Genomic DNA, 57,671 nt, shown 5'->3' on the forward strand with positions numbered 1-57,671 from the left:
CATCGTAATCAAGCACTCAAAAAGATTGAAATCGAAATACCTCAGCATTGTACGCAGGATCGGAAAGAAGAGGGCGATAGTTGCAATAGCCAGAATACTTCTTGAAATGATATACACAATGCTGAAGAAGGGTGAGGATTTCGTTGACGAGATCGATGCCTTGACAGAGAGAAAGATGAATTCCATGCGGTTAAGGACACAGAACCCCTCTCTGATAAAGAAACTCGATGAGGTGATGAACTTTATAAATGAGAAAAGGATGAAAGATTCGCCTAACGAACTTTTTTCATAGAAGAGGCATCCTCTAATAACCTTTTAGTCATTAAATTTAGTGTTTCATCAAATAAGGGACAATAACTTTTTGATTAGTGCTTTCCCTTCCTTATGGGAGATACGGTCAAAGGTGGAGTTGTCCGCTATAATTCCCCGCTCCAGGAAGTCTCGCAAAAACTCAAATCCGGATATGATCGAAGACAACCAATCAAATCTGGCAAACTGAAATGCATCACTCTGAAGTAACGCAATGATATCCCCACAATCCTTGGTGAATTTGTCACTTAAGTGGTCCTTGTCCGGAGTGGTTTCATGCGATAGGTCATAGTGTCTGTCCCATGCCGCTTTTAACTTTAGCAGGAGAAGCATTGAGATCTCTGGGACTAAGACTTGGAACTCATGCTCAAAGGAATATGAAATATTCTTGAGAACCGTCTCGTATTCTATTTCCATCAAATTGAGCAATTTTCCCGTTCCGTGGAATTGATCCTTTTTTGGTAGAAAGTCAAGATAGATATTTCCGGAATCCAAACGCTTTAAGTATAGCGTGTTTCCTGTAGAATCCCTTTCTCTACTGTAATCCCGGGTCGAGTACAGGTGTCTTTTTAATGTGTCCTTGAAACGACCGGTCGCAATCAAATCGATATCGAGGGAATATTTCCAAGGATTATATGAGTGAACTGCCCATCCGCCTATGAGGATGATATCGCCTGGCCTATAATTTTTGTTAGCGATGCTCCAGTTAAAAATGTACATGAGCTCGTTGAATGAATTCCTGGCCAGAGTGGTCTCTCCTCCTCCTTCATTTACCACTCTTATTCACCAGATCCTTCGCGGCAATCCGTCCCTCCACACCTAATCCTGCTAGGTCCAGAATGTTCTGGCACAGGTCAACAATCCGAATGCCATTAAACATGGTGGAAGATTTCATGATATCTCTTTCGGGCACATACACCTTCAAGTGGCATCTGCCCGCTCCTCTCTCAGAAAAGGACCTGAGAGCTACCATGTCGGATGGGTTTGGGAGGTAGAGATATGCAGTATCTTCCCTCATTATGGATGAACCATATGAAACGGCAGATGAATGGGCAGTGAAAGCATAATCAATTCCAAGTCTGTTGAGATTGAGCGCAACTTCATCTATACACTGGGTTGCAGTAATGAAATTAGTGTTTATTGTCTCCAGGAGCAGACCCTCAAGGGCTCTTTCCCAGGAGACCACATTGAAAAGCTTGTCCATATCTTTGATTCTTAAACCGTAATCCACAGTTATTATTCCGGAGTCTTCAAGTTTATGAATTATGTTGTTTGTCCATCCATAGGAAACACCGGTTTTCTTAGAAACAGCAAGGATGTTTGATGGTTCATCAGTCAGTAAAAAACAGACAATTTTCCAAGCCTTTTCGGAAGTGAGTCTTGACGGGCTTGCTTTTAAGCGTTCGAAAGGGGCAGTCGCATCAGATGTAGCTGCCCTCGGTGACAAGTATTGATACAATTTTGGAGGAATAAGCAAGGTCTCTACACCCAGCCTTGTGGCAAGCTCTTGAGTGCTGTACTTCAGTGATTTTCCAGCACAGACCAATCTAATCTCCTTCTTGCCCAATAATTGTTTATTTATTAAGTGCGAAATGGCATATATTCTGTATATTACGTCTTCATTTATTCTAGACTTGATTTCAACAAGCGTCATGGTGTCTCTGGACTCAATTGCTAAATCTATCAGTAATTCCCTTTCCCCAACAGATATTGGATACGACCATTCTATTCTTGCATCTGGTGAAATCCGGAGTTTCTCAAGTATAAACTGATAAATTAGTTTTAGATCTTCATTCATCTTGTATCTGTATTCAGTGATACTCTATTAATGTATCACTGATAAGTATCAGTTAAAAGAGATATCCTAAATACCTATCAGTGATAAAAATTCAAGAAATAAAAAATAGTGGACCGGTCGGGATTTGAACCCGAGACCTCCTGCTTGCAAAGCAGGCGATCTACCGCTGATCTACCGGCCCTCTGATGAAAAACATGTAACAGGTTTAGTCAAATCTAAGTATGATTCCCCCTATTAGGTTTATTTTCATCCCTGGATTATTCGAAAGATTAAAAACCTAACACATCATTTATCTCTATGAAAAATACAACTAAGGGTATACTCGTTTCAATTCCCGCTTTCGTAATCATATTCATAATAGGTTATTTTCTTGGAGGCGGGGGAGCTACCGGAACGATAGTAGGCCTGGTTATAGGTATGTTGGCCGTTCTCATAATAATGCTTGTATTTGGCTTGATCAAGTCGCAAACAACTAAAAAGTATACGGGTAGAGAAAATCTCGTTGGCTCTTTCGGCGTTGTCAGGGAAGCTCTGACACCGGAGGGGTGGGCAATGGTAAACGGCATGCTGTGGAAAGCCAGAAGTGCGGATGGATCGAATATAGAAAAGAATGAGAAAATTCAGGTTATTGCATTGGATGGTCTAACGGTTATTGTTAGGAAACCATAATACGAATCTCTTATGATCCTGTGATCGCAATCAATCTGTAAGGGACTCCGTTCGACATCTTCAGGTCTTTTTCAACGTTTCCTGTCACCTTCAGGCCGGCTTTCATGTAAAAATCCACGATCTCTCTCCCAGTATAGAAATTTGCAAAAGAATAAAATCCCGTCGGATCTTTTATTATATCCTGAACATATGCGCACTTTCTGTCGAGTATTACTGAAATTACCTTCTTTGAAATACGATACGCCTCCTTAATCGCTTCTTCTGGCTGTTTAAGAAAACATAATGTCACATAAAAAAGTGAATAATCGAAACCCTTGTCCGGGAGCTTGGTATCATAGGCGTCCCCAAGGAATGTTTTCACACCTCTCCTTTGTGCTAATTTCAGCATCTCCTGAGAACTATCAAGCCCAAATCGTATGTTTAACGGAGCCGCAATTCTGCCGCTTCCAACACCTATTTCAATGCCATTGCCGCTCGGTATTATCGTTCTAAGGAATTCAATCTGATCGTTGTACTCGTTCCTGTGTGTTTCGTACCACCGATCGTACCTCAGATAATTTGCATCGAAGTAATCTGTAGTTCTGTCTCCCATGAACAGAGATTGTTTTCCTATTAAATTAACTTATTTGTTCTGATATTGATATCTGTTAATTATTTTCAGCAAAAAGGATTGCGATCCCGTTGCAATTAACGCTATTCTATCGGCATGTTATACTGAATGTTTTGTAACAATTCGTGGAATACACTTTGATTTATATTTCAATAAGACTTAACCATGTGTCAAATGATCATAATCAAGATGGGCGGAAGTGTCATAACAAACAAGTCAATGTATAAATCGTTCCAGTCGGATAGTTGTTATAATATTATTAAAGCGGTCAAGTCTCTAGAAACCAAGTTTATTCTCATACATGGTGGCGGCTCGTTTGGTCATATAAAGGCGAACAAATTTGGGCTTCCTGGGAAATTGAACAAAGAGAGTTTACTTGGTTTTTCTGAGGTTCATGCTGATATGGTGGACCTTAATCAGAGGGTCATTTCAATACTCAACGACCTTAAAATTCCGTCTATATCACTGCCACCATCAGTAATCTATATGAACGGTGAAATGTCACTCTTTGCTTTCAAGTATTATTCTGACCTTGGATTTGTTCCAGTGACTTTTGGGGATACATATGTAATTGGTGATAAAATTGGAATAATATCAGGGGACGATCTCGCTGTGAGGCTATCGGCAGAATTATCGCCAGAGAAAGTAATATTTTTTAGTGATGTTGATGGCGTTTATGATAAGAATCCAAAGATACATAAAGATGCAAGGCTCCTGAGAACCTTATCCGATAAAGCAACGTTTGAAATAACTGAGACCGATGTTACTGGCGGGATGAGGGCCAAAGTAACGGCCGCCATGAAGATAGCACGTTTAGGCTCAAAGGCATACATGATCAATGGTAATTTCCCGGATCGCGTGAGGGCACTCGATTCGAGTGAGTTCATAGGGACAGTGATAGGTTGATAGAAAACAGAAAGGAAGAGCATATAACAATAGCCGAAAATGAAAACGTTTCGACGGAACACAACTACTGGGACGACATAAAGTTAATACACCAAGCCGTCCCAGAGATAGATTTTGATAAGATCGATGCAAAAACGAGATTCATTAGGCATAATATTGGCGCACCAATGATCATATCTTCAATGACCGGTGGTACGGACAAAGCAAGGAAGATCAATTATAATCTTGCTGTAGCGGCAGAAAAATTTAACATCCCGATGGGCGTTGGCAGCATGCGTGCTGCAATCGAAAAACCGGAACTTTCTTCGACATTTTCTGTCATATTGGAAAGAAAGGTGCCTGTAAGGTTTGCGAATATTGGAGCCCCCCAACTTATTCAGCAATCAAAAAAACCGTTTCTTGACAGGGATATTGAAAAGCTGTTCAATCTCATAGAAGCAAATTATCTGATTGTACATTTTAATTATCTTCAGGAAATGGTGCAACCCGAAGGAGACCACAATGCAAAGGGTGTATTGAAAAGGCTGAAGGAGCTCGCAGCGAGTTATCCGGTCATAGCAAAGGAAACAGGGAACGGTTTTTCTCGTGAGGCCGCCATCGATCTTAAGGATGCTGGAGTTAAGGCTATAGACGTAGGTGGATCAGGAGGTACATCTTTTGCAGCAATAGAATACTACAGGGCAAAGAAATCTTCTGACACCGAGAAGATGAGATCAGGCATATCATTTTGGAACTGGGGGATTCCGTCGCCTGCATCAATAAGTTTTTGCAATGTGGGACTCCCCGTAATAGGGAGCGGTGGACTGAGAAACGGTCAGGACCTTGCAAAGGCTATAGCTTTTGGTGCTGTCGCAGGCGGTTTTGCAAGATCTCTGCTTAAATCGGCGGACACGACAGCTGATGAGATAATTGGCGAGATATCCTACATATTGCGGGATCTTAAAATTGCAATGTTTCTCACCAGAAGCGATAATATTAAAAAATTAAAAAAGGTAAAGTATTTTGTCACAGAGCCATTAGGTTCATGGTTGAACATTTATGAACACAAATTCTGAGGATATGCCGGTTGAGTTCAAGACAGAAACGCCTTGCCCCTCTTGCGGAAAGGAACTGTATTTCATTTTTTACCGTACAACCATAAGCTATGAAAACGCTATAGAAATAGAGACATATTTTTGCAAAAACTGTCTCTACAAGTCCACACGGACGATCCCTCTGGATTTGCTTGAAGAGAAAAAGATATCCTTCCTTGTCAGCAAGCATGACGATCTCAGGACAGTAGTGTACAGATCACAGGAGGCGCGTCTTGAACTCCCTGAATTTGGCATAACCATCGATCCCGGAGAAAATTCACAGGGAGGGATAACCACAGTGGAAGGGGTCTTACAGGATATATTGGACAAACTTGATCTTTTTATAACCCCAGAGGACGAGTCTGAGAAGCTCAATCTTCTTAGGGCCACCATCAAAGGAATTCTTGCAGGGGATAATCAGGTCTTCACTATCATTTTGGATGACCCTCTCGGAAAAAGCAAGATAGCAAGTTCTCGAGCGGTGGAAGAAAAACATCCTTAGGAAAAAACTCGATGATCGTTGTTGTTCTTTGTTATAATCCGATAGCTACATAATCAAGATTAACGAAGTTTAAATTCAGGGAACAGGAATGAATATTTCAACACTCACATACATGTTGTGGATCTTCATGATCCTCATGGGCGTCTCGTTTGCGTACATAATATTCTACGCTCGCAATGTCATAAATACACTGCATCGACTTGTTGTATACCTTCTCGTTGGTATGATGAACGGTATGTTCGTCGGTGTCCTCATATACTTGATTTTTCCAACGACCCTATCGATATATTCAGGAGTTGAAATAGCAGTATTTGCAATGTTTATAGAGATCATTCCATTCCTGCTTATTTTCTTCAGAGATGTTTCCACTGGCAGTACACCAAGACCAGCCTCGTTCATGAGATATTACGTTCTCGTTTTTGCAATTCTGAGTGAGTTGTTGATGAGCATGGATTTCAGGGTAATTCTTGACCCGGATGCTCTCCATTTACTCGTGTCTCAACCAGTGGGATTTATTGCCTCTTCCGTTTCAAGCTACTGGTTCATATTCCCAATGGCGCTAGAGATGGTACTGACTGCTTGGTTTTCTAGACGATCTCTTAGAAAGACAATTTTCGTAGTTTTTGTTTTTCAGTCCGCGATAATGTTCCTTTCTCCACCAGCAATAAACGCCACTTCATGGACTGGACCCACCATCTACCTGGCCGGAGCAGTGATGACGGCATTTTTCATATATATATTTGAAACACTCTACAGAAAACAGTCGCTTATGAGGGCTGAATCCAACTATGTCATCCTCCTCATGTGCGCATATTTGCTGATGATGGGTGGAGTCTTTATTTGGCAGATAAATCAAAGCCTGTATCTGTTCTCCATCAGCTTGGTGTTCGAGATGGCCATATATCTGCGTTCGATAACAGAAAAAGACCACTTCGACAAGGGCAGCAAGACGTACTGGCTGGCAGATAAGAGATGGTCATTTTCATTTCTTCTTACGGTTTTCATAGCAGAATTTTTCATGGGCGGAACATTCGATATGCAGTTCTTTGGCAGTTCCTTCATCTCTGGTCTCAATCTCGTTGCACTTTCTGGGAGTTTTCAGACAATTATTTCCGCCCTTCTTTATGATTTTGTTGCATTTGTGGGAGGAATAACTGGGTCGGTTTGGTTTCTCGTCATGATGGGCATAGAGATGGGTTCTCTTGTGGTATTCAAGATCAAGGTAACAAGAGATCTGGAAACCAAGGTTAGGTTAGGTCTTTTGATAGTTGCCTATGCAACCTACAGTGTTCTCATACCTAGTTTCCTAATACCCAACACCGTTAGCAATTATCCATTTCTTGGCTGGACAATGGGGATTGGATCTGGCGGGCCGGTGTCGCCGCTTCTGATCCTCCCAATGATTCTTACTTATGTTATCAGCGGTATACTTTCTTTTCTTTTCGGTTCCAGGCAGTTGTGCTCGGTATTCTGCACGGCCCCTTTGATGTATCAGGGCACGTTCTATGATTCGATGAAGAAATTTAACAGATCATCAAATGGTGCAAAATCGATAACATCATTCAATAAGACTGGGAGTCGGATATACCGTGTAGTCTCTCTTACTGTATACGCCTCAATTATTGGTACCGCTGTTATATCCTATCTGGATTCCATAGGAAAGATCAGTCTCTATATTTTTGGCGCAGATCCTGAATACTTCCTTTACATATTCTATTTCGACATACTGTGGTACGTTGTTTTCATAACAATGCCCTATGTCGGATCCTACGGGTGTGTCAATACAGGATATTGCCACTGGGGGAATTTTAACCGTTTCATATCAAAATTTGGCTTTTTCAGGCTCAAAGTAAAGGATACGAATCAATGCGTCACCTGCAAGACAAAAGATTGTGCCCAGGCATGCCCGGTTGGCAACTATGGGCAACCAGGCAGTTTCATATCAAAAGGGGAATACAGAGATGGAAGATGTATAGGTATTGGCGACTGCGTGAATGCGTGCCCTTATGACAATATATTTTATTATGACGTAAGGCACTGGATAAAAGAAAAAAAATCAGTTAGAAATAAGTGAATCTACATTTTCTTGCCTTTTGGGATGCCCCACAGGCAGCGAAAATAATCCCAAAACAATCTCGAAATATATGAGCATGGATACCATCATAGATAGCCCAAGCACAAACCATGACAACCCGAAAGGTCTGACGACTAAGGCGGGAATTACTAGGCCGACAGCGGATATAATTATTATCAGTATTAACAAAGAGAAGAGTTTCCAATCTGTCCTTTTGAACGATGCTCTTTTCCTGTACATATAACCGAAGGCAAATATGATGACGAACAGCATAATTATTGCATATGCTATCAGTAGAGGTATCACCGCAGCAGATTTTCCAAACATAGCAGGATCAGCGATCTGCATCAGAAAAATTGAGAAGGCAATTCTTTTTTCAATCGCCTTATTAAGTGAAAGCATGAGAAAAAAAAGCATTTCAACAAGCATCGGTGCAAGGAAAAGGTAACTTGTAATTGCATTTCCGAAATACGATAAAAGACTAACAAAATCGACGGTGCCTGAGAACGGGAACGCGAGAACCCTGAGAAATACCCCCATAGACACCTCATTCCAGACAAGAAAAAGGGCGAAGGCTATTATCTTTGGCCTGCTGAGATTCTTGGCTATAGGTTTCATTGTAATTTCCCAAAGCGCATACACAATTACTGCTGTCATAGCCAGCATAGCGATGCTAACTGCCAGGACAACGCTAAAAAAAGAGGGAATGGTAACGATATAGTATACAAGTGCATCGAGCATGCTGCCCATCATTGTCAGCAAAATAAGTTCAAGGGAATAATTTCTATTAGTGAGATTGTGAGCATTCTTGATAATGAAGCTTATCAACCACACGATAAAGGGTGCCATTAGTATTTCAGTCAGTATAACATAGGGCAGATTATCCATTACAGAGGTATTTTGACATATTATAATTAATAATCCATTGGATGATTCTTTTTTTACTAAAATTTCCTCTCTTTCGTTAATGTCCCCTTTCTAGAGAGAGAAATGTATTAATTATATGTTACTAATATGTTAAACATGAATCTTAAGGACTTTTTTTATAAAGATGGCGTTCTTATGCTTCGCCGTATCTTTCTCGTGACCTTCATTGTGGAGATAATACTTTACATAAGTATATCCTCACTTGATTTCCATAGTAGCGTCCTCGTCGGTTCACTAAATACTGAGAGGCAGTCAATATACTCTATGGGTCTTGTTGGTATGATATTCGAAATCTTTCCACATAACCTAATGGTAGCTACAATTGAGTTTATCCCAGTTATCGGTTGGCTATTCTTCGCGCTTTCAACTGTTACCACATCACTTGTCATAGCAGCAGAGGGCTATGCGCTGTATCATTCTGGTATTTTGATATTCCTTTCTCTGGCCCTTTTGCCGGATACATGGATAGAACTCCCCTCCTACGCGATAGCCTTCAGCACCAGCGTATATCTCTTTTACTCCCTGATAAAAGGAAGGAAGTTTTTAGCTGAACGTGCCAGAAAGATACTTTACATGTATCTCTTCATGGCGCTCGAACTTGCCATTGCTGGTACATTTGAATCGGTGGAGATAGTCCTTTCGGGACCATCCGCCAATAACGTGGTTTACCCTCTTATGATGTGGATACCAGCGGTTCCCGTAATATTCCTCCTGATAATGCTTTACAGGCGTATAAACCGTGATGAATATAAGCCGAAGGGCAAGGATATCGATACATTTAGCTTTGAAAACGTTTGAGTTCTCAGATGGTACATATCCGATATCACCAATATGTATTTCATTATAGTTTTTTCTTATTAAGAAATCTTAGTCGGCGGACAAATTAACATCGAGTTTTATATATCCTATAGTCATATTCTACCAGGTGCAAGTATTTTATGGCGGCTGTTAGTTTAGAAACTGCTATACTCGCGGTAGCTGCTGCTATTGCTATTGCTGGTGGTCTTATAGGTACTGGTATGGCTCAGCAAGGAATTGGTGCGGCGGGAATGGGAATAATAGCTGAGAAACCTGAGAAATTTGGTCAGGTTATATTCTTCTTCGTTATTCCTGAGACGCTATGGGTAATTGGGTTTGCTTTAGGTTTTATACTTCTCAAGAACATCCTTTAAGGTTATTATGGCACTGGAAGAAATCCTGAAGGACGTTGAACAGAAAGGCCTGGAAGAGCGTGAAAAGGTAATTCGATATTATGAGGATCAGTTTAGTGTCCTGAAAAAGAAGCAAGATCAGCAGGTAGCGGATCTCACGGAAGAGTATGAAAAGAGATTTGCAGATGAGAAAAGGGTTGTGGAACGTTCGATACTCAGTTCAGCCGAGATGGACAGCTTCAAAATAGTAAGGACAAAAAAAAGTGATCTTGTAGATGAGGCAGTCGGAAGAGCACAAATGTACTTCTTTGACCTTATCGATAGGAAAAAAGAATACTCTGAGATCCTTAATAAAATGGTTGGAATCGCAATTGGATCACTTGGCCAGGACTGTGTTATAACAATATCCAAAAAGGACACCTCTCTTGTAAAGAACAGGACGAAACTGCACTTCAGCTACGCGAAGGACGATCTACACGGTGGCATCATAGCTTATTCGAAAGACGGATCTATGGAACTCGATCTCTCTTTTCCAACAGTTTTTGCAAATATTGCAGATTCGATCGCTGCAAAGATTTCAGACCACATAGGTGATTAATTTGAACGCTTCGTACACCGGGGCCTATGGGAGGATAAGGGCATATAGTTCCGAATTTCTGAGCGAGGAAACATTCAGAGACTTGCTTCAGGCAAAGAACGTCGAAGACCTGTCTTCAAAGCTATATTCAACACTCTACAGAAGCGACATGGACACATTCTCCGCAATCAACAAGGGCCTCGATCTCATAGAACTCTCACTGAATCACCGGCTTATAATGAGAAATAGGATCGCACTGTTTGCTGCGCCTACGCCTGCAAGGGACATAATAAGATCCTATCTCTCGAAGTGGGACGTCGAGAACATAAAGTCCATAATCTCGGCAAAATATATGGGATACGGAATAAAGGATACTGAGAACTTTCTGATAAGCTTCCGGGATATTCCTCTCGGACTGTTCGGGGGAAATCTTACCCACGACGATTTCAAGGTGTTGCTGTCTAAAGATACAATTGAAGATGTTGTTAATTATCTTTCAAATTTTGGATATGGCCAGTTCATGCTGCAATACATGGAAAGGTATAGGAAATCGGGGGACGTAGGGATACTTCTTTTTGCCCTGGATAATTATTACTATCTCCACATTTTCGAATCGTTGAAGTTCTTCAACGGGGATGAAGGGCCGGTTAGATCCTTTTTTTCGGATACGGTAGATCTGAGAAATGCCATGATTATCCTCAAAGCAATATCATTGAATGTTGAATTTGATAGAATCAAAGAATCTCTCATACCATTCGGAACAGTCCTTATTTCTAAGCTTCAGGACGCTCACCGTACTGGAAATATAAAACAGGCCGTTTTAATGATCACAGGCAATCAGGAGATAGCTGGTGCGATTCCTGAATCTGGCACTAAGCTTGGAGACATAGAACTAAGCCTCAGAGAGCAGATGTTAAGGAAATATATATCCATATTTTCCGAACAGGCACTATCTGTATCATTCACCTTTGCCTTCATAATCAAATCAGAACTGGAGCGTGAGCGTATACGCTCTATTGCAATGGGAAAATTCTATACGCTTGATGAAAAAACAATAAGCCGAATGGCAATGCCTTAGAGGGAGATAATCCAGGTATGATTAATGGAAATTTAAGGATGAATTTATCTTTAAACGAAGGAATGTTTAATAGCGTTAGTCTTAGATCACCGTATACTTTGTCAAGTAATTCGAACGGCTGTCATTATACTGGAGGCAACATCTATGCCTGATCCTGTTGAACCAAAAAATAAATCAAAAAATCTTAAGGTAGGTAGTGTTGCGGTTGTAGGCGAAAGAGAACTTGTCTTGGGTTTCAGGCTCCTTGGTATAAACAGTTCATTCATAGCGGATAAGGAAGAAGGGGCCTCCAAACTTATGGAATTAGTTAGAGAAAAGAAGTATTCGCTGATCATGGCTTCCGAAAGCCTGAAGGAATACCTGGACAGCAAGACAGCAAGTTTGGTGGATATGTCTACGGATCCACTGGTTGTCTTCATACCTTTGCCAGGTGGAAAGGACATAGAATCCGTATCGGATTTGGCCAGGCGTGTGCTTGGGATTGAAATAAGGGGATAAACAATGGGAATAATTGTAAGAATTTCTGGACCTGTCGTGATTGCCGAAGATGTAGAAAATGCAAAGATGTTCGATGTCGTACGTGTTGGAAAACTGAAACTCGTAGGGGAGATTATAAAAATTGTTGGGAATCGATCCACAATACAGGTGTATGAGGATACGAGTGGCATACGTCCCGGTGAGGATGTGGAAAACACGGGTAGACCCCTTTCTGTTGAGCTCGGTCCTGGGCTTCTGAAATCCATCTACGACGGGATACAGAGGCCTCTTGATGTTATCAGGGAAAAAAGCGGGAATTTCATAGGAAGAGGTATAACTGCGCCTTCTCTCGACCCCAACAAAACTTGGGACTTCAGACCAGTTGTAAAGAAAGGAGATGAGGTCGTTCCAGGGAAGATTCTTGGAACTGTTCAGGAGACCGGGATAATCGAGCACAAGATAATGGTTCCTCCAAACGTTTCAGGTAAGATCACAAAGATATCTGAAGGGAAGATGACTGTAAACGATACAGTAGCGGAGATCACAAGCGGCAAAGACAAATTTGAAGTAAAGATGAAACAGGAATGGCCTGTAAGAATTGCAAGGCGCGTGCTGAGGAAGCTACCGCCGGAAATTCCGCTTGTAACTGGGCAGCGTGTCATAGATACATTCTTCCCCGTGGCGAAAGGTGGGACAGTTGCAGTGCCGGGTCCATTCGGATCTGGAAAATGCGTTTCTGGAGACACTCCTGTCATCATGCAGGATGGCAGTATCAGAAAAATAGGGGAAATTTTCAGTCAATACGACGATGGTATCACATCGGGCAACGAGAAAATCATAGTTATGCCAGAAGGCATTGGGCTGTTCTCGTTCAAGGATTCGTGCGTGGCCAAAAGCCGCTCTTCGATAATATATCATGGAAAGAGCGATTCGATGGTATCGATCAGGACAAGATCCGGAAGACGAGTGAAGGTAACTCCAGTGCACAAACTTTTCTCTGTTGGAAGTGATTCAAACATATCCGAAGTCATGGCCAAAGATCTAAAGGAAGGAGATAGAATCCTATCCGTCAATAAGATAACCATTAATGCAGAAGACAGTATCGTTCGCTTTTCTTCAAACGGCGACGAGCACGCTATTCCGCAAAGGATGAATCCTGATCTTGCCGTCTTTCTTGCAATATTCTTCTGTTCCGGGAACATCAACGACAATAAGTTATCGCTGAAACCTCGCCTGGGTGAAAGGTCTCTGCTAAACCGTGTAGACCGCCTGTTTGGGCCGACGGTTATAACTGAGAATTCATCTGAGGGTACGATAGTTATAGAGAGCAAGATAATTTCAAGTTTTGTTAGAAGTATAGCTCTGGATCAGGAAGGGAGGAAGATCATTCCGGAATCTATAATGACTTCATCCGATGCCTCCGTCAGTGCGTTCGTGAACACTGTTCTCGAAACCTCTTCAGATGAGAAAGTGAATTTTGAAAATGCTGAATCTCTTGATCAATTTTCATATCTTCTTGCTCGCCTTGGTCAATTCCATACACTATCTTATGAAAATGATTCATTCTCGCTTCATGTTGAGAACAGTTCAGCTGAAAGTATATCTGTAAGTTCGAATAATGGCGGATTAACCTTGTCACAAATTCTTTCCGAAGAAGCTGACACAATGGTTGCAGATAGTGGTGTTTTCGCCGATGAAATCATCGAAATCTCTGTCGAAAATGGAGAGTTTGACGTCTATGATTTCTCACTTCCCGATGATAATTTCAACTTTATTGGCGGGCATGGCGGTATAGTTTTGCACAATACAGTTGTTCAGCACCAGCTTTCAAAATGGGCAGACAGCGATATCGTAATCTATGTTGGATGTGGTGAACGGGGAAATGAGATGACAGAAATACTTTCGACTTTCCCGGAACTCGTTGATCCAAGGTCCGGAAAACCTCTGATGGAGAGAACGGTCCTGATTGCAAACACCTCGAACATGCCGGTTGCTGCCAGGGAGGCCAGTATCTACACTGGAATAACCATAGCGGAGTATTACCGTGACATGGGATATGATGTTGCGCTTATGGCAGACAGTACATCTAGATGGGCAGAAGCCTTGAGGGAAATTTCAGGAAGGCTTGAGGAAATGCCAGGCGAAGAGGGGTATCCCGCATATTTGGGCAGGAGACTCGCCGAATTCTACGAGCGTTCCGGGAACTCGATCGTTCTTTCAGATGATTCAAGGCATGGATCAGTAACGATAGTCGGAGCTGTTTCACCTCCAGGGGGGGATATATCCGAGCCCGTTTCTCAAAACACTCTGAGGGTCACCCGTGTGTTCTGGGCGCTCGATGCGTCACTTGCTTCGAGGAGGCATTTCCCATCCATAAACTGGTTGAACAGCTACTCTCTATATCACAAAGATCTGACGACTTGGTTCGACAAGAACGTCGCAGAGGATTTCACGAAGCAGTTTGGAAGTGCGATGGAGCTACTTCAAAAGGAGGCAGAGCTCCAAGAAGTTGCTCAGCTGGTTGGTTATGACTCCTTACCTGATAGGGAGAAAAACACTCTTGATATAGCGAGGATGATACGGGAAGATTTTCTTCAACAAAGTGCATTTGATGACATCGATCAGTACTGTTCCCTGAAGAAGCAGTACCTTATGCTTAAATCTATACTGTCTCTTGGGAATGCTCAGTCTCGCACTATTGAAGGAGGCGTACCTATAACAACCCTTCAAGAAGCACCGGTCAGGTCCATGATCTCAAGAATGAAGGAAGTTAAAGATTCTGAGATCGATTCTTATTATGAGAATCTTCAAAGCGAGATAAAAAAGGAAATAGATTCATTGGCGGAGGCTAAATAATGTCGCTTATAAGTTATAAAACTGTTAACCAGATATCGGGACCACTTGTTTTTGTCGAGAAGGTGAAGGATGCCGCCTATAATGAAATGGTTGAGATAGAGCTTGAAAATGGAGAAAAGAGGATGGGACAGGTTTTGGACACAAGCTCGAATCTGGCTGTGGTGCAGATATTCGGCTCAACGACTGGTCTCGACGTTAACAACACGAAGGTGAAGTTTCTCGGATCATCCGCTAAAGTATCCGTATCTGACGAGATGCTCGGCAGGGTATTCAACGGGCTCGGAGAACCGATAGATAACATGCCTCGCATACTCAGCAAGGAGAAGGTAGAAATCGTGGGAAACGCAATAAATCCTTATTCACGTGAGGAGCCATCAGAGTTCATTGAAACTGGAATATCCACGATAGATGGAATGAACACGCTGGTTAGAGGGCAAAAGCTTCCTATATTTTCTGGATCAGGGCTGCCTCACAATATGCTTGCGGCCCAGATAGCAAGACAGGCCAAGGTTCTCAGCGGGAGTGAGAGTTTCGCGGTCGTTTTCGGTGCCATGGGTATAACCAGCGAGGAGGCCAATTACTTCATAAGCGAATTCACCAAGACTGGAGCTATATCAAGGTCCGTCCTTTTCCTGAACCTTTCATCTGATCCGAGTATGGAGCGAATTATACTCCCGAAGGTTGCGCTTACAACTGCAGAGTACCTGGCGTATGAAAGGGAGATGCACATCCTGGTCATCCTTACGGACATGACTAATTACTGTGAGGCGCTGAGAGAGATATCCTCAGCGCGTGAAGAAGTTCCAGGGCGGCGCGGATACCCGGGCTACATGTATACCGATCTGAGCACGATATATGAGAGGGCAGGAAAGATAAAGGGTAAGAATGGGTCCATAACTCAGATACCTATACTTACAATGCCAGGTGATGACATAACGAATCCTATCCCGGACCTTACAGGTTATATAACAGAAGGCCAGATAGTAGTTAGCAGGGAACTTGAAAGGAAATCAATCTACCCACCGATAGATGTTCTTCCATCCCTCTCAAGGCTCATGAACCAGGGAATAGGTAAAGGAAGAACGAGGGAGGATCACAGGGGTGTTGCGGACCAGCTTTATTCAGCTTATGCCAATGGAAAGGACTTGAGGTCACTGAGTGCAATAGTCGGGGAAGAGGCACTCGGGGCTAACGACAGGAAATATCTCAAGTTTGCGGAAAACTTTGAAGGAAAATATGTAAATCAGGACTTCTATGAAGATCGGACGATAGAAGAAACGCTCTCTATCGGATGGGATCTGCTTTCTGATCTTCCAGAGGCGGATATGAAGAGAGTGAAGAGAGAATTCATTGACAAGTACGGAAAATGGGGAAAAAAGGATGCCACGACTTGAAGTTAAGCCCACAAGAATCGAGCTTATCCAGATAAAAAAAAGGATCAAGCTAGCGACAAGGGGACTCCATCTCCTGAAGATGAAACGTTCATCCCTTGTCATGGAATTCTTCGCCATAAGCAAGCAGGTGAGCGGAATGAGGGAGAATCTTCGAAGCGATGTTGGAAATGCGCTCAGCACGCTTAAGTCTGCAGAGATAATTTCCGGAACGATGGAACTTGAACGCATAGCCTATATGTCTGCAGATTCTACGGTTGAAGTTGGATTGAAGAACGTGATGGGTGTTAAGATACCGGAACTCAACAGTGAGTACAGCCCGACGATTCTTTCCAACCTTTATCGATCCACTTCTGTACCGGCGCCCATAAACGATGCTATAGGCATGTTTGAGATTGTCTACAGGCAAATACTGGAAATTGCGGAGAAAGAAAACTCAATGAGAAAATTGCTTATAGAGATCGACAAGACCAAGAGAAGATCTAATGCTATAGAAAATATTCTTATCCCTGAATTGAGCTCAGTTGCCAGGTATATACGAGGCAGATTGGACGAGATAGAACGTGACACATTCACAAACCTTAAGATGATAAAGAAGAAGCTTATGAAAAATGGTGAAGCAATATGATAAAGCCGTGGATGAAACCTTACCTGAAATACTCGGATTACAAAATAACAAGCAGGGATCTCGAAGAGAACACGAATCTCAGGCGTTTTATAAAAATAAGGGCAATAGTCTTTATTCTCAATCCGGTAATTGCAGCGACACTGCTGATGCTTGTTGCTTTCGGGGTGATATGAAGTGGAAGATCTTGAGTCCTTGAAGGCGATAAAGGGAAGGGAGGATTCCATAACCAAGGAAACCGAGGAAGTCCAACGCGAGTACGAAAAAAAACTGGAGGAGCTCAAGTCTTCGCTTTCGGAAGAACTGGCAGCTGCTGAAGAACGCCTCAAGAATAAATTCCAGAGCGATATTGAACAGGTTAGGGAAGAGACTCAGAAAAAGGCAGATATCATTGTTGAGGAAAGCAGGGCAAAAGCAAATAACATGAAGATAAAAATCTCGGATGAGGACATAGAAAAGTATGTAAACGATTCTGTTTCTGAATTCTTGGGGTCTTTATAATGGTTCTAAAACCAGAGAAAATGGTTAGAATCAGGATCATAGGATCCAACTCCAGAAAGGCAGATATCATATCTGCGTTGCACGACGTTGGCATAATACAGCTTGAGAACGTCGATCCTGAGGTTTCAAAGCTTCTTTCTCAGCCGAGGTCATCAGACATTTACAAAAAGGTCAACCAGTATCTTCAGAAATTCCGCGGATATGAGAGCGTTCTCCCAGCCATAAAAGTGAAGGAGAAGAGAAATTTTCCATCCCTCGAAGATCTTTTGAAAGAAGCTGAATCGATAAACCTCGATGACGAGATAAAGACATTGAAATCATCCGAATCAGATATCATGGCCGAACAGAAGGAAAATAACCGGAGAATGGAAATTGTTGATAGCTTCATCAATATAAATTACGACCTCTCAATTTTCTCTGGTTCTTACCTGATCTCATACCTATCATCCGGAAAACCTTCAAGCATCATAAAAGGAATCTTGAAAGAACACCTTAGTGAAGCCACCGTGATTGTTCTTTCGGGAGAAAAGTGCGTGATAACTATCCCGGAAAAGTTAGATTCCGATCTTGCAAAGATCGCAAACGATAACGGGTTTAACATAACCCACATCCCCTCGATGTCTGGAACTCCGACACAGTACCGCGAAGTGCTGCTTTCCAAGAATAAGGAGACCCAGGATAAGCTTGATAAAATAAATGAACAGCTGGCCAGACTTTCGGATAAGTATTATGAACGCATCGCACAGATTACAGAGCAGCTGGAAATAGAGAACAGCAAGCTTGAAGTTTCAGAGAAACTTGCATCAACAAAGGACGCATTCGCACTTGAGGGTTGGATACCTGAAAAGTATTATGAAGGCGTCGCAGCGCTTTTGAATGATGCATCAGAGGAAAAAGTGATTCTGAGCAAGGTAAACTCGGACGAGGATCCGCCAACGCTGTTTGACAATCCAAGGAGGTTCAAGCTGTTTGAATTTTTCATTCGCTTCTATTCGCTTCCAAAAGAATACGAGATCGATCCAACACTTATTTTCGCAATAATATTCCCTGTATTCTTCGGCATAATGGTCGGGGACTGGGGTTATGGGGTCGCGATACTCGCCATTGCGCTATGGATGAAGAAGAGGATCCTTAAACCATCCGGCAAGTCCGTGGTTCCAAAATTCCTCAGGCAGTTTGTATTAAAGATGTTTGGCGCAAACGCTTTGCTTGTACTTTCCCGGGCACTTATTCCCGCTTCCATAGCTGCGATTGCTGCTGGTCTTCTCTTCAACAGTTTCTTCGGCTTCCCTCTCCTTCCTGTGACAGTGTTTTCCACACTCCAGCCATTTACGGCCCACATCGGTGCATTCCCTCCGACTCCTGTTGTGCTAGTGCCAAGCACCGTTACCCTACCCAAGCTTTTGTTAATTAGCGGCTATATCGGTCTAGCAGTTGTCTCTTTCGGCCTAATCCTGGGTGTATTCAACGAAGCTGCCAAAAAGAAAAAGAAGGGCGTTTTTGGCAAAGTTGGATGGCTTGCATTTGCCTGGGGAATATCCATGTTCGGCCTCAATTTGATCCACACCTCGACCTTCTCGCTGGGCTTCGCATCAACTGCTTCTATAATCTACACAGTTACTCTTGCATTGATTATAATCGGTATCGCTATGGTGCTTCTCACACTCGGTGGAGAAGGAGCGGTAGAATTGCCTTCTATGATAAGCCATATACTTTCGTACACAAGAATTCTGGGCATCCTGCTTGCATCCGTGATTCTGTCTTATATAGTTGATTTTATATTTCTCAAAGGACTTGTGAAATCTCCCCTTTACGCGATTGTAGGGATTCTCATACTTTTAATAGGCCAGACATTCATTCTGTTGATCGCTATTCTGGAGCCAGGTATACAGGGCGCAAGGTTGATTTATGTGGAATTCTTCTCAAAATTCTACGAAGGCAACGGGCACTATTTTCATCCATTCTCCTCTCGCAGGAAATACACAGTTCCAAAATTTTCTCTGCAGTCTGGTAAAAGGTGAAACTGGTATCGTTATGCACGAGATTTATATTCTTTTTAGATTTATGACCTCAACACATAAGTCCCGCATCGTTGGACATAAATCTGTGAGTGATGTAGTTGCCTGAACAAGATAATTCTGAGATGAGTCTCTCTCATATGGAGACATCAAGGCTTTCGAGAGATCAGATCCATATAATGCTCATCTCTGGAATGAGTTTTTTCACGGATGCATATGATCTTTTTGTCATAGGCATTGTCCTGCTTATTCTCGAACCTATATTCAATGTCAGTAATGCAGAACTAGGGATACTTGCAAGTATAGCTCTCTTTGGCGCAGTCATAGGGCCGATAATATTCGGATACATCGGAGATAAATTTGGAAGAAAAAATGCATTCTGGATCACTGTAACTCTTCTAATCATCGGAGCTATTGGTTCCGCTCTATCTATCAATCTTTACATGCTCCTGTTCTGGAGATTTCTCCTTGGTGTTGGGATCGGTGGAGATTATCCGCTGAGTTCGACAATCGTTGCAGAGTATGCAAATATCAGGGATCGAGGAAAGCTGATTTCATCGACATTTGCAATGCAAGGCTTTGGGATAATAGCTGGTATAGTCATGGCAGTAGGGCTTTTGAGCTTCCATGTGGCACCGGATATTGTGTGGCGGCTTCTTCTTGGTGTTGGCGCAGTCCCTGTAGCGATAGTCCTGTATTATCGGGTCACACTGAAGGAAACGCCATGGTACAGGCAAAGCATGAGAAACAGGGATAACGCAAATGATTCATACAAAGAAACAACGGACTCAATAAAAAGTGAGAGAAAAGAAAATGGAAAATCCGGTGGATCTGAAAAAGATATCTGGAGTTTTTTGAGAAAACATTGGAAGATTGCTTTTGCAACTTCTGCCACCTGGTTCCTCATGGATTCATCCTATTATGGCACTACAATTTTCACTCCTTACATGACTCGTCTCCTCGGCCTGAAAGGCCTTCTCGCTCCGACGGACGCTACTGCACTTCTGCTGATTGTCGCTTCTGTTCCAGGGTACTGGGTTGCGGTCGCACTCATAGACAGGCAGGGGCGGAAATCAATGCAGTACATAGGGTTTTTGATTACGGGTGCGGCCTTCCTCACACTTGCTTTATTGGGAGCCAGGATACTTGCAGTCTCAACATTAATGTTCTTTGCCGTTTATGCAATGACGTTTTTCTTCACGAATTATGGCGCAAATACAACGACTTATGTCTATCCTGTAGAGCTTTATCCGACAGCTTTCCGTGCCAGAGGGCATGGAATTGCATCTATGAGCGGAAAGCTCGGTGCTGCAATATCGGCGCTTCTTTTCCCCATACTCCTTGTGGACATAGGCAAGTTTAACCTTATCGGAATGCTCGGTGTATTCTCAATTGCAGGTTTTGCAATAACTCTGGCTCTGTTGCCTGAAACAAAGAGGAGATCTCTCGCACTCACATCAGGCGAGATCGAGCTTGGACTGGTTACAACCACACTGGCGGACGAGTTCGAAAATCTCCTTGACTACATAGAAAAAGCATCGCGGTCAATGAACGAAATCTTGAAAGAGCAAAGCATAGAGGATCCGGAAGCGCTGTTCAAGAAGATAAAAAATTATGAGCATAATGCTGATAGATATGTTCATGATATTCTTGATTACATTGTGAATATACGGTCAAATACCATAGCGTACATGGACATATCGCACCTTGCGAAGAGGCTCGATGACATAATAGACACTGAGGAGATGGCAAGCTCAAGGATATTCCTTTACGAGATAAACAAAAGCGATTCTTACATAAGGGATCTCTCAAACACCATACTTGATGAGGTGAGATTTGTACGTGAGGCAGTGAATAAACTCAATGATCTGCAGGATGCCAACACAGAAGCGGTATTGGAAATACGCGAACAAATCATGGGGCTTTACAAGGAATGCTCCAGAAGCGAAAACATTGCTGACGACATATTGCGAAGGGCCCTTAAGACAGTAATGCACAGAAAAGACATTAAGGAGATAATAAAATACAAGGAGATTTATGAAGATCTCGAGGAAGTTACCGATAGGTTTGTGGATGCTATGGATATAATCAGCGACATAACATTGAGATACACTTATAGGAATCGAAAGTTGTGAAAATAACGCGGTTTCCTATATATTCTATATTCTAAAGTTTTATCCTTGACTAGGACTTAATCTTTAAGTATGGAAGAAAAGGAAACGAATAATCCTCCGTTCTTGATTTCTGTTCTTAGAAAAATCTTGGAGACGCTCTGCTAAAATGACACTGTTTTCTTCAATAAGTCTTTTTTTATATAGTCTTGGTACTTTGTTTATCGGTGTCAAACATAGTTTTCTCATAATTGCTTCAGAATTTTCTTATTTGTTTGGAGTCCCTAGGTGTGGTCTTTTTTTCTTCTCTGCCTTTGCTCTTAAAAGCAGAACAGCAACATTGCTCTTAGGCGTAGAGACAACGGGAAAGTCCCTTGAGGAGCTTTCAAGGTGATCTAATGATCAGATTTCTTGGAACGTGGTCCTCTCATCTTTCTGCAGGAAAGAGGAATTCTTCAATCCTGCTCGATGAGAAGATATTGTTTGATTGTGGGCCGCATACTGTTGAGTCGCTCTTTGATAATAAGGTTCCGCTGGCAAACATAGAGACCGTCTTGATTTCGCACATGCATCTTGATCATTATGCCGGGCTCGCCGAACTTCTCTGGTTAAGGGCCATAAATAAGATCAGAGATCAGATGGTTGTGATAGGTCCAGAAGGTATAGAGAAGAGCACTAATGAAATACTTAGACTGGTGAACACCCCTGACTCGTTTGATGTGTCCGTGAAATTTGTGGAAAACAAGGACTATGATGGGATTCTATTAGCGAGAGCAAATCACATAATCCCTGATAATTCTTACAGAGTCGAATCAGGAGGCAAGTCATTAGTTTACACCGGAGATACAACATATTCCACTTCTGTCGCGGAACTAGCAGAACGATCAGATTACCTCCTGCATGAATGCACTTATCCGGATCACATGGCCGATGTGGCTGCACGGTGGAAGCATTCTACGGTTTCGGACGCAATACGTGTTCGTGCCGAATCGAGAAGTAGGACCCTTATTCCTATCCACCTTACACAAGAATCTCTAGAACAGCTTACTTCAATGAGAGAGCGCGAAATGATCAGGATTCCATTTGAAGGTAGTACACTAGATTTTTGACCTGAAACCACATTACTGATCCATGAAGAAAGTTGCCATTACTCTTGGTGATCCTGCCGGGATAGGTACAGAAATAACCCTGAAAGCTTTGAAAAAATTAGATAGGGATGGCATTCAATTTTTCCTTATCGGCGACATTTCGAATCTTGGGAAAACATGGAGTAGTATCCGCGTTGATCTAAATGACAATGTTGAACTTATCGATGCTGGAAGCAGCGACGCACTGCTGAAAGGTCCATCAGAATCAGGCGGGTTGGTGTCGATACATGCCATTGAACTCGCTACGAATATGGCACTGAAGGGCGAGATTGACGCAGTAGTAACTGCGCCTATAAGCAAGGAATCTCTTCGATTGGCAGGCTCAAAGGACATCGACCACACACAATTATTTTCTAGGCTATCTGGCGAAAGGCATGTTTCAACGGTATTTGAGACGAAAAATTTGAGAATTTTGTTTCTCACGAAACATGCTCCACTCCTGCAAGCGTTGAGGACCATAACCGTCGAAACAGTAATCAATGGCATAGAAAGTTCCTACATCGCGCTCAGATTGCTTGGTATAGAAGGCAAAAGGATTGGGGTTGCTGCCATCAATCCGCATGCCGGAGAAAATGGATTGCTTGGAAGCGAGGAACTTACGATAATAAGACCTGCGGTGGATGCTTTAAAAGAGAAGTATGAAGTCTCAGGACCATTTCCCGCGGACAGCGTGTTTTACCAGGCCGCAGAGGGAAAATTTGACATAGTGTTGTCGATGTACCATGACCAGGGCCATATCGCTGCTAAGATGCTTGATTTTCATGAGACGGTCAGCTTGAATACAGGCCTACCATTCCTGAGAACCTCGGTGGACCATGGAACGGCGTTCGATATAGCCGGCCATGGTATCGCAAATGAAAGCAGCATGATCAGCGCAATATACAAAGCCACAAAATATTGTACATTATACAGGCAGAATTTTATGGAACTGAAACACATCGGTATATTATAGTCGTAGTTTCATTAAGGAATCTAAACTATGGTGTCATGCTCCGAAGGGATCCTTATGAAATTTACAAGATTGAATGGATTCTTTAGTAGATTATCGACTAAGGATGGTGTTCTCGGTGTTCTCATTTTCCACCCAGCTTCTTTTTTCATGGCAATCATCTCTTGAAGGATGTAGCCATGTATTCTTGATAGCCCGTATCTTGACGAAGATGAAACCATGACCAGGAAATTGAAACGAACTCTCTTTAATAACAATGTCCTCGCCGATCTGATTATGACCGTGTAGAGAAGCGGTGTTTCTTCGTCCATCTCTGAGAATTCAAGGAGATTTCTTGCAAATCTTGGGTAGTATTCTTCACGGTCTTTTCTGAAGTTTCTTAAGTTTGCAAGCACAAAACGATTTGAGAAATTGTTAAAATCAACATCTGCGTCTTCTGTTATTGCATCATAGAGCCTGTAGAAGAAGAACCTCATCCTGTTTAGATCTTCAAGAGATGTGCTTGTTATGAAAAATCTCGTGGTGTTTCCATTGCACAGTGCATGAAACCTGTTTTCCTCGTTTACCTTCGGAATCAGGAGTTCGGCTTTTTCCTTGTATAACATTAGGTCAGTTTTCACTCTGTCCTTGGTGAATACGAGTTCGTTTGTTCTCTCCATCTTAGTTATAGAATTGTGAAATATTTTATAATACTTGTTCAATGACCCGCAATGGATAATGAAGAATTTTTTGACAATTATTTTTCCTACAGAAACCTAGATACTGTGGATCTTAGGCTTAGCAGGGATATTGTGAGTTATGTGTCGTCGGCAACATTTAAAACAAAGAAAATGCAGACAGAGAGCTCAGTTATCATACGGCAGATCAGCACCCATGGAATTGTAAAGAAATTCAGTGATCCGGGTGCCAGTTATTCCGACGCAAAACTCAACCCTTCAGGAACAAAAATAGCTATCGTGCAGAAGAAAGGAAAATCGGATTACCTGGTGATTCACCACCTGGAAACTCACAGGGAAGAAAAACTTGCGGTTGAAACTAGCATCCATTCAATTGAATGGAAAGACGATGAATCATTGATACTTTTGATGTCAGATCCTATGGCAAAAGATAAGCTGGAAAGAAGAGCACTGGGAGACGATCCAATTTTTTTCGATAAAGAGGATCCATTCTGGTCACTGTATTTATACAATCCTTCCGACGGTATAGGAAAGATTACCTCCGATTTGCAGATTTGGGAATTCAATGTTTTAAGAAATACTATAGTGGCTGTCGGTTCGGACAATCCCACCGAAAGCTCATGGTACGAAGCAAAGCTCTATACCCTTAATATTTCTGACGGCGAGCGAACTCTTCTTTACGATCCAGGAAGGCGGCAGATAGCAAGGCCACGAATTTCCCCAGACGGGAAGAACATAGCTTTCCTCGAATCATTATGGAGCGATCGCGGTGTTAATTCTGGTGACATAATTGTAACCAATCTATCATCTAATAGTAGCTCCAATGTAACGAAAGGAATGGAAAAAAGCTACTCAGATCTCTCTTGGGGTAAAGATGGCAGAATTTACGCGCTCTGGACAATGGAGTTGAATTTCGGAGTATCTGTGTTTGATGGAAGGTGGACCGACATATGGAAGGCACCTGGCACGGTGTATCCCTTGGGATCTCCAGAGTTCTCTCTTTCCGAAGATCATTTGGCATTTGTTTTCTCCGATGATTTGCTACCTCAGGAAGTAATTCTTCTCTCACTGAGCGGATCTACCGATACAATAAGCTCCGATAATATGGGCATGAAAGAAAATCTAAAAAAATATCCATACGAAATTCTCAAATGGAAAGCAGATGATGGATTAGAGATATACGGACTCCTGAGGAGCCTGGGGCCAGATAAACCACTCGTAGTTGATGTTCATGGCGGGCCAACATCATTTTCCGGATTGGTATTCCTTAGCAGAAATAACTTGTATCTTGATAATGGCTTCTCCGTCTTTTCCCCGAACTACAGAGGGAGTATCGGGAAAGGGAGGAAGTATGCCGAATCGAACATCGGGGATCTTGGTGGGAAAGACTTTCAGGACATACTGTCGGGGATTCAATTCCTCAGAACAACAGGTCGGCTGAAATCTAATAACATTTTCATAACTGGCGGATCATATGGAGGATTCATGAGCGCATGGGCCATCACGCAGACGGACATTTTCAAGGCAAGTGTTTCACTCTTCGGCATAAGCGACTGGTTGAGTTTCCACGGGACTTCAAATCTTTCGACGTGGGATCGACTTCACATGGATGACGATCCTTACTCCCACAAACTTTATGAGAAATTCTCTCCAATAAATTATGTTGACAAAGTCAGGGCACCGATACTTCTGATGCACGGAGAGATGGATAAATATGTCCCGGTAGGACAGTACATACAGTTCTATAGGGCTCTAAAGGATCAGGGAAAAGATGCTGAGTTAATAATATTCCCGAGAGAAGGCCATGGCTTCAAGGAGAAGCTGCATCAGGAAACCTATCTTAAGAAAGCTGTTGAGTGGTTTGTGAAACATTCATCATGATTTTTTGGAAATTCCTCTCTGCTCCAGTATTTCTGCAGTTGCCTTGGTAACAGCCTCATCACTTGTGAATTTGTTCTTCCATCCCATACCTTCAAGTTTTTTAATGTCGAGCTGTGCAACTTTGACGTCCCCCTTCCATCCTCTTCCGTCCACGCCGCCGGTGAACACATATTTTACATTGTGAAGCCCCATCTGGGAAGTTACTGTGTCAGCTATTGTCCTAACTGAGGTTACGCCACTGTTTCCCAGATTTACAACGTCTGTCTTCTTGATCTTGCTGTGTACATAGATCATTGAACCCACGCAGTCATCTACGTGCATATACGATTTTCTTTGCGTGCCATCTCCAAGGATTTCCAGCTCCTTCTTGTTGGCCATCAGCTTGTTGATAAAATCATGGATAACGCCGTGAGTTGAATTTCTCCCGACTATGTTCGCAAAACGGAAAATGCTTCCTCTTATTCCATAATAATGCGAGTATGCAAATATGAAGCCCTCACCAGACATCTTGGAGGCGCCATAACTTGATATCGGCATATATGGGCCGTAATCTTCCGGTGTAGGCAGCACGTCTGTTTCACCATAAACTGTTGAGCTTGATGAAAACATGATCTCAGGAATTTCCTTTCTCCTCATGAATTCCAATACGTTGAAAGTGCCTTGAGTGTTGCTTTTGAAATCTATTGACGGATCTATTGAACCATTTCGGACATCAGAATTTGCTGCCAGGTGTATAACGAGATCAAAATTTATGGCGTCCTGAATATCAAATATGGAGTTTATGTCGTCCTTGATGAACTTGAAGTTTCTGTTGCCTTCAAACTCTTCAATGTACCTTCTATCAACTCCCGAAAGATCATCCAGAACGGTGACCTCATTGTTCGGAAGCAGTCTTCTTACCATATTGGACCCAATAAAGCCAGCCCCACCAGTTATCAGTATCTTCTTGTTTTCCACGGAAAAGTTAGAAACCATAATGGAAGATTATCACCCTAATGTAAATAAGTTTCTCCTAGCACTTCGGGTACTTTTCTTTTCCGGCTAGATTCGGCTGCTACGAAATATTTTTGTAAAAAATCAAGTTACACATTGAATTTAAATTCTAAAGGCCTTTTGATGAACAACAAAACAATCATAGCGCTGAGATCGTTCATTGTTGCAGTTGGAGCAACTGCAGCTTCAGCGTTTGTCGGGGTTTATGGTGCATTCCTTGGAGCTTCCCCTGCAGAAATGGGCTGGCTTCAGTCCGCTGCAAACTCTGTTGGAAACGGAGCTCAGCTGTTCTGGGGGAGAATGAGCGATAGATTCGGTGTGAGAAAATTCTTTCTGGTGGTCGGCGGAGCGATACTTGCCCTTCTGTGGTTTCTAATGGGAGTTGTAAAAACACCAGTTGAGCTGATTATCGCATATGGCGGAATATCCTTTTTCGGTTCCATGATCACAGTAAATTGGTTCTCGTTGATTGCCGAGCAGGCTGAATCATCCTCCAGAGGAAAATTTCTATCTATAGTGAACAATCTCGCATCAGTTGGAACAATCATTTCCCTACTCTTAATGTCCATTTTCTTCACTGGCAAGGTTACAAGTGAAATCAGGATACCTTTCTTTGTCGCTGCAGTATCATACCTGATCTCTATCATAGTTGTTGCACTTATAAGGGAGAAAAAGCACTCTTCGGTCTCGAAAAAAAGCCTACTAGAAACCATGAAAACCTTGAAGGGGGAGAAACTGTTCTACAGATATTTCCTGGCCATGAACATCCAGGGCTATTTCTGGTCCATGGCCTGGCCCCTTTTCCCATTAACGATCGTGGATCTGATGCACTTTAACCTTTCTGAGATTGCTTACCTTACTGTTGCTGCATCTGCGACAACTGTGTTTTTCCAATTCATGGTTGGAAGGATAACGGACAAAATCAATCGACCTCCACTTATATTCCTCAACCGAGTAATGCTCAGTCTGATTCCAATATTCTATGCATTCTTTCACAACTTCCAGGAGTTCATAATACTTGAACTCTACAGTGGAGGACTTAGTGCCCTTCAAAACGTAGTCATGAATTCCTACTTGCTTGATATAATTCCCGTTGACAGGAGGGGCGAATTCATATCCATCCTAAACGGATTCAACGGCTTAGTTTACCTGTTTGGTGCTCTAACGGGGGGTTATCTGCTCCAGGCGTTCATATCTTTCATGCCTCTGGGTATATCGCTAACGATTGCTTATTTGATTATATTTTCGGGTAGATTCCTTTCCTCTTTCCTCTTCTACAGACTCAAAGAACCACAGGATAGAGGGAAGGGACCACTCTCGCTATTTCAATTGATTCTACGGCAAAAACCGGCTGGGAGTCCGTCAGGTGGAACAATTAAAGTACGATGAATTAACAACCATTAAAGGGCCATATTGACAAATACGGCATCAATTGCTTTATTCTCACAGCTTTTTCTGATTCAGGAAGTTCTCGACCTTTTCAAGCAAATCTTTCTGCGTTAGATATCGGAGTTCCTTCATTGCGGTTTTGTAATCAAGCCACTTGAATCCGATATGTTCGCTGGAAATTCTGGGCTTAGACCCGTTATTCGCTTCTCCAACGAATACTATGACTTTTTTATTTACTGTGACGCCGTTTGACTTGAAATGGTAGTTTATCATTTCTCTGAAGCCAGGCATAGGTTCTATTTCTAGACCAGATTCTTCCCTGGTTTCTCTTTTTGCAGCGGTTATTTCGCTTTCGCCTTTTTCAATATGCCCTTTGGGAAAGTCCAAATAATCTTCGCCTTTTTTAAGGAAAAGATACTCCCTTTTATCATTAACCTCGCGAAAGACAAGTATTCCACTGCTTACTTCGTTCCTCATATGATAATTAATGACTTAACTTGTAATAAACAATTGCTAGGTTATATTCGATTCTTGAAAATATTGTTGTGGCATTATATATATCGCAATAATTTTATTCCTACATTTTCTGACTCAGGCTGATACCTCCTCCAGCGTCATCCGTGTAGCTTTTGCCCCACCAACTATTACGAGTATACCTGCAATAAGTCCAGTGACCGCTATGAATTCAAAACCAATAGAAAACGAATATGTTGCCACAAGAAATGGGAGAAATAATGCACCGAAAGCTCCGCCAAGGTGCCCAATCCCGTCAGTTAAAGCAAATCCAGAACTCCTTGCTCTCGTTGGATAATTCTCAGCAGTGTACGTGTAAGCAACCTGCAGGTACATGCCTAAAGCCAGTGATGCCATGAACGATCCAACGAACACAGCATCAGTAGTTTTTAGTGAGAAGATTATCAATCCCACAAACCATACAACAGTATCAACGAATATTATGTATTTCCTCTCAAACTTATCAGCTACGGCAATCATAATGGCTGCACCAACGGGATATCCGACAGCTCCGACCGCGAGAAACAGGATAGATGAAGCGATAGTGAATCCCGCACTGGATAGCATGGTAGCAGCATCGCCTAGAAACGCATAATTACCGATGTACCAGAAGAACCAAACAAAGACTAATAGTGCAAGTCGGCTTGAATATGGTTTCTTAAACAGATATAGGGTTGGGTACTTTTGTTTTTCGATTACAACATCGCTCAAGACAGGTTCAGGCAACTTTTTGACCTTTTTCAATGCAGTCCTTTCCATCAATTCAAGAACTTTTCTTGCCTTTGGGATATCTTTCTTCTTTGTTGCCAGCCACCTTGGTGATTCCGGAAGTTCGAACCTCAGAATAAGAGCCACAAAGGCGATTATGGCACCTATACCGAAAAGCCATCTCCATCCAGTATAGAACACAGGAACGAGTGAAAGTCCCACAAATGGCGTTATAGATTGACCGAGAATCCCAACAAGGAATGCCCAAACAGTTATTTTTCCCCTTATTGCTGGGGGTGCAAACTCGCTTATGTAAGTTGAAACTAAGTTAAGATCTGCTCCAAGGCCAAGCCCAGTTATGAATCTAAAGATAGTCAGTTCTGGCACGTTGACAGAAATAGCATCCCCGAATGAACCCAGCGCTGTCAGGCCCATGGTCAGAATCATGGAGCGATACCTTCCAAAAAGATCAGCTGTGCTTCCTATTATGTAGGAACCGATTCCGTACCCGATCAGGCCCACAGAGAGCGCTATGAAAAGACTCATGGACGTGCCTATGTGGAACTGGGCAGAAATGGCAGGCATTGCTAGTCCTATATCTGATATGTCATAGAATGTGAAAAAAATACCCCAATCCCAATATTGCAAGGAAAGAAGCAGGGAGCGACCAAACTGGGATTCTGTTGACTCTGGCAATTATATCCTTAATTTCGTCATCTTCACTTTGCATGCTGAAAGGGACGCGAGATTTCTATATGAATATATTGACTGATATATTAGCCTACTATAGTTTAAAGAATAAAACTAACATCTTTTTTTACGCAGGCTTATCGCATACTATCTGAAGAAAAGCCATGGGACTTTAGATAAATTGAATTGATTCGTTTAGGATATTACTAATGGAAATTAATTATTAAAAAAAAGTTAAATAGTGATACGTCTTAACGTGCTAGAAAGTATCATGGATGGACAAAAGAGTGATATAACAGTAATAAAAGAGGCAAGTACTATTGGAGGGTTGTTGAAGGTAGTCATACCTGTCGCTCTTGGAATGTTCCTTGTTGGTTTTGACGCTAACCTTTTCTTCTTTGGTGGGACGTTTATTGTCAGTGCCATACATCTCAGCCCGAATTCGATTTACATTGGAATTGCTGGCTCAGGATTTGCAGCTGGAATAGCGATATTCAGCGTGATTGGTGGGTACATCTTCGACAAGATTACAACAAGGGATGGCATTCTTATTTCCTTGGCAATAATATCTCTTTTTTCCACACTTACGGGTTTTGTTACTAATAAATACGAATTGGTTGCATACAGATTCTTGGTTGGTTTTGGTACAGGAATGATCCAGCCTGAAATAATTGCATTCCTAGGTGACATTCGGCCTAGAGCAAGGCAGACAGTCATTGCATCTGAAGGGATTGCCTTTGGTCTTGGGCTGTTCGTGTCGCCTTATATCTATTCCCGGTTTTCAACAGTCTCCACGTTTGATATACCATTTATAATCGCTGGTGTGGCAGGAGTGGCCCTGATAGCTACTGTTGTTGCCCTTGTTCCATCAAAGTACAAATTGTACAAAAAACCGAAAGGAAACATCCTGGAGATCCTTAACAGTTCACTGATTCTCATATCCATTTCCTTCCTGTTTTTCGGCATCGCCTTCTTTGCTTTCGAGAGCTATTTCACTCCTTACCTAATCAACTTCGGCTTCACTGAAACTGAAGCTACTTTCATATACTCTTTCTTTGGTCTTGCATACCTGATCCTAGTTCTGCCAGGAGGAATCCTTGGAGACAGAGTGATGAGGAAACTTGTCCTGATTATTTCGGGGTCAGTCCTTGTGGTGAGCTCTCTTATACTATTCCTAAAGACCCCGATAGTGCTGACGGCGGCCATAGGCACAATACTCTTCGGTGCGGGGTACGGTATTTATTCCAACACTGCAGCATTTGCACAGGAAACTGTTGAAGACCAATGGAGAGGGTCAGCAGTTGGATTCATGTTTCTTATATTCAATGTTGGAACAATTATCGGATCAAGCCTGATGGGAGCTATGATAAAAATAGTCGGTTACTATTTAGCTGGAATTTACGTACTCATAATTCCACTTGTGCTTTGCCTGTTGTTCATTGTGGCCACTCCAAGGCCCTCCCATAACCTTTCGGAGGTTTCTGGTACGTCTGAAGAAGCATAACAAAAATTCTCTCACGTTTTTTAATTAACTTTCAGAATACAAAATGTTTATCTCTCTCGTATTGAATACTACCTGAATAAAAGTTGAGTGCTTGATTCAGGTGATACAGAAAAATGATTCATAATCGCAGGACATCAGCAGAGAAAATATTTTCACGTGTAACCGGCAAAGACGTAACGGCGGGAGACTTTGTTTGGGCAAGTCCCGATCTGGTCTATCTTCACGATGTCCTTGGGCCAATGACAATTGAGAGTATGAAGCGGATAGACAATGGGAATGTGAGATTTGCTGGGCAGATCGTTGTAGTTAATGATCACATTTTCCCACCAAAGGATGTTGCCAGTTCAAACAACGAGAAAAATCTTGTCGAATTTGCAAAAAATAGAGGCTGGACAGTTATCCCATGGGGTGAAGGGATCGAGCACACCCTCCTGATTGAGAATGGGATTATTCTACCCGGGATGCTTGTTGCGGGAACAGATTCTCATACTGTTACTGCTGGCGCGGTTGGCGCAATGGGTATCGGTCTCGGTTCTACAGATATGGCCGCACTCATTTCAATCGGTAAATTGTGGTTCAAAGTTCCAGAAACTATTCTAGTTAGAGTGCATGGTAAAAGGGGTAAGTTCGTAACCGGAAAAGATGTAGTTTTAAAAATTCTATCTATCCTCGGGACAAACGGGGCAAATTACAAATCAATAGAGGTAAGGCTTGATAAGGAATGCGACATGTCCCAGGACGACAACCTCGCCATAGCGAACATGACCGTTGAGGCTGGAGCGAAGACATCCATTATCATGAACGAGGCTCTACACAATCTCGGCGCTGATGTTATTTCTGATTACGGATCGGATTACGAAGAACTGGATCTAGGAATGGAAGGAATGGTTCCACTTATTGCAGCACCGTATTCACCTGGTAACGTAAAGCCAGTTGTGGACTATGAGGGAACAGATGTCGATCAGGTTTACATTGGAAACTGTTCAAACGGCACACTCTCAGACATGAGAGAAACAGCAAAAATTTTAAAGGGGAATCGTGTGAAAAGCGGAGTTAAATTGATTATTGTTCCTGCTACAAGGAACATTTATAAACATGCTCTAGAAGAAGGTCTTATAGGAATCTTCGTGGAATCAGGTGCAACGGTCGCTCCTCCAACTTGTGGAGCGTGTGCAGGTTTGCATATGGGCGTCTTGGCGAAAGATGAAGTATGCATAACGAACATAAACAGGAATTTTAGGGGGAGAATGGGCGATCCCACCAGTAAGGTATATATTGCAAATTCTTATGTTGCTGCGGCAAGTGCAATTTCAGGCAAGATAACTGTACCGGGTGAGTGAAATGGCAAGAATATTTCTGTTTGGAAATAACATTGATACAGACGTTATTGCGCCTGGCGGCTACTTGCATTTGCCTCTAGAGTCGCAAAAGGTTCACTGCTTTGAATCCATTTACCCGAACTTTTCGAAGCAGGTAAAAAGGGACGATATCATAATAGCTGGGGAAAACTTTGGATCAGGATCATCTCGGGAACAGGCCCCAGCCCTGCTCAGGGAAATAGGAATAGGCGGGGTATTTGCAAAAAGTTTTTCGAGGCTTTTCTTCAGAAACGCTATTAATGTTGGGCTATTCGTAGGTACATATAATTTCGATACGTTATTCAGTGATTGTGACGAGGTAACAGTATCATTCGAGGACGAGGAAATCCGTTCGCAGAATTCGGTGTTGCATTTCACCTCGCCGTCTGGTATACCAAGGGATATACTGATGGCTGGAGGTATGATCAACTTCGCTAAAAAAGTGATACAAAATGGAAGTGTGAATCGGGATAAGTTAACAGAATAAAAAAGTGTTAAAAATTAGGAAAGGTCCTAATTTGCAATCTGCTCAACAAATCTCCTTGTGCTTTTTGGACCCAGCAGTATTAGAACTAGGGAAACTATGACAACCAGAATCCACACAAACGTGAATATGCCAGGTGCGTTTTTGGCGCCTATGAAAAATACAATAAACAGGACAAGAATTGTTGTTGAGATCCTGCTTATAGAATAGACGAACCCGGCTGCTGTGGTTCTGACCCTTGTAGGGAAGATCTCTGCGTTATATTGATGCATGAAGTTCGAGAAGTTCCACAGCATGAAAGCTGTTAGGAATCCAAAGATGACTGCTTCATCTAGCCCATGAATTATAGCAAAGAATGTTCCGAAAACTCCACCAAGGATGGCGAACATTATAATACCCCACTTTCTTTCTATTTTGTCTATAATGAAAATATTGAACACGCTTCCTACCAGGAAACCAGAGAATATCACCGCTGCAGCTCCTAATGGATCGCTCTTGGGATACGCTACTACGACCAATCCTGGGGCAAACGTGACGAATCCATAAAATATGCCAGACTGGAAAAACATAAAAATCGCCATCATTATAGTGGTCTTTCTCACGTCCTTTGCAAATATGTCCTTATATTTAGAAACCTGAATCGGGGTCTCAAGAGTGTCCGTAACAGGTGGGAGTTCTTTTAACCCGGTACTCTTCTTTACCTCATCTTCTATCTTGTCCATCATCTTTTCGGCTTCTTTCATCTTTCCATGATTCGCCAGCCATCTCGGGGATTCCTTTAATCTGAATCTTACCAACCAGACAATTATCCCTGATATCCCCATGATCCAGAGTGGTATCCTGAAAGAGTAATATGGGATACTGGCGGTCAGTGATGTGATGTATATTATCAAGGGTGCAGATGTAACCGCTATGGTATAGATCAGGGCAAGCCACGCTCCCCTGTTTTTTCCAGTGAAAACTTCAGTTCCATAACTGTCTACCAGTGGGAACTCCCCTCCAACTCCTATACCGCCTATCAATACGAATATTGCAACAAGTTGCCAATCGGTCATGAATCCGGCAATAATCATTCCAAGACCGAATAACAATTGATTGATCAGGAACACTGCCCTTCTTCCTCTGGTATCTGCAAGCCTTCCGAATAGAATGGAACCTATGAACTCGCCAACAAAGAAGAATGCCGGAAGTGCATATGTGGACAAATCTCCGGTTAAGGCAAAAGCTGTTGCAACAAGCCCAAGAATAGCTCCATTTCCAAGCAACATTAAGCTCTCAGCCCACTCTCCGCTTGTAAGCATAAGAGCAAATTTTACATGAAAACTGCTACGCGGTAATCGTTCTAGCCTTCCTGCAATATTTTCAGGATCGTACCTAGGGTCTACCATATTAAGATGCACTAGTTAGAAATATTTAAAGTTACCTTGTAACAGGTTAAAGTTTTACTCAGAATATTTTGACCGTTGAGACATTTATTTTCCCACTGATAAAATTGCCAACGAAAAAGTTAGGCGAGGCTGTGTTACAGCAATGAATAATTAATTTCCCAAGAACTTCTGTAAAATCTTCCTCTCTCCATTTCTCAGGTGATACAGCACGCTGGTCTTAGAAGCGCCCACGGAATTTGATATCTTTGAAAGCTGTGCTGTCCTTGGCCACGAGTAATAGCCGGCAGAATAGGCAATTCTAAGAATCTTCCATTCCACAGGGGTAATATTAGCCAAAGGGTAATAGTGTAATATATTGAAAGAACTCAACAGAATGTTTTCATCATTTATTCGATCGTAATTCATTGTCTCGATCTTGTTGCCAGACTTTAAGACATTCTTTTCCACTGTTTCAATGCCTTCCAGATCCTTGACAACGTATCCGAAGTTTTCGGTCCCATTTTTTGCTATCACGGGCATTAACAATAATCCACTCCCTTCCGATATGGCTGAGATCATCCCATGACCTTTCTTTTCTCCGTATATGAAAACAGCTCTCTTCATTTTTGAAATATGGATATCAAGAAAATCCTTGGATAAATCATGCCTCATGGAATCCTTGTTCTTATCATCACTGAAGGCAAATACCATATTTTTCCCATTTGATCTGTGGTTTACAGAAGTTGTTATTATACTGCTTTCAGAAGAATCTGCAGCTAGTGTCAAACCGCACTGGCTTACAATTGTTAGGTTAACCAGGAGCATAGTACTCTAATGGAAGCAACAAATAAAGATTTTCTATATTTTATATATTTTAATTCGTCATTTGCCGATGTAATTCAAAGTAAAGTACTTATTTTTCTTAGATGATCAATTTTTTCCTGTGAGTAACCTAATGACTTAAGCACGGCATCAGTGTCCGCCCCTAAATCTGGTACCATGCCAGTATATTCATTTCCGTATACTGGAGTCGCAGGTACTCTTAGTATTTTCCCATCGTAATCAACTCTGACAAACTTGTCCTTTGCCTGATCGTCTTCCAGAAGCTCCCATGGTTTCTTAAGCATGGAGAAAACGATGTTGTTTTTTTCAAGAACTTCTATGACGTCTGAAGAATTGAGGCGCTTGATATTTTCAGCTATCCTTGGTATCAGAGTATCTCTGTTGAGGTATCTGCCATCATTGTGTTCGTAAATCCTTTCGGCGCAAAACCCCATGTTAAAGGAAAGGCAGAACTTCTTCCACTGATTATCTGTTGTTACCGCGATAAATATCTTTTTCCCATCCTTTGTATTAAAAAAGTCATAAATTCCCCAAGCAAACCCACTCTCATTAATAGGATCGAGCTCTTTTCCTAGCATCTCTTCGGTCACGATGTGCTGCCCAACAAGGAACATAGCAGTTTCGAATAAACCGATTTCTATCTTTTTTGCTTCGTCACTTCCCCCCCTCTTAGAAAGAGCATCTAGAGCACCTACAACTCCAAATAGGGCAGAAGAGATGTCAACAACTGAGGCACCGACCCTAAGCGGGCGGTTCTTCAGGCCGTTCATGAAGGCCATACCACTATGCACTTCTATGGGGTAGTCAAGGGATTTTCTGTTCTGAAGCGGACCAGGGCCGTATCCATGTATTGATACGTAAATCAGATTATGCCGTATTTTTTTAAGATCCTTGAAGCCGAGTCCGAGAGAATCCATGGTACCGTTGCTAAGGTTGTCTATCAAGATATCCGAAGTCCTAACGATATCCTTGAACGCCTCCTTTCCCTCAGGCATCTTCAGATCTATAGCCACACTTTTTTTGTTCCTATTGAACGTTGGAAAAGCACCCTTACTTGATCCTTCTAACTTTCGAGCTATGTCTCCACCGTCAGGGTTTTCTATTTTTATTACCTCGTGCCCAAGATCTGCAAGAATTAGGCCTGCAGTTGGTCCAGCTACAATGTGACCAACTTCAATTACTCTTACCGTAAATGTCACCCCACATCTTTTTAAGTTCAATCAATGAGATCGGCTTCCCAGATTCAACGGATCTCCCCTTTGCAAGATCCATTAGTACCTTGAGTTTTCCCTCATCCACGGCAAGACCCTCTGACCTCAATATATTCTTTAACATGTTACGTCCCGTGTATACGTTAACCGAAAAGTTTTTTCCCACAAAAACATCGCCAAATGCTGCATGTGTGCCAGCGGTGTGGATCTTTACATTTTTTCCATACATCGGGAAATTGTCAGCAAAAAAACCTATTCCGATCTTTTCCACAATTAACGCTTTTAAATAATCATAGACGGCCATAAGCTTAGGCATTATTATACCTGTTGGAACATTCATTGAAGATAGAATTGAAACCAGTGAGGCCGTGTCTGATATGCCGTTTCTTTCACCTATTCCAAATATAGTTGTATCAACATGATCCGCTCCTGCCTCGATCCCGGCCAGTGCATTTGCTATCGAGCTCCCAGAGTCGTTGTGACAGTGAACTTCAATCTCTGCATCCGTTATTCCTCTTACGAAATTAACAACCCTCCGTATCTTTTCCGGTGTTCCCTTTCCCATGGTATCTGGTAACTGTATTACGTCTGCACCGTTTTCCCTAAGCCCCCTAACAAGCTTTTCAATGTCTTCCAGAGAAAAATCTATAACGTCTACAATTGCAACTTCTACTTTTTTCCCGCTGTTAGAGGCGTACTTAACGGCATCATATACGCTACTTATGTCGTCGATCTTGAATGGAAGATGCAGGGCTATATTTGCCCCTGTACGGAGAATTGTGTCAACATCTCCTCTGGTTGTACGACCAAGGGCAAACACTTCGTTAAATATGTTCTGTTCAACAATTTTTTTTGTTACAGCAACCTCACTTTCGTGCGCCGAAGGGTATGAAACAAGCGCGCTCTTAATTCCAGCCTCCTTCAGAAGCGACGCCAATTTTAGTTTCTCTTCAATTGTGAAAGCCATTCCAGGGGCCTGTAAGCCTTCCCTGAGGGTATCATCTTTAATCATTGCAGGAATAACAACGCATAGGATTATTTGAAGTAGGCATATAATGTGTTAAAGTTTTACGGTCCGCCAGCATCCATCAGTAACGCAAGGACATCAATATTTTTAGCTGCTGTTTTTCTAAAGATCTCACTCACAGAGATTTCACTAAGTTCGATACCAGAAAGGCACTCCATAAAGCTTTCAAATGCAGTCTCTCTACTCTCCATGATTGTCTTGGTCAATAAGTGTGAAAGCCTGTCCTCCTCCGTTAATCTCTTCTCAATTCGGCCTTCATACTTTCTGATTTTGCTGTTATTTTCTGTTCCCTGGCTTTCCACAATGAAATCAGCAGCAGCCATTGCTGTGGAGAATGCTTCATTGTACGATGTGAAAAAGAAGTGGTTGAAAAGTCCAGAAGCTAATCCTATGTTGAGGAATCTTCCGTTTCCGTAATCGATGTTTTGCAACGCCATAATTTTTTCACTCCCAGAGGTTACGCTATTTTCATAAAGTTCGCTTCTCTCTTTAACCATATCCACTGAGTCAACCGAAACATAGTTGATCCATTTTTTCGCTACGGGCATCTGATATTCTATTATCCTTGGATCGCCGGTACCCACGTGAATAGTGGGCTTTTGATTTTCTGTAGAATAGGCCTCTCTCTTGTACATGAAGTAAAAGTTGTCGAATTCTGCTGCATTGTGATAGCCGCTATTCAGTAGCAATGGTTTTATTCCACCTGTGGCATTTATAACATAATCCGCCTGTATGTTTCGGTACTTTCCCATCTTCAAGACGTGTAGGCCGTAACCATCTTTTTCCTTCAGGATATCTTTGACCTCTGATCTTATCTCAATTGCTGCTCCTTCTTCAACTGCAAGACTTGCCAGTTCCTTCTGGAATCTATCTCCAGCTATGACAGCATTGAAAACATCTTTTTCTGGCGTAGAATGCATGTAAAACGATGCCCCAGATTTATCAGAAGCAAAAGTTATTTCATTAATGTGGTCAAGTAATATGTTATCTGCGTTTACTCCTGTTTCCGTTAGCAACCTTGAATTTATGAGATCTGAGCACATGTCGGGAGCACCGATCTCAATTCTTTTGTCAAGCACAATCACTTTCAGGCCGTTTTCACTCAGCTTCCTAGCGGCTAAAGTGCCGGATGGGCCACCACCTATAATGGCAACATCGTATCTGGAATTTCCATTCTCTCCCATGTGTAGGTCCTGATTGATAGTTTCATTAAAAGCATGACTGTTCGACTCTAAAACAAAAGAAGCGGTATTACGCTTAAATCTTTTTCAAATATTTGTAGCGTTCGGGGCTAAATGGAATGTTCATAAAGGTTGGTGTTGACGTAAGGTTATCATCGGCAAATTTTAAATAAAATCTCGGATACGTGAGAGGACATTAATATGAAAGACAGCTATGATTACGATATTGTGGTCGCTGGCGGGGGACTATCAGGTACCGTTGCAGCGGCAATGGCAGCTAAAGCTGGTTTGAAGGTAATAATTCTTGACAGGAATGATCAAGATAATGTGGGCCGAAAGACAATTTCCGGGTGGATATGTGGAGATGCTGTGGCCGGTTCTCATATAGATTATATAACAAGGAAGCTCGGGGTTTCTTTCGGAAAACCTGAACTGGACAGGGAAGTCGACGGCGTCTATGCCATATCACCAGATCTCTCCACTCGCTTCAAGTTTGATGGCGTTGGATATACCCTTGATAGGCCAGAGTTCGAAACTAAGCTTTTGAACATAGCTCTTAAAGCCGGTGCTGATTACAAACCCCAGTTCGAAGTAGACGGCCCATTAATTGAATCAAACAGGATCGTTGGCGTGTATGGGCGAGACAAGGATAAAAACGAGATTAAGTTTCACTCAAAGGTAGTCATCGATGCCTTAGGTGTATCGACTGTCATCAGGAGGAAACTTCCAGAAAATCCATATGTCGATAGAACCGTAGATATAGACGATCTGGAGTATACTGGCCGTTACATCTATGAATTCGAGCTTGATCATACAGATCTGAGTTACTACGATCCGGATAACGCTCTGATCCACTTAAACAACGAAATTGCACCTGGAGGTTATGGCTGGGTCTTTCCTAAGAGCGACAACAAGATCAACATAGGTCTAGGCGTCCAGAAAACAAGCCTGGAGATAAGAAACAAAGCTATGGGGCGCTCTGACAATCTTCAGAGCCTTATTGATCAGTACGTGAAATGGAATCCAGTATTCAAGAACCTGAAATTGTTCAACAAGAACAACAACGGTAAGGGAAACTGGTCCGTTGCCGTTAGAAGGCAGATGGAATCGCTTGTCTACGAAGGTTATCTCGGTGCCGGGGACAGCATGGTAATGCCCAACCCTATAAGCGCAGGCGGTATAGGCCCTGCACTCATTTCAGGGGTTCTGGCTGGAGAGAATGCAGCTCTCGCTGTAGAGAGCAGAGATACAAGCGTAAAAGCAATGTGGAAATATAACCTTGAGTTCAATGAAGCATATGGAAAGAAAACCGCTGGAATGGAGATATTCAGGATATACCTGCAGTCTCTTAACAACAAGGTCCTCAACTATGGAATGAATAAGTTTCTTACTACAAAGGAAGCTTCTGACATAACACTGGGTCTTGTTCCCGAACTTAGTCTTGCATCAAAGTTCAAGTTTGTCCTCAAGGGAGCAAGCAACATTAATGCTTTCAGAAACCTTGTTTTCGTCATGTCAAAAATGAAGGAAATGAACGCCATATACGAGAACTACCCGAAGAGTCCTGATGAGTTTATATCCTTTAAAAGCAGGGTAAAAGAAAACATAGAGGACGCGAAGACCAGGTTCAAGCCTAACCCCGTTTAGTCCCGCTATAATATTCACAATATTTGTTTATCCTGCATTTTTTGCATAACGGATGCACTGGCTTGCAAATAGTTTTTCCGAATTCCACCATTGTAGGGTTGAACCCAATCCACATTTTTTTTGGCACTATCTTTTCGAGAATACGTTCGGTTTCCTCTGGGTCAGATGATCTTGACCACCCTACTCTGACGCTTATTCTCTGAACATGAGTGTCTACGGCTATGGCCGGAATTGACATGGAGTCCGAGAGAACAACATTTGCGGTCTTCCTGCCCACTCCCGGTATCCTGGTCATGTCTTCAAGGTTTTTCGGAACCTTTCCTCCAAATTCATTTACAATTAAGCGTGCAGCATTTATTATTCTCCCCGATTTAACATTGCTGAATCCGACTCTTGCTATCAGTTCCTTTACGTCATTGACATCTGCACTGCTCAGGTTTTCTGCAGTTCTGTATTTGTTGTAGAGGCCCCTTGCAGCGGCATCTGTAACCTCATCCTTCGTCCTGTGCGAAAGCATTGTTGTGATAAGAACCCAGAATGGATCTCTGAATTCAAAATGATGAGGTGGACTCATCTTTCTTATTTCCTTGTATATTCGTGGAAACGTTTCAATTGCTTTTTTCCTGTTCAATGTTCCAGTAGCTCCTTATTTCTCTGCTCTTCGTAGCAACACTGCTCGCCCCGATGAGGGTCGTCGTTGCAAGTTTTATGTTTGTTATCAACGGTATCCCGTATTTCACCGACAGCCTCCTTATCTGGTTTCCATCCCGGATAGGACCAGAGCGAAGCGATGGCGTATTTATCACGATATCAGGCTTATGCTCCAGGATGAAATCTTCAACGTTTGGCTGGCGTAAATCCTCCATCTTATAGACCACATCGCAATTAACACCATTTTCCATCAAGACTTTTCTTGTTCCGGGTGTGGCGAAGATCTGGATGCCAATATTTGAAAACTCTTTTCCGATATTCACGATCTGATCCTTATCCTCGTCTCTAACTGATATGAGCGCAACAGAATTTCCATGTAGCGATATCTTGTGGAATTTTAGGTATTTTGCAACAGCCTCTTCAAGGGTTTTTCCGGGAAGCATGGCTTCCCCTGTGGATTTCATCTCCGGACCTAGGACAGCATCAACGTCAAGGAATCTGTTGAAAGGAAATGCCGGAATCTTAACAAAGTATCCATGGTTGTTCTTATCTATTCTTCTTATTTTTCCCTCCATTATTGCGTAATATGCCTCATTGACCCAGTCTATGTCTGTCGCTTTGCATACAAAGGGTACAGATCGGCTCGCTCTGGCGTTCAGCTCTATGATCATAATTTCGCCATACTTAACTGCCAGTTGCAGGTTTGAAAGTCCAGTCAGATCGTACTCCCTGGAAAGCATGTCTACAATCTTCTGAATGCGCTTTACAAGTTTTGCATCCGGTATCCTCGGCCCCATCAGCATCGTTGCATCCCCGGAATGTGTACCTGCTTCCTCAACATGAATCAAAATTCCACATATTACCGATTTTCTTCCGTTCGAGATAAAATCAACGTCGATCTCCGTGGCGTTTTCTATATACTTGCTTATGAGTATGTGGGAATCTGGTTTATCTTCAAACAAGTTGGCGAGCCTTTCGTGAAGGATTTCCCTATCCGTGATTATGTCCATTGCCCTTCCGCCTATGATAAAGCTGCTCCTGACAATAACGGGTAACTCTATGTTTTGAGATACTTCGACGGCTTCCTGCATGTGGTTAACTATTATGAAATCAGGCTGTTTCAGTCCAAAAAATTTCAAGTTCCTTGAGAATTTCGTTCTGTCCTCGATCTTCTCAATATTCTCTGGAGACGTGCCAAGAAAAATATCTGGACCGAATATATCCTGCAGTGGCATAGCCATGTTCTGTCCCGTCTGACCTGAAAACTGCACAATAATCCTGCATGGGCTTTCTCTCCGTACTATATTTGACACATGTTCGATCGTCAATGGCTCAAAGTAGAGCGTGTCTGATATGTCAAAGTCAGTTGAAACTGTTTCTGGGTTGCTGTTTATCATCACCGCCCTGTAGCCATGTTTCTTTAGTGAAGCTATCATCTTTACGGAGACATAATCAAACTCCAAGCCCTGCGATATCCTGTTTGGTCCGGATCCGATTATTAGCACGGTTCCTTTTTTGTCTGCCGGGGGTGGGAACTCGTCCTGCTGATCGTATGTAGAATAGAAGTAAGGCGTCTTTGCCTCAAACTCACCGGAACATGTATCTATGGCCTTATAGACTGGAAGAATGCCCCCATCGAATCTTTTCTTCACGAGATCGGTCTCAGATATGCCAGTGAATACAGATATTACAGAATCCGGGATTCCAAGTTTCTTGATCTCCAGGAGGTCGGAAGGAATGAAACCACGTTTCATTCTTGAAATTCTATCGGTGAGATTCCTAAGCTTTTCTATGAAATAAGAATCTATTCTTGAAAGTTTTGCGATCCTCTCCGGATCCATATTATGGAGCAGCGCCTCGATTATGGCATAAATTCTAAGGTCCGATGGTTGGGACAATAAAAACTCAAGATCATGCTCGTGGTTCGATAGAAGGATGCGGCCGGATTCGGGTGTGTCGAGGGAAGCGATAGCTTTCATGAACGCTTCTTCGAACGTCCTTCCAATGCCCATAACCTCGCCTATGGATTTCATCTGTACGCCTATCGTCCTGTCAGTGGAAAACTTGTCGAATGGCCATCTTGGAATCTTTACAGTAACATAATCAAGCGACGGCTCAAACGCAGCATATGTCGACCTTGTTATCGGATTGATGATTTCATTAAGGTTATAACCAATCGCAATCTTTGTTGCTATACGTGCGATTGGGTATCCGCTTGCCTTGGATGCAAGAGCGGATGATCTGGAAGTCCTCGGGTTGACCTCTATAACGTAGTATTTATTGAGGTCTTGATCGAGTGCGAACTGGACATTGCATGCGCCCCTTATGCCTATAGCTGAAACTATTTTTATGGACGCGTCTCTGAGCATCTGGTAGTCCATGTCGCTCAATGTCTGAGAAGGCGTAACAACAACACTCTCACCCGTATGAACGCCCATCGGATCGAGGTTTTCCATGTTGCAAACGATCACGCAATTGCCTTCATTATCCCTTACTACCTCGTATTCAATCTCCTTGAGCCCCTCTATGGATTCTTCCAGTTCGAGTTCCTCTTCAGGGTGCGCATAGAAAAAGTCAGAGCATAATCTCATTAATTGATCCTTGTCTCTGACGATAAGTCCTCCTGATCCGCCAAGTGAAAACGAGGTTCTTACAATAGCGGGAATGAATTTTAGTTCTTCAACCCCGGATTTAAAAGAATCTTTGCTGAGTCTGACGGAAGAAGTGATAGGCTCTCCTATTCTGTTCATCAGGTCATGAAAACTTCTCCTATCCTCAGCGATCTCTATGGATCTTATCGACGTGCCCAGAACTCTTATCCCGTGGCTATCTAAAACATGTTTCTTGTCCAGTTCTATGGCGAGATTTAATGCAGTCTGGCCACCCATGGTTGGAAGGATCGCGTCGACATGCTCAGCCTCTATTATATCCAAGACAGAATCAACATTTATCGGTTCTATGTAAACGCGATCCGCTATCTCATGGTCGGTCTGAATGGTTGCAGGATTAGAGTTGAGGAGAACGACTTTGACCCCCTCCTCCTTCAGTGAAAGGCATGCCTGCGATCCAGAATAGTCGAATTCTGCTGCCTGGCCAATGATGACCGGGCCGGAACCCAGGACCAGGACGGTTTTTATGCTCCTGTCAATCGGCATGCCGCTTTGCTACCTCCTTTTGAATAAATTCAAAGAAAACCCTCGCGTCATGCGGTCCGGGAGAAGCCTCAGGATGGTATTGAATTGAATATATGGGCAAAAATGCGTGCTTCAGGCCTTCAACGGTACCATCATTTACATCCTTCTGCGTGACCTGTAGCCCCGTGGATTTCATGGATGCTTCATCCACTGCATAGCCATGATTGTGTGTCGTTATCAGAATCTTGTTCCCGGCGGACACAGCATGGTTTGATCCTCTGTGTCCAAACTTCATCTTCACAGTCTTCGCGCCAAAGGCAAGTGAAATGAGTTGGTGCCCTAAGCAGACACCAAATATTGGTACCGTTCCTGATTTATCCTTTATAAATTCTACCACATTCCTCAGGGATTCGTGGCTTGGGTCACCTGGGCCGTTGGATATGAAGACAGCATCGTAATTCCACTCAAGTTCAGAAAAGTTATAATTGTATGGTACAACATAGAGATCTGCAATTTTAGAAATCTCGTTCAGGAGGCTTTTCTTTGTCCCAACGTCTATGTAGAGAATCTTATACTTTGAATCCGTGTTGACACCGTAAGCCTTCTTGCATGAAACTTTTGACACAACATCTTCCGCCATCGGGTCTTCGAACTCTCTTTTTAGTTCCGGATAGGATGTTATGTACGCTCTTTCTACACCCCTGTCTCGAATTCTTCGGACAAGGGCTCTGGTGTCGATCATGTCTATCCCTGGCACATGATTCCTTATGAGGTAATCATTGAATGAATCCCAACCTACCCCGGATTTTAGAATTGCATGGGCATCCTTTGTTACGAGGCCAGATACTTGAGCCTCGGAGCTTTCCTCTCTTCCATGTTCAAGGGGGTAATTTCCTATAGTTGGAGATGCAAAAATGAGTATCTGATTCCTGTATGATGGATCCGATAAGGATTCGAGGTAACCAGTCATTGAGGTTGTAAAAACAAGCTCACCGTATCTCTCCCCCGTATATCCATATCCAGTACCTTCAAATATTGATCCATCCTGAAGCACAAGAAAGCGCTTCATGGAATCACATCCATCTGATCAAAGGAAATGGAAGAATAAATGCACCCAGAATTGTGAAAAAATATTGAGTTATTTATCTCGCTTATCACTGGTCTTCAAAAATAAGTATTACCAATATCAATAAAATACTTTTCAACTTTTTTGATCATGTACGTAATTTTTTTCGAGATGCTAAGCGAAATCTGGATTAAAATTCTGATTGTCCGCTGGATAGATTGAACATAGTGCGTGATTTCTTCCTCTTTATTGCAGACTTTATGTCGTCTTCATTGAAACCTTCAGGAAGACCTTTTCCGTTTATGTAATCAAAGAGCACAAGCTTAAGAACGTTCATGTAAGTGTAATTAAGGACAACCCCAAAAGCCATAAGTGCAATCCCTGCGATTATGAGGGCCACCAAGATAAAGACTGGAAGTGCAACGGATATGAGGAAAATTCCAAGCAATAACAGAGCAAAGCCACCGAGTGTAAATATTAGGGTGTAGAGATCGACATAGGCGACACCTCCAAACGTTGTTCCAAAATTTCTCGTGATGGTAGATACGCTCTCTTTCACGGCTTTAATAGGCCCAGATTTATTGTCAAGTATCGATGGTATGGCAAAAAATGTCGCAATCGCTATCATCATTGATCCCACAGCACCTATCACGAGCTGAGCGATCCCTCTTAATCGTGATTCAATTATCCTGAGTATGACTACCAGCATTGTGTAGAACAGTGCCCATTCTAGGGCCTGAAGCCTGTAGGCCCATGCCCTGCCAAAAGCCTCTCTCAGTGATACTGGACTTCCCGAGTTATTAGCACGATATGCGATGAGCATTGCAAGAAGTATTAGCGTTGAGACGAAGCCTACAACTATGTAGGCCACCAGAAGGGACAATATGTAGATTTCTACAGAACCGCCGACAGTAAAATTCAGTGGAAATGAAATAAAAAGAGAAACGAATGTAAATGCAAATACAGCTATGGCAACAATACCTGATATCAGAGGATAGTAAAACAGACTCTTGCTTCTGGAGACGCTTTCTCTTACTTGCCTTGCCAATCTCCAGCCAGCTTTCATCCTTTCAAACATATTTTAGCCTATTAAGAATCATTACTAAAGCGTTACGCCACGTTAATTTTTCTTAAAAAAAATATTAATATTTATGTTCAATCATTTAGTTATCCCGAGTTTTTTTCCTATATCGGAAAATGATGAGATTGCATAATCAAGATCCTTTTTCGAATGCAGAGCCGAAGGCATCAACCTTATTCTAGCTGTTCCAGATGGGACGGTCGGGTACACAATCGGTGATGCAAAAACATTCTTTTCCCTAAAAAGCCGATCGCTTAATTCCAGGGTCTTTTTCTCGTCTCCAACCATGACAGGCGTAATCGGTGTTTTACTGTGTCCTGTGTTGAATCCGGCTTCGCTGAGGCCCTTCTTAAGGTAGTCGGAATTTTCCCAGAGCTTTCTGACCAGGGAATCGTCGCTCTCCAAGATCTCTATTGATTTTAGAACCGCAGCTGCATCACCAGCATTAAGCGCGCTGCTGAAAAGGAATGGTCTGGACTTTCTCTTAAGGTATTCTATGAGGTCATTGCTGCCAGCAACGAATCCTCCCATTGATCCTATCGCCTTCGAAAAGGTACCCATTTCAATATCTATCTTGTCTGAAACCTTGAAATAGTCGCATATGCCTCTTCCATGATCGCCGAGAACTCCTTCCCCATGGGCATCATCAACATAACTCATGGCACCATATTTTTCGGAATTTTCAATGATTTCTGGTAGCGGTGTTATGTCTCCGTCCATGCTAAAAACTCCGTCGGATATGACCAGCTTTTTTCCGGAATTTCCCGAAGCTTCCATTAATTTTTTTTCAAGATCATTCATATCAAGGTGCTTATACACAACTCTCTGTGCCGAACTTAACCTGACACCGTCGATTATACTCGCATGGTTGAGTTCTTCGCTGAAAACAACATCTTCTTTTCCAACAAGGACAGGTATCGTACCAGTGTTTGCGAGCAATCCACCCTGATATACAAGTGCAGATTCCATATGTTTGAACTTCGCAACCTTTTCTTCGAGCTTAACATGTATTTCTTCAGTGCCTGCTATAGATCTTACTGCGCCTGCGCCGACACCATATTCCTCGATCGCGTCAATGGCTGCCTTCTTAACTCTTGGATCATTAGCTAAGCCGAGATAATTGTTCGAGCACATGTTTAGCATGTCTTTTCCATCAATCTTAACCCAAGCTCCCTGAGAGCTCTGCAAGATCTTTATCGGTATGAATCTTCCTGAACTCTTCAGTTCCTCAATTTCCCTGCTTACCCAATCAAGTCCTTTGGAAACCATGGATAAGTATTTCGCCATGGAATTATAATTTTTGTAATTCTATAACCCAGTCCCTGAATTATTTACCATGCTATGGCTACATTGTGATTTTATACTTTATTAGCTTGCAGGCTTTATGGCTGGAAAATTATTGGTAATAATTTCATCTGGAGAAGAGGCAAGAGAAAAGGCAGTTACAGGATTGAGATTCGCAGTTTTATCTAAAAAATTCAAATGGATGGACGAAGTCGAGGTGGTGCTGTTTGGGCCGTCGGAAAAACTCGCTACCAAGGACGAGGAATTTAAGGATCTGATTAAAGAAGGCAGTGATATTGGTATTGTTCCTATCGCATGTTCAAACATCGCACAAAGGGACAATATAACTGAATCGCTCAAGCATCTTGGTTTTTCCGTCGATCCTATCGGGCCAGTCATCACTGGCTTCATGAACAAGGGCTTCGTTCCAATGACATTTTGATGATTCTTCAATTATTCCTTCCTTTTAGGTCATTGGTCCGGAAAAACAACTTCAAAGCAGAAATATAAAATAGATATTCCTGCATGTTATATTATGCCAAAAGATCTAATAATATCCGGAATAAAACCGCTTATTGGACGTGTGACAGTCTCATGGAAATGGTACGATCAGGTCAAAGGAACGGTCGAGTACACCTTTTCTAACGTTGGGCAGAAAGAGCGATCGGTAGTACTTTACCGATCCGGTTACTATTTTGGAAACGCGTATTTTCCTGTCTACCTCGCAAACAAGGGATTCAACACGTCATGGTCAGAAAACAAGGCGCTTGAGGATCTGGGTGCTGAAAACAATTCAGCCCCAGTTGCTCCGGTGAATTTCAATGGACAATATCTAATCGCATTTGTTTTTACGTTATCTCCAGGGCAGGTGTGGTCCATGCTTGAGGGTGGATTCCAGGGAGCCGAACCAACCGGCGTTGTAGCTTATCCTGTAAGTTCCAATGGGATGGCCGAATTTTGCGTCTTGTATGATAAAGAGCAGGTTGTAGACTGGGACGAACAGACGGGTACTTCCCTGAAAGGTTTTGCGCCAAACCCAAAATCGGTGAAGAGTGCGTATTACGCATGCTCAGCTAATTACGTCCAACTTTTCAACGATGTCGTAACTAAAGGAAAATGTGGCGGACCTTGATCGGCTAAAGGTATCCTAAGGCCTTTCTGGCGATAGGAAATAGACAGAGACAACTATGATCCAAACTGAAAGTGCCACTGCTTCTATCATCTCGAAAAGTCCCAGCCCGAATCCAGTATAAATAAAATCTGTAACACTTTGTATTATGCCCGTAATGATGGCAATAAGAGATATGGCTGCCATGACGAGCCCAACAGGAACTAGTGCCAGATGCTTCAATGCATATGTCAGACTGTAGTATATTATTCCTATAGGGAAGAATAGGAAATAGAACAGAGCAGATATAAGATGCACATGGGGGTCGGCGTTCTCGTTGAAGCGCCCAACCATTGAAAGACCTATGGCTCCTATTATCAAAAGCACAGTTGTGGGTACATTCGAGAAACCTTTTCTGTACATTCCGTAGGCAAATACGGCTATCATCAGCCCCCCTGCAGTCACTGCGTAGTTGAAAAGATAAGAATAAGTATGAACGCCAAGGTCACTCAGTGCATTTTTGTACCATGAGAAACCACCAGGAAAAAGAAAAATATTAATCCATATGAGCAAAAGTGTAAAAACAGGAGCAGCAATACCAAATACGATCAGCGCTTTAGATTTATCTTCTCTATTCTCCATGAATATGTATATACGTTTTTTAATATAAATTTTTGTTCTTATTGTGCTCAAGTGTTGAACTCATCTATGGGAACTGCAAGAGAATCTATGAAAAGTAAATGTTTGTGGACCTTTCTTTGTTTGTAGTTGAATTTCCCTTAAGTACTCAGTGGGATCTGATGCAGCAAAACGTTTATACTACATTGTTACATCGGAGAATGCATTCAACGTGCTTTAGCCGGCGTGTCGATAGGTTTGATGTATTATCGAAGCAAATGACACCGCATGAAAGGCAGTGGCATCAACTATCTGGGACAAAAATAGTTAAATGCAATAGTTGGATTGTATTATCAAAGATGTGATTTCCCATGGTTGAAGAAAATACAAATAAAGTTCCAGCTGTTAAGGTTGGCATAGATTTGAAAGGCAGAGTTGCTCTCGTCACAGGCTCAAGTTCCGGCTTAGGTATGGAGATTGCGAAGTACCTTGCAATGGCCGGCGCAACAGTTGCCATACATTATCATTCAGAGAAGCAGCAGGCGGATCAGGTAGCGGCAGAGATTAACAATAGTGGCGGAAAAGCAGCAGTTTTTGGCGGTGATGTATCAAACAAGAGCGAAGTGGAATCAATATTCAATAGCATAGACGAAAAACTAGGAAGTATCGATGTACTCGTCAACAATGCAGGAATTGATGGTAAGAGAGAACTCTGCGGAGATGACATTCCCGAAGACTGGGAGAAGGTCATAGCAATTAATCTCATGGGGCCTTACTACTGTGCAAGGGAAGCCGTCAAAAGGATGAAGAAATCCGGACATGGAGTCATAATCAACATCACTTCAGTTCACGAATATCTACCGTGGTCTGGATATACTGCGTACTGCAGCGCTAAAGCAGGTCTATCCATGTTCACGAAAACATTGGCTCAGGAAGTCTCAGATTTTGGAATCCGGGTTGTCGCTGTAGCTCCGGGCGCGATCAAGACTCCAATAAACAAGAATGTTTGGAATAACCCGGACACATACAAGGATCTGCTGGAAAAGATCGCTATGCCTCGAATGGGTGAACCTGTGGACATAGCCGAGGCAGTAACATTCCTGGCAAGTGATCTAGCTTCGTACATAACGGGAACGACTCTTGTGGTAGACGGCGGCATGCTCCTTTATCCGGCGTTCAAGCACGGCGGTTAAAAAGCAAAATTATTTAGGCTGTGCCGGTGGTTCCGGAGGAACCATGTTGGTTTCTACGTACAACTTATTGGCCGTAACTAGATTATTTGGATAGACCACTACTGTTTTATCTGCTCTCTCAACAAAACTGTACATGGCAGTTACGTCTATGACTTTGCCGTCATCTCCAAGTAGGTTTATCCTATCATGTATTTTGAATGGTCTGCTTATCAGCACTATCAGGCCTGAAACAAGCTGGCCCAGAGTCGAGGCGAGAGCCATACCAATTACAATACCAAGGAATCCCCCAAATGCCACACCAGCAATAGCACCTGCAAACGAGCCGATAACTGCTGCTACAAGCGCACCTACCCCGATAATTCTGACTACATTCCTAACTGCCGCAGCAGTGCCATGATCATGTTTTATCCTCATGTTCCAGTATATGATCTGCGAAAAAGCATTGATTATTAGATATCCGAAGAGTATTGCTAGAAGCACATCAACATAGCGTGTGTAAGAATAGGCAGAAATGTACACCTTTGCAATCAGTGGAATTATAAGGTTATCTATAACCGCTGTCACGGCAACAAACAAAACTATGTAGACAATAAGTTTCACTATGGAATCTCTGATGCCCTTAGTTACTTCAGACATTTACATGTTGACAACATTATCCTCTATTTAAATATAATTGTAGACAAAAAATAAATGTCATAAAACCAGATGATTTTAATATCGATACGGAAATACTGGTGTTCCTGTGGTTTTGCATGAAAAGCATACTTATTGCACTTGGTGGTAACGCACTTCTTAGAAATGGAGACGAGGCAACATATGAGTCCCAATACAGGCGTGCTTTTGAGTCTTTTCAGAGAATGTCACACATCGTCTCTGAAAATGAGGTCGTCATTACACATGGCAATGGCCCCCAGGTTGGGAACATACTTCTGCAGAATGAATATTCGAATAAGATAACTCCTTCAATGCCACTTCATGCATGCGGTTCAATGTCTCAAGGTCTCATAGGTGAAATACTTGTAAGCGCCTACGATTCTGTGAGGGCAATTTCCGGGATCTCCAAGGAAGCATCCGTGATAATAACACGCACTGTCGTAGATAAAAATGATCCAGCTTTCCAGAAACCGTCTAAACCAATAGGTCCCTATTATGATTCAGACGCATCAAAAAAATTGGTTGAGAAACGCGGATGGATCATGCGTGAGGAGAGCGGCAAGGGTTACCGGAGGCTGGTCCCATCACCTCAACCCATGGACATACTTGAAAGGAACTCCATATTTGGGCTACTGAAGGATGGATTCTTACCGATATGCGTCGGTGGCGGTGGAATTCCTGTTGTGAGAACGGCGAAGGGATTCGAAGGCGTAGACGCTGTCATAGACAAGGATCTCGGTTCCTCACTGATAGCTACAATACTTGAGCTTGATAAGTTCGTGATTCTTACTGACGTTGATGGCGTATACATCAATTATGGGAAGCCGGATCAGAAAATCATCAAGCACATCTCTGCGGACGATGCGGGAAACCTCGTTAACAGCGGGGCTCTTCCAAGTGGAAGTATGGGTCCAAAAGTATTGGCAGCGATTAATTTCGTAAAGAAGGGTGGCAAGGAAGCGATCATAGGATCACTGGATGACGCGGAAAACGTAATCTCCGGTTATTCCGGTACGGTTGTAGAAAGATGATGGAGTCAGTATGGTGGCCCGAAAAGACCGCTTGATGGCTTCTCTATCTTCTTCGCTGCTACAAGATCATTGAGTATGCTGTCAAGGTGACCTGATTCCAGCACAAGACCAAAGTTGTCTTCAAGCTTTTTTTCTATAAGCGCAGTCTCCATTTCCTGGGTGAGGACTTTCAAAACAAGATTGCCCATATCTTCGTATACGTTCCACGGGAATATGAACCAGGTCCAGTCTTTTTCCTCGATTTCTGAAGCATAGTAATCCGGGTTGAAGGAAGATCTCGTTATGTGGAGCATGACAGCGGTCTTCAAAGCTTTCGATTGCTGCTTTACAACATAATCGTAAGCAAGCTTCATGCTCTGTCCCGTGTCTGTTATATCGTCAACTATGAGAACGTTCTTTCCGGAGAGGTCAAGGCTTCCTGGATCTTTCAAAGTTGCTTTTCCATCTCTCGTTGCCGTAACGCCCCAATGCTCAGTCTTCACTGCAACAAGATCTTTGATCCACAGCATGTCCGATAGAATCCTTCCTGGTACCAGGCCGCCGCGTGAAAGCGCTATTATGATGTCCGGTTTGTAGGAATCGATAATTTTATCTCTCAGTTTCTTGCACCATTCTTCGATCTCGTTCCATGAAACAAGGTATGCCTTAAATTCCATTATTGATCAAACCAATATGTCTAGGTTTACTTAATTTCTTTTCAACAATTTCTATGGCACTATGGTGCGGTGATTAAGGTCTTTTCACTTATATATTATACCTTCTCTAAAAATTTCGATTTAATCCTGGACTACCAAAATTTCTTAGGAATCTATATATATAAAATTAACCATGCCTCTTCATGGCAGTAATAAGTGGTGGAGACATAGCTCTCATTATTGTGGTTATTATCATATTGATAATATTCCTGAGTGGTTTGCACATTTTAAAGGAATGGGAAAGAGGAGCTGTATTCACTCTCGGCAGATTCTCAATGATGAAGGGTCCAGGTATCATATACGTGTGGCCTATAATCAGCAAGGTAAGTCCAATACTTTCCACGAGGGTGCAGGTTGTATCATTCAAGACAGAGAGTACATTCACAAAAGATAACGTTCCGATAAATGTGGACGCGGTCATGTATTTCCAGATTATCGATCCCCAAAAATCGGTACTGAACGTTGAAAATTTTGGCTCAGCAACAAATTATTCAGCGCAGACAACACTGAGAGAAGTTCTTGGAAAGAGTTCATTTGACGAAGTCCTCTCTGAAAGGGAGAAGCTGGGGGAGGAAGCCAGAGAGATTATTGATGAAAAAACCGAGAACTGGGGCATAAAAGTATCTGCAGTCGAGATAAGGGATGTAATAGTTCCACAGAACTTGCAGGAAGCAATGTCAAGGCAGGCTTCTGCGGAAAGAGAAAGAAGGTCAAGAGTAACGCTGGCCCTGGCTGAGGTTGAGGCAGCGCAGAAAATGGTTGAAGCTGCAAATCAATACAAGGATGATCCAACGGCTTTCCAGTTGAGATGGTTAAACATACTTTACGAAATAGGTCTAGAAGGCAAAGGAACACTTATGATGGTTCCAACATTTGTTCCAACAGCCGGAATAGCCGGAAATCCGTTCACTGCCATGGGCATGATGGATGCGTCTGGTAAAAATCTCACTACTCCGGGAAAGAATTCTGCAGACAATAAGTGAGTTCTACATATTCTTCCGGGGTCAATTCCCCCGGCCTCATATCATGAAATTTCTCGGGAACATTGTTAAGAATAGTCCCTAATTTTTTTCTTCTGTTTGAAAAAACTGTTCTTAAAATATTGTCTACTTTTGAAAGTAAATCTTCGCCATATGTGTTTCTTAATTTCAGCATTATTATCTTGGAATTCACCTTCGGCTTCGGATGAAACTTTTCTCTTGAGACTTTTCTGACTGCTGTTATTTCATATCTTAATTGAGCATTTATGGATATCCTTGCATAGTCTCTGCTATTCGGCCTTGCGATTAGGCGGTCAGAGAATTCCTCCTGCACCATCAAAACTGCTTTGTCGAACTCGAAATCATTCAGTTTGAAAATTATGCCTGAAGAAATATGGTATGGAATGTTTCCAATGATCCCGTCAAAGGTGGCTTTTTCATGGCTAAGGAAATCCATTTTTTCTATGTTCAATCTTCTGTCATTTATTTCGGAGGGAAATTTTTCTCGAAGGATTTCCACAAATCTATGATCGCTTTCTACGCATGTTACCATATAACCGCTATCCAGCAATATTTTCGTAAGAATTCCCTCGCCGGGCCCTATTTCAAGGATTCTTGATTCGGGTGGAAGCTCAAGCAGCAAAACCTCAAACCGTGCCACATTTCTGTCTTTCAGAAATACCTGGCCATATCTTCTTGTAAAAAGAGTAGGGTTCATTTTGCGACAAAGAGCTTGTATTTCTCGTGGCGTTCCTTGAGTTCCTCTACTATCCTGTTCGCGAGCATCTTCTGCGGGTTGTGCAAAGTCTTCACTCTCTCGGTGAGATCATTGAAAGACTTGAATGGTTCCTTCTTTCTCTCATCAAGTATTCCCCACATGATCTTGTTTCCGAGTCCGGGAAGCAACTCCATGGAGTGAAGTCTTGAATTGATCGAATCGGCGGTGTTGAAAAACTTGACAAAATCCTGTTCTCTGGACTGAATTATTGCTTCTAGAATATACGGAAGCTCATTTGTTGCGCCTGCAGTTAGTTCGGAATATGATATCCTTCTTCTCACAGAAAGTATCTTGGCTCTTTTTTCAGGTTCCTTGCCTATGTAAACGCGTTCCCCTATTGCAATAACAGCATCATTCTTGGGAATAAGTTCAAGAAGCTTGAATTCGGTTTCCCCTATCGCCAGAGCTATTGGTGTCTTATGATACCCCTTTTCTTCCGCTCTCCCCTGTGGCAAATAATCTAAAATGTAAGCATACGATTCCAATAGCAGGCACCTCCGGCCAGTTAGTCATTAAAATAGTCCTCAACCTTATTTAAATCTTCCTCTGATAGCATAACGCCGTAGGTGGATAATATAACTGTAAGTTCTTCCTTTGTCCCGGGTTTGAGATCCACAAGCTTTACCGCGGCCTTTTCAGGTAACTTGAATTCACTCATAAGATAATTCACAGCCTTCCTGGCATCCTTTCCTTTGTACTTCAAAAAAGCCTCTGTATAGGAAAGATTTTCCTTTTCGAAATCGTTATGTTCCTTCTCCTTTGAAAGTATATCGAAAGCTTCCGAGTTGGTTGTGTATTTCGCCTTCATACTTATCCCTCAATTTTCTTAAGGTGGACAGGTCCTGCAAGCAACTTTTTTTCAACTCCGCCCACTCTGACTGAAAGGATGTAACACTCTCCCTGTTTGTCTGTTATTCTCCCGGTTAGCCCCTGGAAACCATGATACGGCAGACCAGCGTGTATTGATGGTTCTATGTCTATTGCAGCAAGGTCCCCAATATTGAATGATTTCATGAATCTTGAAACTGGAGGGAAACCTCTCTCGCTCTTCCTTTTCGTCATAGTTTTTCTTGATCCGGCCCTCGGGCCGTGTGACATTTTTACCATTTAATCATTCTCCCTGTGTATCTCAACTACGTCAAGATAAAGTATCTCAGGCATTTCCCCGTATTCCCTAGAAATACTTGGTTCAGTTCGTCCATCATCCCCATGGACTAACTCCTTAATGTATGTTCCGCTCTCTGCCCTGATCAGCAGAGTAACCTCGCTTTCCGTGGAATCTTCAAGTTCGAGTTTCCTGATGGTCCTTTTTCTGACTAGATCGGATCTTCTACTGGAAACCCTTAATGGTGTCCTTTGATAAATATCTTTTCCAGAAAATTTTTCTTCAAGCATTTTTAGTTTCGCCATGTCGACTGTTGTGGGAAATTTCAGTCCAAGGCGGTAGGTCTTGTCATTTTTTTCGGCTTTTATCATAACTACGCTTTCTTTTGATGAAGGCTTGAGGCCAAAAACTTCAACACCCTCTCCAGAGCCGTTTATCAGCGATTCAAGACCAGATAAACTGAACATCCTCTTCTTGGGATTCTCGACCTCGATTGCGAATTCGCGGCCATTGCCGAGCATGAGCACGTCGACGTCCTCTCTTCCGGCTCCGTGCAGGAAAAAATTTGTTCCGTTAGCCAGAAGGTTGATTCTATTTCCGATAATTGTCTCGACAGATGGAGAGGAAGGATCCCTATGAATCCATCTGGTTTGAGGGATGCCTCTTACAAGTTTTCTGTATGTTCCAGAGACAAACAGGCTCTTTATCTGCAGCGAAAAGGAATCGTACCTCATGTCCATTCGTATCATAATTTCCGGTTCCTTGAAGTTGACTTTTTTCTCTGTTTTCTCGGAAATAAATTTTCCAAATTCGCGGTTAAATTCCTTTTTTATGCTTTCGCCTTTGTTTTGGAAAATTTCCTGGATTTCCTTTTCCTGTTCAATTGCAGAATCGTCAAATGTGGAGCCAACAAGAAAATCATTGAACTCGTATTCTGACAGATCTTTCTGTATCATATCAAAATAATGTTGAAATTTGAGGAATATGCCATTGCAGAACTGGCAATCATCTTCGTCGACCATCTCATAACCTTTTGATGATAGGGCTTCGAAATGATCTATGAACTTCTC

General features: G+C 42.4%; 57 protein-coding genes and 1 tRNA gene (1 of these 58 running past the window's edge). 31 read left to right on the plus strand and 27 right to left on the minus strand.

Annotated features, from left to right (window positions below; genetic code table 11):
• Positions 1-292, plus strand: a 292-nt coding sequence (locus LVQ96_06240; protein MCW6170754.1) for a hypothetical protein, incomplete at its 5' end; no start/stop codon positions are given.
• A 47-nt stretch (positions 293-339) separates the two neighbouring features.
• Here the strand turns inward: LVQ96_06240 and LVQ96_06245 are convergent.
• From LVQ96_06245 to LVQ96_06255, 3 genes are all read right to left on the minus strand, one after another.
• On the minus strand, positions 340-1,086 hold the full coding sequence (locus LVQ96_06245) for a hypothetical protein (protein MCW6170755.1): 747 nt from the start codon (positions 1,084-1,086) through the stop codon (positions 340-342).
• The gene (locus tag LVQ96_06250; protein MCW6170756.1) at positions 1,076-2,107 is read right to left on the minus strand and encodes a hypothetical protein; all 1,032 of its coding nucleotides are present in this window, start codon (positions 2,105-2,107) and stop codon (positions 1,076-1,078) included. The genes LVQ96_06245 and LVQ96_06250 overlap by 11 nt, the downstream gene beginning before the upstream one ends.
• A gap of 109 nt (positions 2,108-2,216) precedes the next feature.
• Positions 2,217-2,288 (minus strand) — tRNA-Ala (locus LVQ96_06255).
• Between the two features lie 116 nt (positions 2,289-2,404).
• Between LVQ96_06255 and LVQ96_06260 the strand changes: the two genes are divergently transcribed.
• Positions 2,405-2,776 carry a hypothetical protein gene (locus tag LVQ96_06260; GenBank protein MCW6170757.1) on the plus strand — a complete coding sequence of 124 codons (372 nt, stop codon included), beginning with the start codon at positions 2,405-2,407 and terminating at the stop codon, positions 2,774-2,776.
• Positions 2,777-2,786: 10 nt separating this feature from the next.
• Here LVQ96_06260 and LVQ96_06265 read toward each other — a convergent pair whose 3' ends face one another.
• Positions 2,787-3,368, minus strand: a complete 582-nt coding sequence (locus tag LVQ96_06265) for a class I SAM-dependent methyltransferase (protein ID MCW6170758.1) — start codon at positions 3,366-3,368, stop codon at positions 2,787-2,789.
• Between the two features lie 192 nt (positions 3,369-3,560).
• Between LVQ96_06265 and LVQ96_06270 the strand changes: the two genes are divergently transcribed.
• From LVQ96_06270 to LVQ96_06285, 4 genes are all read left to right on the plus strand, one after another.
• The gene (locus LVQ96_06270; GenBank protein ID MCW6170759.1) at positions 3,561-4,292 is read left to right on the plus strand and encodes an isopentenyl phosphate kinase family protein; all 732 of its coding nucleotides are present in this window, start codon (positions 3,561-3,563) and stop codon (positions 4,290-4,292) included.
• Complete coding sequence (fni, locus tag LVQ96_06275; GenBank protein ID MCW6170760.1) at positions 4,289-5,347, plus strand: type 2 isopentenyl-diphosphate Delta-isomerase; 1,059 nt, start codon at positions 4,289-4,291, stop codon at positions 5,345-5,347. The genes LVQ96_06270 and fni overlap by 4 nt, the downstream gene beginning before the upstream one ends.
• Complete coding sequence (locus LVQ96_06280) at positions 5,331-5,867, plus strand: ZPR1 zinc finger domain-containing protein (GenBank protein ID MCW6170761.1); 537 nt, start codon at positions 5,331-5,333, stop codon at positions 5,865-5,867. The genes fni and LVQ96_06280 overlap by 17 nt, the downstream gene beginning before the upstream one ends.
• Positions 5,868-5,955: 88 nt before the next feature.
• Positions 5,956-7,941 carry a 4Fe-4S dicluster domain-containing protein gene (locus tag LVQ96_06285; GenBank protein ID MCW6170762.1) on the plus strand — a complete coding sequence of 662 codons (1,986 nt, stop codon included), beginning with the start codon at positions 5,956-5,958 and terminating at the stop codon, positions 7,939-7,941.
• On the opposite strand, the gene LVQ96_06290 is transcribed toward LVQ96_06285, so the two are convergent.
• Positions 7,924-8,829: a hypothetical protein gene (locus LVQ96_06290; protein ID MCW6170763.1), complete on the minus strand. Its 906-nt coding sequence runs from the start codon at positions 8,827-8,829 to the stop codon at positions 7,924-7,926. The two genes, LVQ96_06285 and LVQ96_06290, sit on opposite strands and share 18 nt — an antisense overlap.
• A 135-nt stretch (positions 8,830-8,964) precedes the next feature.
• Between LVQ96_06290 and LVQ96_06295 the strand changes: the two genes are divergently transcribed.
• From LVQ96_06295 to LVQ96_06360, 14 genes are all read left to right on the plus strand, one after another.
• Positions 8,965-9,666, plus strand: coding sequence for a stage II sporulation protein M (locus LVQ96_06295; GenBank protein MCW6170764.1), 702 nt, complete (start codon positions 8,965-8,967; stop codon positions 9,664-9,666).
• 140 nt (positions 9,667-9,806) lie between these two features.
• On the plus strand, positions 9,807-10,040 hold the full coding sequence (locus tag LVQ96_06300; GenBank protein MCW6170765.1) for an ATPase: 234 nt from the start codon (positions 9,807-9,809) through the stop codon (positions 10,038-10,040).
• 7 nt (positions 10,041-10,047) lie between these two features.
• The gene (locus tag LVQ96_06305) at positions 10,048-10,617 is read left to right on the plus strand and encodes a hypothetical protein (protein ID MCW6170766.1); all 570 of its coding nucleotides are present in this window, start codon (positions 10,048-10,050) and stop codon (positions 10,615-10,617) included.
• A 1-nt stretch (position 10,618) separates the two neighbouring features.
• Entirely contained in the window at positions 10,619-11,674 is a 1,056-nt protein-coding gene (locus LVQ96_06310; protein MCW6170767.1) for a V-type ATPase subunit, read from the plus strand.
• Positions 11,675-11,818: 144 nt separating this feature from the next.
• The gene (locus LVQ96_06315; GenBank protein ID MCW6170768.1) at positions 11,819-12,172 is read left to right on the plus strand and encodes a V-type ATP synthase subunit F; all 354 of its coding nucleotides are present in this window, start codon (positions 11,819-11,821) and stop codon (positions 12,170-12,172) included.
• Between the two features lie 3 nt (positions 12,173-12,175).
• Positions 12,176-15,007: a V-type ATP synthase subunit A gene (locus tag LVQ96_06320; protein ID MCW6170769.1), complete on the plus strand. Its 2,832-nt coding sequence runs from the start codon at positions 12,176-12,178 to the stop codon at positions 15,005-15,007.
• Positions 15,007-16,401 (plus strand): V-type ATP synthase subunit B, encoded by a 1,395-nt coding sequence (locus LVQ96_06325; protein MCW6170770.1) that lies wholly within the window; start codon positions 15,007-15,009, stop codon positions 16,399-16,401. Before LVQ96_06320 ends, LVQ96_06325 begins: the two co-directional genes overlap by 1 nt.
• On the plus strand, positions 16,388-17,026 hold the full coding sequence (locus LVQ96_06330) for a V-type ATP synthase subunit D (GenBank protein ID MCW6170771.1): 639 nt from the start codon (positions 16,388-16,390) through the stop codon (positions 17,024-17,026). The genes LVQ96_06325 and LVQ96_06330 overlap by 14 nt, the downstream gene beginning before the upstream one ends.
• The gene (locus LVQ96_06335; GenBank protein MCW6170772.1) at positions 17,023-17,199 is read left to right on the plus strand and encodes a hypothetical protein; all 177 of its coding nucleotides are present in this window, start codon (positions 17,023-17,025) and stop codon (positions 17,197-17,199) included. Before LVQ96_06330 ends, LVQ96_06335 begins: the two co-directional genes overlap by 4 nt.
• 1 nt (position 17,200) lies before the next feature.
• The gene (locus LVQ96_06340; protein MCW6170773.1) at positions 17,201-17,524 is read left to right on the plus strand and encodes a hypothetical protein; all 324 of its coding nucleotides are present in this window, start codon (positions 17,201-17,203) and stop codon (positions 17,522-17,524) included.
• The gene (locus tag LVQ96_06345; protein ID MCW6170774.1) at positions 17,524-19,545 is read left to right on the plus strand and encodes a V-type ATP synthase subunit I; all 2,022 of its coding nucleotides are present in this window, start codon (positions 17,524-17,526) and stop codon (positions 19,543-19,545) included. The genes LVQ96_06340 and LVQ96_06345 overlap by 1 nt, the downstream gene beginning before the upstream one ends.
• Positions 19,546-19,682: 137 nt before the next feature.
• Positions 19,683-21,677 (plus strand): MFS transporter, encoded by a 1,995-nt coding sequence (locus LVQ96_06350; GenBank protein ID MCW6170775.1) that lies wholly within the window; start codon positions 19,683-19,685, stop codon positions 21,675-21,677.
• Between the two features lie 374 nt (positions 21,678-22,051).
• Positions 22,052-22,762 (plus strand): MBL fold metallo-hydrolase, encoded by a 711-nt coding sequence (locus LVQ96_06355; protein MCW6170776.1) that lies wholly within the window; start codon positions 22,052-22,054, stop codon positions 22,760-22,762.
• Between the two features lie 22 nt (positions 22,763-22,784).
• Entirely contained in the window at positions 22,785-23,753 is a 969-nt protein-coding gene (locus LVQ96_06360) for a 4-hydroxythreonine-4-phosphate dehydrogenase PdxA (GenBank protein ID MCW6170777.1), read from the plus strand.
• 20 nt (positions 23,754-23,773) lie between these two features.
• Here the strand turns inward: LVQ96_06360 and LVQ96_06365 are convergent, their stop codons facing one another.
• A complete protein-coding gene (locus tag LVQ96_06365) occupies positions 23,774-24,409 on the minus strand; it encodes a hypothetical protein (GenBank protein MCW6170778.1) in 636 nt (211 codons plus the stop codon).
• Positions 24,410-24,460: 51 nt separating this feature from the next.
• Here LVQ96_06365 and LVQ96_06370 point away from each other — a divergent pair, with 51 nt between their 5' ends.
• Complete coding sequence (locus tag LVQ96_06370) at positions 24,461-26,308, plus strand: S9 family peptidase (GenBank protein MCW6170779.1); 1,848 nt, start codon at positions 24,461-24,463, stop codon at positions 26,306-26,308.
• Here LVQ96_06370 and LVQ96_06375 read toward each other — a convergent pair.
• Positions 26,303-27,283 carry an NAD-dependent epimerase/dehydratase family protein gene (locus LVQ96_06375; GenBank protein ID MCW6170780.1) on the minus strand — a complete coding sequence of 327 codons (981 nt, stop codon included), beginning with the start codon at positions 27,281-27,283 and terminating at the stop codon, positions 26,303-26,305. The two genes, LVQ96_06370 and LVQ96_06375, sit on opposite strands and share 6 nt — an antisense overlap.
• 141 nt (positions 27,284-27,424) lie before the next feature.
• Between LVQ96_06375 and LVQ96_06380 the strand changes: the two genes are divergently transcribed.
• On the plus strand, positions 27,425-28,690 hold the full coding sequence (locus LVQ96_06380; protein ID MCW6170781.1) for an MFS transporter: 1,266 nt from the start codon (positions 27,425-27,427) through the stop codon (positions 28,688-28,690).
• A 54-nt stretch (positions 28,691-28,744) separates the two neighbouring features.
• Here LVQ96_06380 and LVQ96_06385 read toward each other — a convergent pair whose 3' ends face one another.
• On the minus strand, positions 28,745-29,167 hold the full coding sequence (locus tag LVQ96_06385; protein ID MCW6170782.1) for an NUDIX domain-containing protein: 423 nt from the start codon (positions 29,165-29,167) through the stop codon (positions 28,745-28,747).
• A gap of 114 nt (positions 29,168-29,281) precedes the next feature.
• Positions 29,282-30,607, minus strand: coding sequence for an MFS transporter (locus tag LVQ96_06390; GenBank protein MCW6170783.1), 1,326 nt, complete (start codon positions 30,605-30,607; stop codon positions 29,282-29,284).
• Between the two features lie 265 nt (positions 30,608-30,872).
• Here LVQ96_06390 and LVQ96_06395 point away from each other — a divergent pair, with 265 nt between their 5' ends.
• From LVQ96_06395 to LVQ96_06405, 3 genes are all read left to right on the plus strand, one after another.
• Entirely contained in the window at positions 30,873-32,105 is a 1,233-nt protein-coding gene (locus LVQ96_06395; protein ID MCW6170784.1) for an MFS transporter, read from the plus strand.
• A gap of 113 nt (positions 32,106-32,218) precedes the next feature.
• Complete coding sequence (locus LVQ96_06400; protein ID MCW6170785.1) at positions 32,219-33,445, plus strand: 3-isopropylmalate dehydratase large subunit; 1,227 nt, start codon at positions 32,219-32,221, stop codon at positions 33,443-33,445.
• Between the two features lies 1 nt (position 33,446).
• Positions 33,447-33,950 carry a 3-isopropylmalate dehydratase gene (locus LVQ96_06405; protein ID MCW6170786.1) on the plus strand — a complete coding sequence of 168 codons (504 nt, stop codon included), beginning with the start codon at positions 33,447-33,449 and terminating at the stop codon, positions 33,948-33,950.
• A gap of 26 nt (positions 33,951-33,976) precedes the next feature.
• Here the strand turns inward: LVQ96_06405 and LVQ96_06410 are convergent, their stop codons facing one another.
• From LVQ96_06410 to LVQ96_06430, 5 genes are all read right to left on the minus strand, one after another.
• A complete protein-coding gene (locus LVQ96_06410) occupies positions 33,977-35,335 on the minus strand; it encodes an MFS transporter (protein MCW6170787.1) in 1,359 nt (452 codons plus the stop codon).
• Positions 35,336-35,485: 150 nt separating this feature from the next.
• The gene (locus tag LVQ96_06415; GenBank protein MCW6170788.1) at positions 35,486-36,139 is read right to left on the minus strand and encodes a helix-turn-helix domain-containing protein; all 654 of its coding nucleotides are present in this window, start codon (positions 36,137-36,139) and stop codon (positions 35,486-35,488) included.
• Between the two features lie 74 nt (positions 36,140-36,213).
• Entirely contained in the window at positions 36,214-37,356 is a 1,143-nt protein-coding gene (locus LVQ96_06420; GenBank protein MCW6170789.1) for a CoA transferase, read from the minus strand.
• Positions 37,331-38,380 (minus strand): hypothetical protein, encoded by a 1,050-nt coding sequence (locus LVQ96_06425; GenBank protein ID MCW6170790.1) that lies wholly within the window; start codon positions 38,378-38,380, stop codon positions 37,331-37,333. The genes LVQ96_06420 and LVQ96_06425 overlap by 26 nt, the downstream gene beginning before the upstream one ends.
• A gap of 56 nt (positions 38,381-38,436) precedes the next feature.
• Entirely contained in the window at positions 38,437-39,579 is a 1,143-nt protein-coding gene (locus LVQ96_06430) for an NAD(P)/FAD-dependent oxidoreductase (GenBank protein ID MCW6170791.1), read from the minus strand.
• A 198-nt stretch (positions 39,580-39,777) separates the two neighbouring features.
• Between LVQ96_06430 and LVQ96_06435 the strand changes: the two genes are divergently transcribed.
• Positions 39,778-41,223, plus strand: a complete 1,446-nt coding sequence (locus LVQ96_06435; protein ID MCW6170792.1) for an FAD-dependent oxidoreductase — start codon at positions 39,778-39,780, stop codon at positions 41,221-41,223.
• On the opposite strand, the gene LVQ96_06440 is transcribed toward LVQ96_06435, so the two are convergent.
• The 5 genes from LVQ96_06440 to LVQ96_06460 form a co-directional block, all read right to left on the minus strand.
• Entirely contained in the window at positions 41,210-41,854 is a 645-nt protein-coding gene (locus LVQ96_06440) for an endonuclease III (GenBank protein MCW6170793.1), read from the minus strand. The two genes, LVQ96_06435 and LVQ96_06440, sit on opposite strands and share 14 nt — an antisense overlap.
• The gene (gene carB, locus LVQ96_06445; GenBank protein ID MCW6170794.1) at positions 41,832-45,029 is read right to left on the minus strand and encodes a carbamoyl-phosphate synthase (glutamine-hydrolyzing) large subunit; all 3,198 of its coding nucleotides are present in this window, start codon (positions 45,027-45,029) and stop codon (positions 41,832-41,834) included. The genes LVQ96_06440 and carB overlap by 23 nt, the downstream gene beginning before the upstream one ends.
• The gene (gene carA / locus LVQ96_06450) at positions 45,019-46,077 is read right to left on the minus strand and encodes a glutamine-hydrolyzing carbamoyl-phosphate synthase small subunit (protein ID MCW6170795.1); all 1,059 of its coding nucleotides are present in this window, start codon (positions 46,075-46,077) and stop codon (positions 45,019-45,021) included. Before carA ends, carB begins: the two co-directional genes overlap by 11 nt.
• Positions 46,078-46,264: 187 nt before the next feature.
• Positions 46,265-47,152, minus strand: coding sequence for a DUF6159 family protein (locus LVQ96_06455; GenBank protein MCW6170796.1), 888 nt, complete (start codon positions 47,150-47,152; stop codon positions 46,265-46,267).
• Between the two features lie 81 nt (positions 47,153-47,233).
• On the minus strand, positions 47,234-48,424 hold the full coding sequence (locus LVQ96_06460; protein MCW6170797.1) for a glycine C-acetyltransferase: 1,191 nt from the start codon (positions 48,422-48,424) through the stop codon (positions 47,234-47,236).
• 115 nt (positions 48,425-48,539) lie between these two features.
• Here LVQ96_06460 and LVQ96_06465 point away from each other — a divergent pair, with 115 nt between their 5' ends.
• Both LVQ96_06465 and LVQ96_06470 read left to right on the plus strand, forming a co-directional pair.
• Positions 48,540-48,881 carry a hypothetical protein gene (locus LVQ96_06465; protein MCW6170798.1) on the plus strand — a complete coding sequence of 114 codons (342 nt, stop codon included), beginning with the start codon at positions 48,540-48,542 and terminating at the stop codon, positions 48,879-48,881.
• 93 nt (positions 48,882-48,974) lie between these two features.
• A complete protein-coding gene (locus LVQ96_06470; protein MCW6170799.1) occupies positions 48,975-49,571 on the plus strand; it encodes a hypothetical protein in 597 nt (198 codons plus the stop codon).
• A gap of 15 nt (positions 49,572-49,586) precedes the next feature.
• On the opposite strand, the gene LVQ96_06475 is transcribed toward LVQ96_06470, so the two are convergent.
• The gene (locus LVQ96_06475; GenBank protein ID MCW6170800.1) at positions 49,587-50,189 is read right to left on the minus strand and encodes a DUF998 domain-containing protein; all 603 of its coding nucleotides are present in this window, start codon (positions 50,187-50,189) and stop codon (positions 49,587-49,589) included.
• A gap of 347 nt (positions 50,190-50,536) precedes the next feature.
• On the opposite strand from LVQ96_06475, the gene LVQ96_06480 reads away from it, so the two are divergent.
• Positions 50,537-51,358 carry a glucose 1-dehydrogenase gene (locus tag LVQ96_06480; protein ID MCW6170801.1) on the plus strand — a complete coding sequence of 274 codons (822 nt, stop codon included), beginning with the start codon at positions 50,537-50,539 and terminating at the stop codon, positions 51,356-51,358.
• A gap of 9 nt (positions 51,359-51,367) precedes the next feature.
• Here LVQ96_06480 and LVQ96_06485 read toward each other — a convergent pair whose 3' ends face one another.
• Positions 51,368-51,994 carry a mechanosensitive ion channel family protein gene (locus LVQ96_06485; protein MCW6170802.1) on the minus strand — a complete coding sequence of 209 codons (627 nt, stop codon included), beginning with the start codon at positions 51,992-51,994 and terminating at the stop codon, positions 51,368-51,370.
• A 116-nt stretch (positions 51,995-52,110) separates the two neighbouring features.
• On the opposite strand from LVQ96_06485, the gene arcC reads away from it, so the two are divergent.
• Positions 52,111-53,043 carry a carbamate kinase gene (gene arcC / locus LVQ96_06490; GenBank protein ID MCW6170803.1) on the plus strand — a complete coding sequence of 311 codons (933 nt, stop codon included), beginning with the start codon at positions 52,111-52,113 and terminating at the stop codon, positions 53,041-53,043.
• A gap of 5 nt (positions 53,044-53,048) precedes the next feature.
• Here arcC and LVQ96_06495 read toward each other — a convergent pair whose 3' ends face one another.
• Positions 53,049-53,699: a phosphoribosyltransferase gene (locus LVQ96_06495; protein MCW6170804.1), complete on the minus strand. Its 651-nt coding sequence runs from the start codon at positions 53,697-53,699 to the stop codon at positions 53,049-53,051.
• A 182-nt stretch (positions 53,700-53,881) separates the two neighbouring features.
• Here LVQ96_06495 and LVQ96_06500 point away from each other — a divergent pair, with 182 nt between their 5' ends.
• Positions 53,882-54,721, plus strand: a complete 840-nt coding sequence (locus tag LVQ96_06500) for an SPFH domain-containing protein (protein MCW6170805.1) — start codon at positions 53,882-53,884, stop codon at positions 54,719-54,721.
• On the opposite strand, the gene rsmA is transcribed toward LVQ96_06500, so the two are convergent.
• The 5 genes in view from rsmA to LVQ96_06525 are tightly spaced (at most 20 nt apart) and all read right to left on the minus strand, a layout consistent with a single transcriptional unit that may run on beyond the window.
• Positions 54,687-55,436, minus strand: a complete 750-nt coding sequence (rsmA, locus tag LVQ96_06505; GenBank protein MCW6170806.1) for a 16S rRNA (adenine(1518)-N(6)/adenine(1519)-N(6))-dimethyltransferase RsmA — start codon at positions 55,434-55,436, stop codon at positions 54,687-54,689. The two genes, LVQ96_06500 and rsmA, sit on opposite strands and share 35 nt — an antisense overlap.
• On the minus strand, positions 55,433-55,981 hold the full coding sequence (locus LVQ96_06510; protein ID MCW6170807.1) for a DUF655 domain-containing protein: 549 nt from the start codon (positions 55,979-55,981) through the stop codon (positions 55,433-55,435). Before LVQ96_06510 ends, rsmA begins: the two co-directional genes overlap by 4 nt.
• A gap of 20 nt (positions 55,982-56,001) precedes the next feature.
• Positions 56,002-56,304: a hypothetical protein gene (locus tag LVQ96_06515; protein MCW6170808.1), complete on the minus strand. Its 303-nt coding sequence runs from the start codon at positions 56,302-56,304 to the stop codon at positions 56,002-56,004.
• 2 nt (positions 56,305-56,306) lie between these two features.
• On the minus strand, positions 56,307-56,603 hold the full coding sequence (locus tag LVQ96_06520) for a 50S ribosomal protein L21e (GenBank protein MCW6170809.1): 297 nt from the start codon (positions 56,601-56,603) through the stop codon (positions 56,307-56,309).
• Positions 56,604-57,671 carry the 3' portion of a tRNA pseudouridine(54/55) synthase Pus10 gene (locus LVQ96_06525; GenBank protein MCW6170810.1) on the minus strand. The gene runs 90 nt beyond the window's last position, so 1,068 of the gene's 1,158 nt are visible here — the last part of the coding sequence; the start codon falls outside the window, past its right edge; it ends in the stop codon at positions 56,604-56,606. It lies immediately after the preceding gene.

It is taken from the genome of Thermoplasmatales archaeon (assembly GCA_026127925.1).
Lineage (GTDB): Archaea > Thermoplasmatota > Thermoplasmata > Thermoplasmatales > Thermoplasmataceae > JAKAYB01.

Excerpts from the sequence above, each read along its gene's own strand:
- LVQ96_06475 (MCW6170800.1), bottom strand. The coding sequence starts at position 50,189 with ATGGAGAATAGAGAAGATAAATCTAAAGCGCTGATCGTATTTGGTATT.
- LVQ96_06280 (MCW6170761.1), top strand. The coding sequence starts at position 5,331 with ATGAACACAAATTCTGAGGATATGCCGGTTGAGTTCAAGACAGAAACG.
- LVQ96_06380 (MCW6170781.1), top strand. The coding sequence starts at position 27,425 with ATGAACAACAAAACAATCATAGCGCTGAGATCGTTCATTGTTGCAGTT.
- LVQ96_06315 (MCW6170768.1), top strand. The coding sequence starts at position 11,819 with ATGCCTGATCCTGTTGAACCAAAAAATAAATCAAAAAATCTTAAGGTA.
- LVQ96_06265 (MCW6170758.1), bottom strand. The coding sequence starts at position 3,368 with ATGGGAGACAGAACTACAGATTACTTCGATGCAAATTATCTGAGGTAC.
- carB (MCW6170794.1), bottom strand. The coding sequence starts at position 45,029 with ATGCCGATTGACAGGAGCATAAAAACCGTCCTGGTCCTGGGTTCCGGC.
- LVQ96_06455 (MCW6170796.1), bottom strand. The coding sequence starts at position 47,152 with ATGTTTGAAAGGATGAAAGCTGGCTGGAGATTGGCAAGGCAAGTAAGA.
- LVQ96_06385 (MCW6170782.1), bottom strand. The coding sequence starts at position 29,167 with ATGAGGAACGAAGTAAGCAGTGGAATACTTGTCTTTCGCGAGGTTAAT.
- LVQ96_06250 (MCW6170756.1), bottom strand. The coding sequence starts at position 2,107 with ATGAATGAAGATCTAAAACTAATTTATCAGTTTATACTTGAGAAACTC.
- LVQ96_06395 (MCW6170784.1), top strand. The coding sequence starts at position 30,873 with ATGGATGGACAAAAGAGTGATATAACAGTAATAAAAGAGGCAAGTACT.
- LVQ96_06435 (MCW6170792.1), top strand. The coding sequence starts at position 39,778 with ATGAAAGACAGCTATGATTACGATATTGTGGTCGCTGGCGGGGGACTA.
- LVQ96_06520 (MCW6170809.1), bottom strand. The coding sequence starts at position 56,603 with ATGGTAAAAATGTCACACGGCCCGAGGGCCGGATCAAGAAAAACTATG.
- LVQ96_06465 (MCW6170798.1), top strand. The coding sequence starts at position 48,540 with ATGGCTGGAAAATTATTGGTAATAATTTCATCTGGAGAAGAGGCAAGA.
- LVQ96_06460 (MCW6170797.1), bottom strand. The coding sequence starts at position 48,424 with ATGGTTTCCAAAGGACTTGATTGGGTAAGCAGGGAAATTGAGGAACTG.
- rsmA (MCW6170806.1), bottom strand. The coding sequence starts at position 55,436 with ATGAACCCTACTCTTTTTACAAGAAGATATGGCCAGGTATTTCTGAAA.
- carA (MCW6170795.1), bottom strand. The coding sequence starts at position 46,077 with ATGAAGCGCTTTCTTGTGCTTCAGGATGGATCAATATTTGAAGGTACT.
- LVQ96_06285 (MCW6170762.1), top strand. The coding sequence starts at position 5,956 with ATGAATATTTCAACACTCACATACATGTTGTGGATCTTCATGATCCTC.
- LVQ96_06295 (MCW6170764.1), top strand. The coding sequence starts at position 8,965 with ATGAATCTTAAGGACTTTTTTTATAAAGATGGCGTTCTTATGCTTCGC.
- LVQ96_06400 (MCW6170785.1), top strand. The coding sequence starts at position 32,219 with ATGATTCATAATCGCAGGACATCAGCAGAGAAAATATTTTCACGTGTA.
- LVQ96_06425 (MCW6170790.1), bottom strand. The coding sequence starts at position 38,380 with ATGATTAAAGATGATACCCTCAGGGAAGGCTTACAGGCCCCTGGAATG.
- LVQ96_06320 (MCW6170769.1), top strand. The coding sequence starts at position 12,176 with ATGGGAATAATTGTAAGAATTTCTGGACCTGTCGTGATTGCCGAAGAT.
- LVQ96_06370 (MCW6170779.1), top strand. The coding sequence starts at position 24,461 with ATGGATAATGAAGAATTTTTTGACAATTATTTTTCCTACAGAAACCTA.
- LVQ96_06305 (MCW6170766.1), top strand. The coding sequence starts at position 10,048 with ATGGCACTGGAAGAAATCCTGAAGGACGTTGAACAGAAAGGCCTGGAA.
- arcC (MCW6170803.1), top strand. The coding sequence starts at position 52,111 with ATGAAAAGCATACTTATTGCACTTGGTGGTAACGCACTTCTTAGAAAT.
- LVQ96_06325 (MCW6170770.1), top strand. The coding sequence starts at position 15,007 with ATGTCGCTTATAAGTTATAAAACTGTTAACCAGATATCGGGACCACTT.
- LVQ96_06480 (MCW6170801.1), top strand. The coding sequence starts at position 50,537 with ATGGTTGAAGAAAATACAAATAAAGTTCCAGCTGTTAAGGTTGGCATA.
- LVQ96_06290 (MCW6170763.1), bottom strand. The coding sequence starts at position 8,829 with ATGGATAATCTGCCCTATGTTATACTGACTGAAATACTAATGGCACCC.
- LVQ96_06470 (MCW6170799.1), top strand. The coding sequence starts at position 48,975 with ATGCCAAAAGATCTAATAATATCCGGAATAAAACCGCTTATTGGACGT.
- LVQ96_06335 (MCW6170772.1), top strand. The coding sequence starts at position 17,023 with ATGATAAAGCCGTGGATGAAACCTTACCTGAAATACTCGGATTACAAA.
- LVQ96_06515 (MCW6170808.1), bottom strand. The coding sequence starts at position 56,304 with ATGAAGGCGAAATACACAACCAACTCGGAAGCTTTCGATATACTTTCA.
- LVQ96_06430 (MCW6170791.1), bottom strand. The coding sequence starts at position 39,579 with ATGGGAGAGAATGGAAATTCCAGATACGATGTTGCCATTATAGGTGGT.
- LVQ96_06330 (MCW6170771.1), top strand. The coding sequence starts at position 16,388 with ATGCCACGACTTGAAGTTAAGCCCACAAGAATCGAGCTTATCCAGATA.
- LVQ96_06495 (MCW6170804.1), bottom strand. The coding sequence starts at position 53,699 with ATGGAATTTAAGGCATACCTTGTTTCATGGAACGAGATCGAAGAATGG.
- LVQ96_06415 (MCW6170788.1), bottom strand. The coding sequence starts at position 36,139 with ATGCTCCTGGTTAACCTAACAATTGTAAGCCAGTGCGGTTTGACACTA.
- LVQ96_06350 (MCW6170775.1), top strand. The coding sequence starts at position 19,683 with ATGGAGACATCAAGGCTTTCGAGAGATCAGATCCATATAATGCTCATC.
- LVQ96_06500 (MCW6170805.1), top strand. The coding sequence starts at position 53,882 with ATGGCAGTAATAAGTGGTGGAGACATAGCTCTCATTATTGTGGTTATT.
- LVQ96_06355 (MCW6170776.1), top strand. The coding sequence starts at position 22,052 with ATGATCAGATTTCTTGGAACGTGGTCCTCTCATCTTTCTGCAGGAAAG.
- LVQ96_06270 (MCW6170759.1), top strand. The coding sequence starts at position 3,561 with ATGATCATAATCAAGATGGGCGGAAGTGTCATAACAAACAAGTCAATG.
- LVQ96_06345 (MCW6170774.1), top strand. The coding sequence starts at position 17,524 with ATGGTTCTAAAACCAGAGAAAATGGTTAGAATCAGGATCATAGGATCC.
- LVQ96_06405 (MCW6170786.1), top strand. The coding sequence starts at position 33,447 with ATGGCAAGAATATTTCTGTTTGGAAATAACATTGATACAGACGTTATT.
- LVQ96_06365 (MCW6170778.1), bottom strand. The coding sequence starts at position 24,409 with ATGGAGAGAACAAACGAACTCGTATTCACCAAGGACAGAGTGAAAACT.
- LVQ96_06410 (MCW6170787.1), bottom strand. The coding sequence starts at position 35,335 with ATGGTAGACCCTAGGTACGATCCTGAAAATATTGCAGGAAGGCTAGAA.
- LVQ96_06300 (MCW6170765.1), top strand. The coding sequence starts at position 9,807 with ATGGCGGCTGTTAGTTTAGAAACTGCTATACTCGCGGTAGCTGCTGCT.
- LVQ96_06375 (MCW6170780.1), bottom strand. The coding sequence starts at position 27,283 with ATGGTTTCTAACTTTTCCGTGGAAAACAAGAAGATACTGATAACTGGT.
- LVQ96_06485 (MCW6170802.1), bottom strand. The coding sequence starts at position 51,994 with ATGTCTGAAGTAACTAAGGGCATCAGAGATTCCATAGTGAAACTTATT.
- LVQ96_06260 (MCW6170757.1), top strand. The coding sequence starts at position 2,405 with ATGAAAAATACAACTAAGGGTATACTCGTTTCAATTCCCGCTTTCGTA.
- LVQ96_06360 (MCW6170777.1), top strand. The coding sequence starts at position 22,785 with ATGAAGAAAGTTGCCATTACTCTTGGTGATCCTGCCGGGATAGGTACA.